Origin of the sequence: Jatrophihabitans sp., from assembly GCF_036000465.1 — a bacterium.
Taxonomy (GTDB): Bacteria; Actinomycetota; Actinomycetes; order Mycobacteriales; family Jatrophihabitantaceae; genus Jatrophihabitans.
Window position 1 is genome coordinate 1 of the sequence record NZ_DASYFV010000070.1, and the last position, 55892, is coordinate 55892.

The window sequence follows — 55892 nt, forward strand, 5'->3', positions numbered from 1 at the left end:
GAGACGCACAGGGCGGCGTAGATGACCCCGCGAACGCCGGACTGCACGCGCGGGCCGGTCTCGTCGCCCTCCGCGGCGGTGCCGAAGGCCGCCTCGCTCAGGCGCCAGATGGCGTAGGCGGCGAAGCCGATGGCGAGCAGCCAGAGCAGCACGGTGCCGCCGGTGTTCGAGGCGATCTCGGCGAGCGCGCCGCGCTGGTTGGCCTGCTGGGAGTGGTGGCCGAGGGCGATCTGGACGGCGAGCCAGCCGATGACGAGGTAGACGAACGCGCGGGAGGCGAGGCCGAAGCGCGCCAGGCCGCGCATCGCGTCGCTGTTCGACACCTGCCGGGCCGAGGAGGTGACTTGTCCTGCAGCGGTCATGGGGTGCTCCGTCGGTCGGGCCGGGCGGGGCGTGGGGCCCCGCGGCATCTGCCGGGAGCGTGCCCAATGATCAAGATCGAATACCCGCAGGGACGCCGACGGCCCGCCCCTCGAGTGAGGAAACGGGCCGATCGGGACGAGTCGGATCAGGCGGACTTGATGGCCGAGATCTCGAACTCGAGGGTGATCTTGTCGCTGACGAGCACGCCGCCGGTCTCGAGCGCCGCGTTGTAGGTGACGCCGTACTCGGAGCGCACGATCTGGGTCGAGCCCTCGAAGCCGATGCGGTCGTTGCCGAACGGGTCCTTGGCCGCGCCCTGGAACTCGAGCGGGATGGTCACGGACTTCGTGACGTCCTTGATGGTGAGGTCGCCGGTGACCTGGAAGTCGTTGCCGCCGTCGTGCGCGATCGAGGTCGAGACGAAGGAGATGGTGGGGAACTTCTCGACGTCGAGGAAGTCGTTGGTGCGCAGGTGGTCGTCGCGCATCGAGTTGCGGGTGTCGATGCTGGCGACCTGCGCGGTGACGCTGACGCTGGACTTGCTCGGGTCCGTGCCGTCGATCGTGGTCGCGCCCTCGAACTCGTTGAAGTTGCCACGCACCTTGGTGACCATCGCGTGGCGGGCGACGAAGCCGAGCCGCGAGTGGGCCGGGTCGAGGGTGTAGGTGCCGGTGAGAGTGGTGAAGTCGGTGCTGGTGGCCGTCATGGTGACTCCTTTGAAGATGTTTGGTTGAACCGTCAACCAACACGGTAGGACGATTTAGATGATGTGTCAACCTGCTGTATGCTGGACGTATGTCACAGGACGAAGCCCTGGCCGAGCCGCGCTGGCTCGACGACCGCGAACAGGCGGCGTGGCGGGCGTACCTGGACATGAACGCCCGCCTGAACGCGCGACTCAACCGCGAGATGCAGGACGAGTGCGGCATGTCGATCGCCGACTTCTCCGTTCTCGTCCAGCTCAGCGAGCACGAGGGCGCGCGGATGCGGGTGCTCGAACTCGCCCGGGCGCTGCGGTGGGAGAAGAGCCGGCTGTCGCACCAGCTCACCCGCATGGGGCAGCGCGGGCTCATCGAGCGCTCCAACTGCACCGAGGACCGCCGGGGCGCCTTCGTGGTGCTGACCGACCCCGGCCGCGACGCCGTCGAGAGCGCCGCGCCGCGCCACGTCGAGTCGGTACGGCGCTACCTCTTCGACGGCCTGTCGACCGAACAGGTCGACGCGCTGGCCTCGATCTCCAGCGGCGTCATCTCCCGGCTCGACGACGCCTGCGGCGAGCAGATCGATGTCTGCGACACCGCGGGCGATCCGGGTGCGGCCCCGTCCGACTCCTGCGATTGACCCCCGCGGGCCGTAGAGTCTGCACACCCCGGCCGGGACACAACCGGCCGTTCGGCGGTCAGGAGGGCGACGGATGAGCTTCGTCGAGCCGGCGACCGCCGACGCGCTCGTGACCGTCCTGCTCGTCGAGGACGACCACGGCGACGCCGTCCTGGTGCAGGAGAGCCTGCGCGAGATGGGGCTCCCCTACGACTCGGTGAGCTGGGTCCGCAGCCTGAGCGATGCGCTCGCGGCGCTGCCGACCGTCCGCCCGCGCTGCATCCTGCTCGACCTCGGCCTGCCCGACACCGTCGGGTTCAGCGGTGTCCACGACCTCGTCGGGGCCGTCCCGGACACGGCCGTCATCGTGCTCACCGGCCGCCAGGAGCGCGACGGATCCGGCGCGCTCGGCGCCGGAGCCGAGGACTACCTGGTCAAGGACGCGATCACCCCGGCGATCCTGGAGCGGTCTATCCGCTACTCCCTCGAACGCAAGCGGGCCCAGGCCGCCCAGCAGCAACTGCTGGAGTTGAGCCTCGGCGCGGCCGAGCAGGCCCGCCTCGAGCGAGGGCTGCTGCCGCGCCCGCTGTTGCGCTCGGGCCGCATCGAGTGCGCGACCTACTACCGACCGGGGCGCGGCGACGCGGTTCTCGGGGGCGACTTCTACGACATCGTCGAGATCGAGGACGGCACCGTCCGCGCCGTCATCGGCGACGTCATGGGGCACGGACCCGACGAGGCCGCGCTGGGGATCCACCTGCGCGTGGCCTGGCGGGCGATGCTGCTGGCCGGCGTCCCCGACGAGCTGATCCTGCCTACCCTGGGCCGGTTGCTCGAGGCCGAGGAGGCCGAGCACCCCCGATTCGTCACGGTCTGCGACGTGACGATCGCCCCCGGCGCCCCGATGGCGGTCCGGCTGGCCGGTCATCCCGGACCGATCGTCTGCGACCGGTCCGGGGCGCGCTACCTCGAGCTCACCGTCGGCCCGCCGCTCGGGGTCCGGGTGCCCGGGACGCCGGAGTGGCCGCTCAGCCGGGCCGACGTGCCGGTCGGCTCCTCCGTCGTCCTCTACAGCGACGGCCTGCTCGAGGCCTACTCGTCCGACCCGGCCTCGGACGGCCTCGGCATCCCCGAACTCGTCGACGCCGTCGGGCGCGGCGCCGCAGACGGCCGGCCCGCCACGAGCTGGATCCAGACCCTCGTCACCGGCGCCCCGGTCGCGTCGGTCGACGACACGGCCGCCCTCGTGCTGACCCGGCGCGCGTGACCCCGGACGTGCCGGCCCCCCGGCCCGGTTGGACGCTGCGGCGCGGCATCGGGCGGACCTTCGTGATCCTGGCCGTCGTGCTCGGCGCGCTCGCGACCGTCCTGATCGTCTCGACCGTCTCGTTCGCGACCGCCGGGAACAGCGTCATCTACCGCTGGCAACCGGCGGCGGCCGCGGGCCAGCGCCTGCTCGCCGACCTGGTGAACCAGGAGACCGGGGTGCGGGGCTACCTGCTCTCCCGCCAGCCCGACGCGCTCCGGCCCTACACCGACTACCTCGCCGCCGAGCGGGTCGACCGCGTCACCCTGACCGGCCTCGTCCGAGGTGACGCCGCCGCCATGAGCGCCCTGGCCGACGTCGAGGGCGCCGCTGCCGTCTGGCAGCGCGAGATCGCCCGGCCCCTCGTCAGCCAGGTGCAGAGCGGCCGGCGGCCCGACAGCAGCGCGCTCGACGCCGGCCGGTCGCGCTTCGACGACATCCGGACGGCGAGTGCCGTGCTGTCGCGCGTCGTCGCCGGGCGCACCACGGAAGCCCGCGACGCCCGCTCCCGCGACGGCTCCTACGCCGGCGTCGCGCTCGGATTGTTCCTCGCCATCGTCGTCGCGGCCGCCGTCGCCCTGTGGCGCGGCCTGCACCGGTGGGTGCTGCGCCCGATCGACTCCCTCGGCGAGCAGACGCGGCACGTCGCCCGGGGCGAACTGGCACGGCCGATCACCCCGAGCGGGCCTCGCGAACTCACCGAACTGGGTTCGGACGTGGAGGACATGCGGGCCCAGATCGTGGCTCAGCTCGATCGCCTCAGCGAGGCCTTCGACGACCTGCAGCGACAGGGCGACGAGCTCGAACGGTCCAACGCCGACCTGCAGCAGTTCGCGTACGTCGCCTCGCACGACCTGTCCGAGCCGCTACGCAAGGTCGCCAACTTCTGCCAGCTGCTCGAGCGGCAGTACGGCCCGCAGCTCGACGACCGCGCCCGCCAGTACATCGACTTCGCCGTCGACGGGGCCAAGCGCATGCAGGTGCTCATCGGCGACCTGCTCGCCCTCTCGCGGGTCGGGCGCAGTACCGAGGAGTTCCGTCCGCTCGACCTCGGCGCGATCCTCGACCAGGCGGTCGAGACGCTGTCGGATCGCATCGCCGCCGAGGGGGCGACCGTCGAGCGCCCGGACCGGTTGCCGACGGTGGACGGCGACCGCGCGCTGCTCACCTCGCTCTGGCAGAACCTCGTCGGGAACGCGGTGAAGTACCACCGAGACGGCGTGCCGCCGGTCATCACCGTCTCGGTCGAGCACGACGCCGACGAGCAGCGGTGGACGTTCACGGTGGCCGACAACGGCATCGGCATCGACCCGCAGTACGCCGAGCGCATCTTCGCGGTGTTCCAGCGCCTGCACCTGCGCGACCAGTACGGCGGCACCGGCATCGGGCTGGCCCTGTGCCGCAAGATCGTCGAGTTCCACGGCGGGACCATCTGGCTCGATCACGTAGAGTCCCGCCCAGGTGCGATCTTCCGATTCACCCTTCCGGAAGGCGGATCAGGTGCCCGGCACTCTCTCTGACGGTCCCCGTCGCCAGCTCGGCGTCCTTCTCGTCGAGGACGATCCGGGCGATGTGCTCATCGCCCAGGAGGCGCTGGCCGCCGGCGACGTCGTCTCCCGGCTCGATGTCGTGTCCGACGGTGTCGAGGCGATGGCCTTCCTGCGCAACGAGGACGACTATGCCGACGCGGCGCGTCCGGATCTCATCCTGCTCGACCTCAACCTGCCGCGGATGTCCGGGCACGAGGTGCTCGAGGCGGTCAAGAACGACCCGACGCTGCGCAAGATCCCGATCGTCGTGCTCACGACCTCCGGCGCGATCGAGGACGTCACCCGCAGCTACGACAACCACGCCAACATCTACGTCACCAAGCCGGTCGATTTCGACCGGTTCACCGAGGTCGTCAAGCAGATCGACGAGTTCTTCGTGCGCGTGGCCGAGCTGCCGCCGGCGAACTGAAGATCAGGGCCGATCCGCGCCCCGATCGAACACCGGAATCTTCTTGGGATCGGTGAGTTAGAGCACCGAATGCCTCGGGAATGGTGCTGCCATGACAGCGCGAGTGGGGACCATGTCCGTCGACGGCACGCCGATCTCCCGGGCCGACCTGGCCCGCATCGAGGCCGAGGAACGACTGCACGCCGAGCAGCAGAAGAGTGCCGTCCGGGTCGTCGCCGCCGCGGCGACCGACGCCGACGAGTGCCGCATGCTGCTGTCGATGCTGGGGCTCACCCCCGACGTCGTGTCGGCCGCTCGCGGAGACATGACCTCCCCGGCCGTCAAGCGCCCGCGCAAGCGCCGCGCCGCCGCCTGATCGTCAGATCTCCCCCTAGCGCCCAATATTCTGGGCGCGACCGGTTTGCCTGCTCGCGTTTCGGGCACGCTCCCCGGGGACAGCTCCACCGACCCATGGGACGTTGACGACGATGCAGGACCTCTTCCAGCACGAGGCGCTGCCCTACGCGGGCCGCGCCGATTTCGTGCCGTCCTGCGTGTCGCTGGTCCGCGACGGGCTGGCGCGTGACGAGCGACTGATCATCCTCGCGGCCGGCGAGAAGCTCGACGACGTCCGGGACGAGTTGGGTGCCGAGGCCGAGGACGTCACCTTCGTCTCGACCGATCAGCATGGTCGCAACCCGTGCCGGATCACCACCATGCTGCACAGCTTCCAGGCCGCCGGCGACGGCCGGCACTCGCTCGGCCTCAACGAGACCGTCTTCCGGGGACGCAGCCCCGCCGCGCACGCCGAGGCCCAGCTGTCGGACTTCGTGCTCAACGACCCGTCGCTGCGCACCTGGCCGCTGTCGGTCGTGTGCCTCTACGACTCCGCCACGCTGGACGCGGACAGCCTGCAGACGATGCGCCGCAGCCATTCCGTGATCCGCGGCGAGGGGGCCAACGCGGACTTCCAGCCCGACCTCGGCGCCTCGCTGTACTCCACGATGCCCGACGCCGTCCCCCCGGCCGCGGCCCACTTCGTCATCGACACCCCCGAGCTCGGTGAGGTGCGGTCCTTCGTGCGCACCGCCGCCAACGCGGCCGGAGTCTCGCCCGAGCGCGTCGACGACCTCGTGCTGGCGGTGAACGAGATCGTCACCAACAGCCTGCGTCACGGCGGTGGCCGCGCGTCGATGGCGGTGTGGGTGCAGGACGACGCCGTCGTGTGCGAGGTGCGCGACCGTGGCTACATCCAGGACCCGCTCGCCGGTCGCTTCGCCCCGCCGCCGGCGGCCACCAGCGGGCGCGGGCTGTGGCTCGCCAACCATCTGTGCGACCTCGTCCAGGTCCGCTCGTCCCCCGCCGGCACGGTCGTGCGGATGTACGTCGACCTCTGATCCGGCCACTGGGTATTTTCGGCGGGTGAGCGAACCCATCGCGCGGACGGTCCTGGCCGGTGGCCACGCGATCGCCTACGTCGAAGCGGGGCCGATCGACGGCCCGGTGGTCGTGCTGCTGCACGGGCTCGCCTCGGACAGCAACACCTGGGACCGCACCATCGTCCCGCTCGCCGCGCACGGGGCGCGCGTGCTGGCCGTCGACCTCATCGGGCACGGCCGCTCGGACAAGCCGGCACGCTCCTACCTGCTCGACGACTTCGCCGACTCGCTGCGCGACGTGCTGGACGCGCTGGGCATCGACACCGTCACCATCTGCGGGCACTCCCTCGGCGGCGCGATCGCCGTCCACTTCGGGGGCAGCCACCCCGAACGGCTGGAACGGCTCGTGCTGGTGTCGGCCGGCGGGCTGGGCCGCGAGGTGCACCCGCTGCTGCGGGCCGCGGCGCTGCCGGTGGCGCCGGCCGTGCTGCGGGTCGCGACGACGCAGCGGATGCGCCGCGTCTACGCCCATCCGCGGCTGCACCGCACGCTGCGGCTCACGAGCGACAATGTCACCAACCTGCGCCGGGCCGGCCGCGCGCTGGGCACCGCCGAGGGGCAGGCGGCATTCTTCGCCGCGCTGCGGGGGGTCATCGAGCCGGCGGGTCAGCGGGGCAACTTCATGGACATGGGGACGCTCAGCGAGAAGGTGCCGACCCTGCTCATCTGGAACGAGCGCGACCCGGTTATCCCGGTGGCGCACGCGCATGCGGCGCAGCGACACCTGCCGTCGAGCCGGCTCGTCGTGTTCGCCGGTGCCGGCCACGAGCCGCACCGCCGCGAGCCGCAACGGTTCGCCGACGAGGTCGCCCGATTCTTGGGTCTCATTAAATAAGATGCTCGTCTCTACTAGTGGGACGAGGTCTATGCTCGCCGGGTGAGCGACAGTCGGCGGTGGACGATCCTCGCCGTCGGCACGGCGGCCCAGGCCGCGACCTGCTGCTTCCTGTACGGCATCCCGATGCTGGTGCCGGCGCTGCGGGCCGCGGGGCTCAGCCTCTTCGCCGCGAGCCTCGTCGTGTCGGCCCCGATGGCCGGGCTGCTGGTCACCCTGATCGCGTGGGGTGCCGCGGCCGACCGGCACGGCGAGCGGGTCGTCATCGCCACCGGAGTCGGCATCGCCGCCGGACTGCTGGCCCTGGCCGCGGTCGTGCCGTCGGTCTGGGCCCTCGGCCTGTTGCTGGCCCTGGCCGGGGCGTTCGGGGCGTCGGTCAACGCGGCGAGCGGGCGGGTCGTGATGGGCTGGTTCCCGCCGTCGGAACGGGGCCTGGCGATGGGCGCCCGGCAGACCGCCCAGCCGCTCGGGGTGGCCCTGGCCGCGCTCGCCCTGCCGCCGCTGGCCCATGCGCACGGGGCGCACGTGGCCCTGCTCTTCCCCGCCCTGCTCTGCCTGGTCGCCGCCGCGGCCGTCGTCGCGCTCGTGGCCGACCCGCCCCGTCCGCAGCGGGTGCCCGGGGCAGCGCCGGTCGGCTCGCCCTACCGTGGCTCGCGGCAGCTGGCCCGCATCCACCTGGCCAGCTCGATGCTGGTCGTCCCGCAGTTCGCCGTCGCCACGTTCACCCTCGTCTACCTCGTCGGGCAGCGGCACTGGGATCCCGCCGTCGCCGGTCGGCTGATCTTCGGCTTCCAGGCGGCGGGCGCGGCCGGTCGGGTGGTGTCGGGTGTCTGGTCGGATCGCGTGCGCAGCCGCCTGCGGCCCATGCGCCAGCTCGCGGTGGCGAGCGCGACGCTGATGCTCGTCATCGCCCTCGGCGCGGCGACCGGGCTCTGGTTCGTCATCGCCGGATTCGGGTTGGGTGCGCTGATCACCGTCGCCGACAACGGGCTGGCCTACACCGCGGTGGCCGAGCTCGCCGGGCCCGAGTGGGCCGGCCGCGCGCTCGGGGTGCAGAACACGGTGCAGAACGTGGCCGCGGTGGCGACCGCGCCGGTGCTGGCCGCGGTGATCGGCGAGGGGCGGTACGCGCTGGGTTTCGCGCTCGTCGCGGTCTTCCCGCTGCTCGCGGTCCCGCTCACGCCGGTACGGGCCGAGCGCCGGGCAGTGGTCCAGGACGTCGCTCGGCTGGATTCGGTCAGGTAGGAGCAGCGGGAGCGCGAACGGCCCGGCGCCCGATGGCGCCGGGCCGTCACGTTCGGCTGGCGGAGGATATGGGATTTGAACCCATGAGGGGTTGCCCCCAACCCGCGTTCCAGGCGAGCGCCATAGGCCACTAGGCGAATCCTCCGTCGATGAGGATACGGGGCGGGCCCGGGCGGCCCCAACACCGGATGGCCGTAGAGTGAGCGGTCGACCCCCCGTGCGGCGTTCATCCTGCGAACCTCCCCAGGGCCGGAAGGCAGCAAGGATAAGCAGGCTCTGACGGGTGCGCGGGGGGTCCCTTTCATTGGTGGCGACGGGCAACCGGGCGGCGTGACGGCTGTCGGTGGTGCTGGTTAGGGTCGACGCGTGACAGAGGTCAGCCCGGGGGCGAGCAATCTCGCGCTGTACCGCAAGTACCGCTCGGCCACCTTCGCCGAGGTCATCGGCCAGGAGCACGTCACCGACCCGCTGCGGGCCGCGCTGGCGGCCAGGCGCATCAACCACGCTTACCTGTTCAGCGGCCCGCGCGGCTGTGGCAAGACCTCGAGCGCGCGCATCCTCGCCCGCAGCCTGAACTGCCTGCAGGGCCCGACGCCCGATCCGTGCGGGGTCTGCGACTCGTGCCGCGAGCTCGCGCCCAACGGCCCCGGTTCGATCGACGTCATCGAGATCGACGCCGCCAGCCACAACGGCGTCGACGACGCGCGCGACCTGCGCGAGCGGGCCTTCTTCGCGCCGGTGCGCGACCGCTACAAGGTCTACATCATCGACGAGGCCCACATGGTCACGACGGCGGCGTTCAACGCGCTGCTGAAGCTCGTCGAGGAGCCGCCGGACTTCCTGGTGTTCGTCTTCGCGACGACCGAGCCCGACAAGGTGCTGACCACGATCCGGTCGCGCACTCACCACTACCCGTTCCGGCTGATCCCGCCGCAGGCGCTGCGGGCGCACCTGGACACCATCGTCACGGCCGAGGGCATCGCGGTCGAGCCGGCCGTGCTGCCGCTCGTCGTGCGCGCCGGCGGCGGTTCGGCGCGTGACTCGCTGTCGATCCTCGACCAGCTGCTCGCCGGCGCCGGGCCCGACGGCGTCACCTACGCCCGCGCGGTGGCGCTGCTCGGCGTCACCGACGGCGCGCTGCTCGACGACATGGTCGACGCCCTCGCGGCCGGTGACGCCGCGGGCGTCTACGGCACGGTCGACCGCGTCGTCGAGGCCGGGCACGACCCGCGCCGGTTCTCGATCGACCTGCTCGACCGCTTCCGCGACCTCATCCTGCTCGACGCCGTGCCCGATGCCGGCGAGCGCGGGTTGATCGACGTCCCGCAGGACCAGCTCGAGCAGATGGCCGATCAGGCCGTGCGGCTCGGCGGGGCCACCCTCACCCGCTTCGCCGAGATCGTGCACACCGCGCTCATCGAGATGCGGGGGACGACCTCGCCGCGGCTGGTTCTCGAACTGCTCTGCGCCCGGATGATGCTGCCCGACGCCACCGCCGATGCCGCCGCGGTGCTGCAGCGGCTCGAACGGCTCGAGCGGCGGATGACCGCGTCGGGTGGCAGCGCGCCCGCCGAGGCACCGCCGAAGGCCGGGCCCGTGACGTCCCCGCCCGCCAAGGTGGCACCAGAGAAACCCGCGCCCGAGAAGCCCGCACCTGCCCAGGCCGCGCCGGTGAAGGCCGCGGCCCCGGAGCGTCCGGCCGAGCGTTCGCCGGCCCGCAGCCCGGAGACCGCGACAATCCAGCCCGAGAGCGAACGTCCGGCAGCCACCGTCGCGGCCGCGCGACCCGAGCCCGAGCCGGCGCCGCCCGCGGCCGACGGTGCGCTCGACGCGAACGCGCTGCGCCGGCTCTGGCCCGAGATCCTCGAGGTCGTCAAGCAGTCGAGCCGGCGCACCCGGGCGCTGCTCGACAACGCCCAGATCGCCGAGGTCGACGGCGAGCTGGTCCGGCTCTCGGCGCCGAACGCGCTGGCCAAGATGATCGCCGAGGACAGCAACACCAACGTCCTCAAGGCGGCGTTGACCAGCGTGGTCGGCGGTTCGTGGCGCATCGGGGTGGCCGGGGGCGCGACGACGTCGGCCGCGTCCACACCCGAGCCGGCGCGAGGTGGGGGCGGGCGTCCGGCCGCGCCGCCACCCGAGCCCGACCCGCGCGACGACGACCCCGAACCACCCGACGACGACGAGGGTGCGCCGCCCCCGCCGGTCATCGACCCCGAGGTCGAGGCGCTGAAGCTGCTGCGCGATCGCCTGGGCGCGCGACCGCTCGAGAGCTGAGTCGCCTCTCACCCGGTCGAACCGTTCGGCAGTTTGACGAGAAGGACACGAACCTGCGTGTCTGCGGGTTTGCCCGCGCTGAACAGCGGTGCCCGGGTCAGCCGTTGAGGTAGGCGAGAATCCCGGCGGCCACGGCACGGGCGATCTGCTCGCGGCCCGACGCCGACGACAGCTGGGCCGCGTCACCCGAGTTGCGCATGTTGCCGAGCTCCAGGAACGTCGCCGGACGCCGCGCGAGGTTCAGCCCGGCCAGGTCGCTGCGGTAGTAGTAGCCGTTCTGGCCGATGTAGGTCGACGGCACGAGCCCCGACGAGGCGACGAGCGCGTCGTGGATCGCGTGGCCGAGCCGGTCGGACTTCGCGACGGTGGCCTGCGTCGCGCCGTCGGGGGTGCGGCTGTCCTGGTTGACGTGGAAGCCGTGCCCGGCCGAGGGAGCGCCGTCGGCGTGGATCGAGACGACGGCGACGACGTTCGACGCGTTGCCGATCGCGGCCCGCTCGTCGACGCACGGCCCGACGCCGGTGTCGTCATAGCGAGTCATGACCACGCGCACGCCGTGCGCGCGCAGGATGCTGCGCACGCGCAGCGAGACGTCGAAGGTGAACGCGTGCTCCGGGTAGCCGGCGTCGGTGTTCGTGCCGGTCGTGTCGCAGGCCTTGTAGGCACCGAAGCCGGCGGGCACCTGCCGATTGATCTCGGCGGTGTGGGTGGCGTTGCCGCCGTTGTGACCCGGGTTGAGGACGACGGTCGGCACCCCGCTGACCGTCGGCAGGGGCGGCACCGGCCGGGTGGACCTGGACGGCGGGGCCGCGGGCCCGGTGGGCCTCGCCGGGGCCGTGGTCGTCCGGCGCGCGCTGGTCGACGGCTTCGCTGTCGTGCTCGGCGCCGCGGGCCGCGACGAGGTCGACGGCGCGGCGCTGGTCGTCGGGGTGGTCGACGCCGCCGAGGGGTGACCGCTCGTGGTGGCCGAACTGCAGGCGGCGAGCGACGCCACGGCGGCAATCATCAGGAACCGGCGCATCGCTCCAGCCTCGCACGTCGCCTCGAGGCGGCGGGTCGGACGGGCCGGTTACCCTTGGGGCGATCTCAGCGAACACGACAGACAGCGCACACGACAGTCAGCGCACACGACAGAACGTGGGGACGGACCTTGAGCCAGCGTGGCGGAGGATTCAGCGGCGGCGGCCAGCCGAACATGCAGCAGCTGATGAAGCAGGCGCAGAAGATGCAGCAGCAGCTCGAGGCCGCGCAGGCCGAGCTCGCGGCGGCCGAGGTCACCGGCACGGCCGGTGGCGGGCTCGTTTCGGCCACCGTCACCGGGGCCGGCGAACTGCTCTCGCTGACCATCGACCCGAAGGCGGTCGACCCCGACGACGTCGAGACGCTTCAGGACCTCGTGGTCGCCGCGATCCGCGACGCCAACCGCGCCGTCGCCGACCTCGCGGCCGAGAAGATGGGTCCGGTCACCGGGGGCATGGGCGGCCTCGGCGGCGGGCTCGGTGGCCTCGGGCTGCCGGGTCTCTAAGCCTCCCGACCGGGTCCGACCATGTACGAGGGTGCCGTCCAGGACCTCATCGACGAGCTCGGCCGGTTGCCGGGGGTGGGGCCGAAGAGCGCCCAGCGCATCGCGTTCCACCTGCTGGCGACCGAGGCCGTCGACGTCGAACGGCTCGCGCACACGCTGCTGCGGGTGAAGAACGAGGTCAAGTTCTGCGCCATCTGCGGCAACGTCGCGCAGGCCGAGGTGTGCCGCATCTGCAACGACCCGCGTCGCGACCTCACGGTCATCTGCGTCGTCGAGGAGCCGAAGGACGTCGTCGCCATCGAGCGGACGCGGGAGTTCCGGGGCCGCTACCACGTGCTCGGCGGCGCGATCAGCCCCATCGACGGTGTCGGCCCCGACGACCTGCGCATCCGCGAGCTGCTGACCCGGCTGCGCGACGGCGTGGTCACCGAGCTGATCCTGGCCACCGACCCGAACCTCGAGGGCGAGGCCACCGCCACCTACCTGGCCCGGCTGCTCATGCCGATGGGGCTCACCGTCACCCGGCTGGCCAGTGGGCTCCCCGTCGGCGGCGACCTCGAGTACGCCGACGAGGTCACCCTCGGGCGAGCCTTCTCCGGCCGCCGCCGGGTGGAGTAGCCACCCATGAGTTCCGCGCCGGCGCCGCGCCGGCACCCGCGGGCGTACTGGTCGGCGGTCCTGCTCACGGTCGCCCTGATCGTGGGCGGCACGCTCGTCGCGATCCGGTCCTACCTCGACTCGAGCGGCCCCGACGGCGTCGTCGCCCGTTACTTCGCCGCGCTCGCCGCGGGCGATGCCCCGGCCGCGCTCGCCCTCGGACCGGTCCCCGATGCGCCGCACACGTTCCTCACCTCGACCGTGCTGCGCGACCAGCTCGGCCTCGCCCCGATCCGCGACATCACCGTCGACCGGGTCGAGCAGCACGGGGCGACCGCGACCGTGCGGGTCGAGTACGCCCTCGCGTTCCGCAGCGGCTCGGTGCCGGTGCACGACGCCGTCCCGACCCGGCTCGTCGGCGGCACGTGGCAGCTGGCGCGCTCGGCCGCGGCGACCCAGCTGCAGGTCGTGCGCGGGGCCGATCGGGCGACGATCGCCGGCGGCCCGATCCCGGACGGCACCGTGGGCCTCTTCCCGGGGGCGGTGCCGATCCGGTTCGACACCGGCTACCTCGAACTCGACCCGGAACACTCGGCGGTGACCTTCGCCGGCGACCCGACCACCCAGGTGTTTCCCCGGGTCTCGGACGCCGGCGAACGGGCCGTCGTCGCCGCCGTGGCCACCGCGCTGCGGCGTTGCCTCGCCGGAGCCGCCGATCTGCGCTGCCCGCTGCCCGACGGCGGGCGGGCCGTGCCGGGCAGCGTCCGCGGCCGGCTCGCCTCCGACCTGACCCAGGGTGTCTCCGTCGATCTCGCCGACGGTGCGGCCGGGGCGCTCAAGGTGACCGGTGACGTGAAGGTGCACGGAAGCTACCGCACGCTCTCCTTCCGCAACGTCACGACGACCACGACCGGCATATTCACCCTGCCGGTGCTGGCCACGACGTACGCGCGCGCACCGGTCGTGACCAGCTGGGACCCGCCGCTGTGAGAGTCCGGAGGGTGGTGCCTGCGCTGGCGGCGGCGCTCGTGCTCGTTGCCTCCGTGCCGGCTGCGGCCGCGCCCGGGCCCACCGGGGCGCCGGAGTACTGGTTCGACGCCTGGCAGGTCGAGCGGCTGTGGGCCGACGGTGCGCACGGCCAGGGCGTCACCATCGCCGAGATCGACACCGGCGTCAACGCCGCCCTGCCCGAACTCGCCGGGCGCATCCTCTCCGGAACCGATCTCGGGGCGGGGGGCAACGGCCAGACCGACCGCGAGATCGACCAATTCGGGCACGGCACGGCGATGGCGTCGATCATGGTCGCCCGCCCGGGCACGCTCGACATCACCGGGCTCGCGCCGGACGCGAAGGTGCTGCCCGTCGCCGTCCCGCTCGACGGCACGACCGACGCCGGCCGACCCGACCGCCTCGACGACGCCGTCCGCTACGCCGCCGACCACGGCGCCAAGATCATCAGTATGTCGGTGGGCGGCAAGCGCCTGCCCAGCGACGGCGCGCCGTGCTCGCCCGAGGAGCAGGCGGCGGTGTTCCACGCGCTCGCCAAGGGCGCGATCGTCATCGCGGCCGTCGGGAACACCGGACCGACGCAGAACACGGTCGAGGAGCCGGCGTCGTGCCTGGGCGTCGTCTCGGTCGGCGCGGTCGACCGCTCCGGCTCGGTCGCCCGCTTCTCGGGGCGGCAGCCCTACCTGTCGATGGTCGCGCCCGGGGTGAACATCCCCTCGCTCGGACGGGTGCCGGGGCAGGCCTATTCGGGTGACGGCACGAGCCAGGCCACCGCGCTCGTGTCGGCCGCGGCGGCGCTGGTGTGGTCGAAGTACCCGACGCTCTCGGGCCGGCAGGTCGTCACCCGGCTGCTGCAGACCCTTGACGACCGGCGCAGCCCGCCCGGCCCCGACTACGGCTACGGACGTCTCAACGCCTACGCCGCGGTCACCGCCGCCGTGCCGGCGAACGCCCCGAACCCGGTCTACGACCGCTCGGGCCCGTTCCAGCAGCGGGCCGACTCGTTCGCGAAGGGGTCCGGTCTGACGGCGCCCGCGCCCGCGGCCCGCGGGGCCGGCGACACCGGCGACTACCGCGTCGGCGCCGCCCCCGGCCTGAACCGGGCGGCGTACCTCGGCGCGGGCGCCGCCGTGATCGGCGTCGCCGCCCTCGTGGTGCTGTGGACGGTCGGCGTCCGCCGCCGGCGGGCCCGAAGAGCGTTTGCCGCTGCCGGACCCTGGGCGGTCGGCTGGCCGCCGCCCCCGCCGGCGGTCGCGCCGACGGGGGAGCGGCCCCGGCCCCGTCCGGGCCCGGTACCGCCGCCCGTCGAGTGACGCCGGTCAGGCCGCCTTGCGGCGCCGCGCGGCGCGGTTGAGCGCGCTGACGACGGCCCGCAGCGAGGCCTGCACGATCGACTCGTTGATGCCGACGCCCCAGAAGACGTCGTCGCCGATCTCGATCTCGAGGTAGGCCGCCGCCTGCGCGTCACCGCCGGAGGTGAGCGCGTGCTCGCTGTAGTCGAGCACCCGCACGTTCACCCCGCCGAGGCCGAGATCGACGTCGGACAGCGCGGTGCAGAACGCCGCGATCGGGCCGTTGCCGACGCCGGTGATCTGGTGCTCGGTGCCGAACGCCCGCACCGTCGCGGTGATCTTCTCGACGTTGTCGTCGCTCGTGGAGCCGAACTTGACCAGGCCGAAGTCGCCCGGCGCGAGGTACTCGTTCTCGAAGATGCGCCACATCGCGGCCGGCTCGACCTCGCCGCCCTCGTTGTCGGTGTGCGACTGGATGACGTGGCTGAACTCGATCTGCGCGCGGCGGGGCAGGTCGAGCTTGTGGTCCATCTTCATGATGTAGGCGACGCCGCCCTTGCCGGACTGCGAGTTCACCCGGATCACCGCCTCGTACGAGCGGCCGACGTCCTTCGGGTCGATCGGCAGGTACGGGATGTCCCACCGCATGTCGCCGATCGGCGTGCCGGTCTCGGCGGCGCGGCGGGCCAGATCGTCGAAGCCCTTCTTGATCGCGTCCTGGTGGGAGCCGGAGAACGAGGTGTAGACGAGGTCGCCCGCGTACGGGTGCCGCTCGTGGACGTCGATGCGGTTGCAGTACTCGGCGGTGCGGCGGATCTCGTCGATGTCGCTGAAGTCGATCATCGGGTTGACGCCCTGGCTGTACAGGTTCAGCCCCAGCGTGACGAGGTCGACGTTGCCGCTGCGCTCGCCGTTGCCGAACAGGCAGCCCTCGACGCGCTGGGCGCCGGCCAGCACGGCCAACTCGGCGTCGGCGGTGGCGGTGCCGCGGTCGTTGTGCGTGTGCACGGACAGGCAGACATGCTCGCGCCGGGAGAAGTGCCGCGACATCCACTCGATCTGGTCGGCGTAGACGTTCGGGGTCGAGCGCTCGACGGTGCAGGGCAGGTTGATGACGATCTCGCGGTCGGGCCCGGGCTGCCAGACGTCCATGACGCCCTCGCAGATCTCCAGCGAGAAGTCGAGCTCGGTGTCCATGAAGATCTCGGGGGAGTACTCGAGACCGAACTCGGTGTCCTGCAGGTGGATGTCGGCGTACTTCATGATCGCCTGGACGCCGTCGACGGCGACGGCGCGACACTCGGCGCGTCCGTCCCCTTCGAAGCCGAAGACGACCCGACGGAAGACCGGGGCGGCGGCGTTGTACATGTGGATCGTCGCCTGCGGCGCGCCGATCAGCGACTGCACGCTGCGCTCGATGAGCTCCTCGCGGGCCTGCGTCAGCACCGAGATGCGGACGTCGTCGGGGATGCGATCGCCCTCGATGAGGCTGCGGATGAAGTCGAAGTCGGTCTGGCTCGCGGCCGGGAAGCCGACCTCGATCTCCTTGTAGCCCATGCGGACCAGCAGGTCGAACATGGCGTTCTTGCGGGCGGCGTTCATCGGGTCGATGAGCGCCTGGTTGCCGTCGCGCAGGTCGGTCGACAGCCAGCGCGGGGGGGCGGTGATGGTGCGCGACGGCCAGGTGCGGTCGGGCAGGTCGACGGCCGGGAAAGCCCGGTAACGGTGGCACGGCATGCCCGAGGGGCGCTGCGGGCTCGGGGCGCGGTTGATGCGGGTGGTCATGACGAGAGGCTCCTGAGGTGATCCGAGGGGAGCGGTCGGCGCGCAGTGGAACACCCGCGACGAGGGGCCGACCGGCGGATTACCGGGCCTCGCCGCGGCCGCGAAGGAGCAGCGCGCGCGTCATGGTGCAGTCAGGCTAACCCACCGGGGGCCACCGATACACTCCCGCCACCGCGCGAAGGAGGCGTCTGTGCCGAGAGCACTGATCACCGGTATCACCGGGCAGGACGGGCTGTACCTGTCCGAGTTGCTGCTGGACAAGGGCTACGAGGTCTACGGACTCATCCGGGGGCAGAACAACCCGAAGGCCGACCTGGTCGCGCGGACGGTGCCGGGGGTCGAGGTGCTGACCGGCGACCTCACCGACATGTCGAGCCTCCTGCGCGCGCTGCGCGTCGCGGCCCCCGACGAGGTCTACAACCTCGGCGCGGTCAGCTTCGTCGCCTACTCCTGGGAGCAGGCCTCGCTCACGACCGAGGTCACGGCCAAGGGTGTGCTGAACCTGCTCGAGGCGGTCCGCCTCTACTCGGGCGACGACGCCGGGAAGGTGCGCTTCTACCAGGCGTCCAGCTCGGAGATGTTCGGCAAGGTGCAGCAGGTCCCGCAGAACGAGGGCACCCTGCTGTGGCCGCGCTCGCCCTACGGGGTGGCGAAGGTCTTCGGCCACTACATCACCATCAACTACCGCGAGTCCTACGGCATGCACGCGTCGAGCGGCATCCTGTTCAACCACGAGTCGCCCCGGCGCGGACCCGAGTTCGTCACCCGCAAGGTCTCGACGGCGGTGGCGTCGATCGAGCTCGGGCGGCAGGACAAGATCGTCATGGGCAACCTCGACGCCCGTCGCGACTGGGGTTTCGCCGGCGACTACGTCGACGCGATGTGGCGCATGCTGCAGCAGCCCGAGGGCGGTGAGTTCGTCGTGTCGACCGGCGAGACGCACTCCATCCGTGACCTGCTGACCGCCGCGTTCGCCGTCGTCGGCATCGACGACTGGGAGCGTTACGTCGAGCAGGACAAACGCTTCTTCCGCCCGGCCGAGGTCGACCTGCTGGTCGGTGACGCGACCCGGGCCCGCGAGGTGCTCGGGTGGAAGCCGACGGTCGACTTCGCCGGGCTGGTGTCGATGATGGTGGAGGCCGACCTGCAGCGGCTGAAGCGCGGGGAACGCTGACCGGAGTGCGCGCGCTCATCACGGGCGTCACGGGTCAGGACGGCTGGTACCTGAGCGAGCTCCTCGTCGCCCAGGGGCACGAGGTGTTCGGACTGGTGGTCGACCTCGACACCGCCCAGCTGCCGCCCGGCGTCCGCCCCCTGTCCGGAGACATGAGCGACACCGCGTCGCTGGCCGCGGCGCTCGACGACTGCCGGCCGGCCGAGCTGTACAACCTCGCCTCGATCTCGTCCGTCGCCCGGTCGTGGAACGACCCGGCCCTCGTCGCCGACGTGAACGGGGTCGGCGTGCTGCGGCTGCTCGACCAGCTCCGCCGCCGGGACTGGACGCACGTCCGGTTCGTCCAGGCCGGCAGCGCCGAGATCTTCGGCGACGCGGCCGCGCCGCAGAGTGAGGCGACCCCGCTGCGGCCGGTGACGCCCTACGGCGTGGCCAAGGCGCTGGCCCAGCACGCCGTGCTCGCCTACCGGACGTCCGGGCTGTGGGCGGCGTCGGTGATCCTCTACAACCACGAGTCACCCCGCCGGCCGGTTGGTTTCGTGACCCGCAAGATCACCAAGGCGGTGGCCGGCATCGCGACCGGCGCGCGGGAGCCGCTCGTGCTCGGGACGCTCGACGTGCGGCGCGACTGGGGATTCGCCGGTGACTACGCCGAGGCGATGACGCTCGTGGCGCGCCACGAGCGGCCGGACGACTTCGTCGTCAGCAGCGGCGTGAGCCACACGATCGCGGAATTCGTCGCCGCCGCTTTCGCCCACGTGGGCATCGACGACTGGCGTCCCTGGGTGCGGATCGACGCCGACCTCCGGCGGCCGGCCGACGCCGCGGAGCAGCGCGGAGATTCGCGGCACATCCGGGAAACCCTGGGCTGGCGCCCGCGGATCGACTTCCAGCAGCTGGTCGCCGCCATGGTCGACGCCGACCTCGCCCGGATCGGCGCCACTGAATCAGTCGAATAAGTCGCGACATGGCGCGGATTTCGTTGTTGTGGGCGCCTCGGGCCGTGTGTAGCGTTCGAGTACCGCGCTGGAACAACGGAGGTACCCCTGATGAGCCGAATCGTTGCGAACTTCGTCGACGGCAAGTCGACCGAAGCGTTGGACGGGCGGCGCAGCGATCTGATCGACCCGTCCACCGGTGAGGTGTTCGGCTCGGCCCCGGTGTCGGGCGCCGAGGACGTCGACGCGGCCTACCGCGCCGCCGCGACCGCCTTCGAGACCTGGCGCGACACCACGCCGAGCGAGCGGCAGCGGGCGCTGCTCAAGTTCGCCGACGCGATGGAGGAGCACGCCGAGGAGATCATCGCGGCCGAGTGCGAGAACACCGGCAAGCCGATCGAGCTGACCCGCTCGGAGGAGATCCCGCCGGCGGTCGACCAGATCCGCTTCTTCGCCGGCGCCGCGCGCACCCTCGAGGGCCGCAGTGCGGGCGAGTACATGGCCGGTTTCACGTCCTACGTCCGCCGCGAGCCGGTCGGCGTCGTGGGTCAGGTGACGCCGTGGAACTACCCGATGATGATGGCCGTCTGGAAGTTCGCCCCGGCGCTGGCCGCGGGCAACTGCGTCGTGCTCAAGCCGTCGGACACCACGCCGGTCACCACGGCGATGATGGCCGAGATCGCCTCGGAGTTCTTCCCGCCCGGTGTCTTCAACGTCGTGTGCGGCGACCGCGACACCGGTCGCGCGATGACCGCGCACAAGATCCCGCAGATGGTGTCGATCACCGGGTCGGTCCGGGCCGGCCTCGAGGTCGCGGGCGCCGCGGCGCAGGACCTCAAGCGGGTGCACCTCGAGCTGGGCGGCAAGGCCCCGGTGGTCGTGTTCGACGACGCCGACCTCGCCGACGCGGCCGAGAACATCGCGATCGCCGGCTACTTCAACGCCGGTCAGGACTGCACCGCGGCCACCCGCGTGCTCGCCGCCCCGGGCATCCACGACGAGTTCGTCGCGGCGCTCGCCGAGCAGGCCCGCAACACCAAGGTCGGCGCGCCGAGCGACGACGACATCCTTTTCGGCCCGCTCAACAACGCCGCCCAGCTCGAGCGGGTCGGCGGCATGCTCGAGCGCCTGCCCGATCACGCCGAGGTGCAGGCCGGCGGGGCGCGGCAGGGCGAGCGCGGGTACTTCTACCAGCCGACGGTCGTCAGCGGGCTGCACCAGGACGACGAGGTCATCCAGAACGAGATCTTCGGCCCGGTCATCACCGTGCAGCGCTTCACCGACGAGGACGAAGCGGTGCGCTGGGCCAACGGCGTCGACTACGGCCTGTCGTCCTCGGTCTGGACGAAGGACCACGGCCGGGCCATGCGGATGACCCGGCGCCTGGACTTCGGGTGCGTCTGGGTCAACTGCCACATCCCGCTCGTGGCCGAGATGCCGCACGGGGGGTTCAAGCACTCGGGCTACGGCAAGGACCTCTCGATGTACGGCCTCGAGGACTACACCCGCATCAAGCACGTCATGCACAACATCGGGTCCTGATCCGGTGGCAAGCTGAGCGTATGAACGCAGCCCTGACCCACGTGCTGGGTGCGGAGATGGTCGCGAACGTGCACTCCGTCGCCGTGCAGGTCGGCGACACCGTCGGGCCGAGCGACATGGTCGTGCTGCTCGAGTCGATGAAGATGGAGATCCCGGTGCTCGCCGAGGTCGACGGGGTGGTCGCCGAGATCGCCGTCGCCCCCGGGGACGCCATTCAGGAGGGCGACGTCATCGCCGTCATCACGGTCAGGGCAAGGAACGGAGCGGACGCATGACGGTCGAGCAGAAGCGCGTGCTGAACACGGCGATCCCGGGGCCGCGCTCGCAGGTGCTGCACGCGCGCAAGAGCGCGGCGGTGGCCAGCGGGGTCGGTACGACCCTGCCGGTGTACGTCGAGCGGGCCGGCGGCGGCATCGTCGTCGACGTCGACGGCAACCAGCTCATCGACTTCGGCTCGGGCATCGCCGTCACCTCGGTCGGCAACGCCGCCCCGCGCGTGGTCGAGGCAGTGCAGCAACAGGTTGCCGACTTCACGCACACCTGCTTCATGGTCACGCCGTACGAGGGCTACGTCGCCGTTGCCGAGAAGCTGAACGAGGTGACGCCGGGCGATCACGACAAGCGCAGCGCGCTGTTCAACTCGGGCGCCGAGGCGGTCGAGAACGCGGTCAAGATCGCCCGGCACCACACCGGCCGCTCGGCCGTCGTCGCGTTCGACCACGCCTACCACGGGCGCACCAACCTGACGATGGCGCTGACCGCCAAGAACATGCCCTACAAGGACGGCTTCGGCCCCTTCGCCGGCGAGATCCACCGCGTGCCGATGGCCTACCCGTACCGCTGGCCGACCGGCCCGGAGAACTGCGCGGACGAAGCGTTCGAGACCTTCGTGTCGAACGTGCACGCCCAGGTCGGCGAGAAGCGCACAGCCGCCGTGCTCATCGAGCCGATCCAGGGCGAGGGCGGCTTCATCGTCCCGGCCCCCGGCTTCCTCGCCCGCGTCGCCGACTGGTGCACCGAGCACGGCATCGTCTTCATCGCCGACGAGATCCAGACCGGCTTCTGCCGAACCGGTGACTGGTTCGCCTGCGAGTTCGAGGGGGTCGTCCCCGACCTGATCACCACGGCCAAGGGCATCGCCGGGGGATTGCCCCTGGCTGCGGTGACCGGGCGCGCCGAGATGATGGACGCCGTGCACACCGGCGGACTCGGCGGCACCTACGGGGGCAACCCGGTGGCCTGCGCCGCCGCGCTCGGTTCGATCGAGACGATGGCGGCCGAGGATCTCGCCGGTTCGGCCAAGCGCATCGAGTCGATCATGCTGCCGCGGCTGTCCGCGCTCGCCGAGAAGTACGACACCATCGGCGACGTCCGCGGTCGGGGCGCGATGCTCGCCGTCGAACTGGTCGAAGGCGGGAGGAAGACGCCGAACCCGGCGCTGACCGCCGCCGTCTCCGCCACCTGCCACCGCAGCGGCCTGATCACGCTCACCGCCGGCACGTTCGGCAACGTGCTGCGCTTCCTGCCGCCGCTCGTGATCGGCGACGACCTCCTGCACGAGGGCCTCGACCTGCTGGAGGCGGCGTTCGCGGAGAACTGAGCCGCACGTCCGGTCGCCCGCGGCGTACCGCACCGGCGGCTTCCTCGTTGTCCTCGGTGGGCGCGCGATCCGGCCGCGTCACCCGACCCGGGAGGACGACCCGTGATCCGGCTCGCGCGACGTCGCTACAAGCCTGTCCTGGCAGGCCTGGTGGTGGTGCTGTTCGTCTTGCTGCTCGCGCACTACGTCAACGGGCCTGACGCCGCCTCGATCAGCCTGCCGGCGCAGTCGGGGCCGGCCCTGCCGAACGGCTTCCCCCACCCGCCGGCCTCGCCGTCGCGGGCTTCCTCGGCCGGCGCGACACCGGCCGCGCGTCCCGGTGCGAGCCTGGCCGCGCAGCTGGTCCCCGACCTGCCGCAGTCGACGTCGCTGGACGCCGCCGGCGCCCCGGCCCGCGCGGTGACGATGGTCGTCCGTTCCGACGCCGCCATCGTCCAGATGGGCTACATCGTGCGTGGCGGCGATCCCGACCGCTACGCCAAACGCAACGTCCAGTCGCCCGCGATCATCCACACCGTGGCCCACGGGTACGGCGTGGTGGCCGAGATCGGCGCGCAGGCATCCCCGTACGCGACCTATGTGACCTGCACGCTCATGGTCGACGGCCGCGTGCAGTCCAGCCATACCTCGAAAGGACCGTGGGCCGTGACGGTGTGCGTCGGATGAAGACCGTGACGACCAGGAGGACACCCGCATGACCTACGCACCGGACCCCGCGGCGCTCGTCGACCTCCGCCCGCGCCGCGTAATGGTGACCGGCGGCGCCGGGTTCATCGGATCGCACCTCACCCGTCGCCTGCTCGAGCTCGGTCACGAGGTGCTGGTGGTGGACAACTTCTACTCGGGCACCCGGCAGAACATCGAGGACCTGCTGGAACACAAGCGGTTCGAGCTGATGCGCCACGACGTCACCTTCCCGCTGTACGTCGAGGTCGACGAGATCTACCACCTCGCCTGCCCGGCGTCGCCGGTCTTCTACCAGCGCGACCCGGTGCAGACGACGAAGACCTGCGTGCACGGTTCGATCAACATGCTCGGTCTGGCCAAGCGCACCGGCGCGAAGATCCTGCTGGCATCGACGTCGGAGGTGTACGGCGACCCGGCGGTGCACCCGCAGGAGGAGAGCTACTGGGGCAACGTGAACCCGGTCGGCATCCGCTCCTGCTACGACGAGGGCAAGCGCTGCGCCGAGACGCTGTTCTTCGACTACTACCGCCAGCACCGGCTGCGCATCAAGGTCGCGCGGATCTTCAACACCTACGGCCCGCGGATGCTGCCCAACGACGGCCGGGTCGTCTCGAGCTTCATCGTGCAGGCGTTGATGGGTCAGCCGTTGTCGATCTTCGGTGACGGGCAGCAGACCCGTTCGTTCTGCTACGTCGACGACCTGGTCGAGGGCCTGATCCGGCTCATGGACTCGCCCGACGACGTCACGGGCCCGATCAACCTCGGCAATCCGGGCGAGTTCACGATGGAGGAGCTGGCCCGCAAGGTCGTGGCCCTGACGAACGGGTCCGGCGGTCTGACCCACCACCCGCTGCCGGCCGACGACCCCACGCGGCGGCGTCCCGACACCACGCGGGCGGAGGAGATTCTGGGCTGGACGCCCGGGGTCGACCTGGACAAGGGCCTTTCGCTGACCGTCGACTACTTCCGGGAGCTGCTCGCGGACGCAGCGTCGGCGTAAACGGCGGACGCGGGGCCCGGTATCCTGGAGGCTCCGCCGCGTCGTTCGAGGGGTAGCTGTCTGTGAGTCTCGCGTGCGAGCGAACAATGGGCCTGGGGCTCCGCCGCGCGGTCCGAGCGAAGCGAGGTCGGGCGTGAGTCTCGTCGTGCAGAAGTACGGCGGCTCGTCCGTCGCCGACGCCGAGCGCATCAAGCGGGTCGCCGAGCGGATCATCGCCACGAAGAAGGCGGGCCACGACGTCGTCGTGGTCGTGTCGGCCATGGGTGACACGACCGACGAGCTGATCGCCCTCGCCGAGCAGATCGTGCCGGTGCCCGAGGGGCGCGAGTTCGACATGCTGCTCACCGCGGGCGAGCGCATCTCGATGGCGCTGCTGGCGATGGCGATCAACTCGCTGGGCTACAAGGCCGAGTCGTTCACCGGCTCGCAGGCCGGCGTGCTCACCACGTCCGTACACGGCAAGGCCCGCATCGTCGACGTCACGCCCGGGCGTATCGAGAACTCGGTGGCCGAGGGCAACATCGCGATCGTCGCCGGGTTCCAGGGGTTCTCGAAAGAGACCATGAACATCACGACGCTCGGTCGCGGCGGGTCCGACACCACCGCCGTCGCGATCGCCGCCGCGTTGAAGGCCGACGTCTGCGAGATCTACACCGACGTCGACGGCGTCTACACCGCCGACCCGCGGATCGTCCCGAACGCCCGCCGGCTCGAGACGGTGACGTTCGAGGAGATGCTCGAACTCGCGGCGTGCGGCGCCAAGATCCTGCACCTGCGCAGCGTCGAGTACGCGCGACGCTACGGGCTGGCCATGCACGTGCGCTCGTCGTACTCGGCCAAGCCCGGCACCACCGTCCAAGGTTCGATCGAGGAGCTCTCCGTGGAACAGGCGATCATCAGTGGAGTCGCGCACGATCGCAGCGAGGTCAAGGTGACCGTCGTCGACGTGCCCGACAAGCCCGGTGAGGCGGCCGCGATCTTCCGCGAGCTGGCCAACGCCGAGATCAACATCGACATGATCGTGCAGAACATCTCGACCGGCGGCACCGGCCGCACCGACGTGTCGTTCACGCTGCCGTCGACCGACGGCCCGACCGCGCTCGCCGCGCTGCGTCGCGTGCAGGAGCGCATCGGCTTCTCCGATCTGCTCTACGACGACCACGTCGGCAAGCTCTCGCTCATCGGCGCCGGCATGCGCTCGCACCCGGGCGTCTCGGCCACGTTCTTCACCGCGCTCGCCGACGCCGGCGTGAATGTCGAGATGATCTCCACCTCGGAGATCCGCATCTCGGTCGTCTGCCGCGACACCGATCTCGACACCGCCGTCCGCGCCGTCCACGACGCCTTCGAGCTCGGCACCGAGGACGAGTCCGCCGTGGTCTACGGAGGTACCGGGCGATGAGGGTCGGAGTCGTCGGCGCTACCGGCCAGGTCGGCACCATGATGCGGCGGATCCTCGCCGAGCGGTCCTTCCCGGTCGACGAGATCCGGTTCTTCGCCTCCGCCCGCTCGGCCGGCACGACGCTGCCCTGGGAGGGCGTCGACGTCCGGGTCGAGGACGCGGCGACGGCCGACCCGAGCGGCCTGGACATCGCGCTGTTCTCGGCCGGCGGCTCGACGTCGAAGGAGCTGGCGCCGAAGTTCGCCGCTGCCGGGGCGACCGTCATCGACAACAGCTCGGCCTGGCGCATGGACCCCGACGTGCCGCTCGTCGTCTCCGAGGTCAACGGCGCCGAGGTGCACAACGCCACCAAGGGCATCATCGCCAACCCGAACTGCACCACCATGGCTGCGATGCCGGTGCTCAAGCCGCTGCACGACGAGGCCGGGCTGACCCGCCTCGTGGTCTCGACCTTCCAGGCCGTGTCCGGATCGGGCGGGGCCGGTATCGCCGAGCTCGACAGCCAGCTGCGCGCCGCCGGTGACAAGGCGGCCGAGCTCGCCTTCGACGGCAGCGCGGTGGCGCTGCCCGAGCCGCAGAAGTACGTGCGTCCTATCGCCTTCAACGTGCTGCCGATGGCCGGATCGATCGTCGACGACGGCGAGTTCGAGACCGACGAGGAGAAGAAGCTGCGCAACGAGTCGCGCAAGATCCTCGCCATCCCGGGGCTGCTCGTGTCGGGCACCTGCGTGCGTGTGCCGGTGTTCACCGGGCACTCGTTGTCGATCAACGCCGAGTTCGAGCGGCCGCTCTCGGTCGCCCGCGCGCTCGAGTTGCTCGCGCGGGCGCCCGGTGTCGAGATCAGTGACGTCCCGACGCCACTGCAGGCCGCCGGCGCCGACCCGTCCTTCGTCGGCCGCGTCCGGCGGGACCCGGGCGCGCCGAACGGGCTGGCCCTGTTCGTCAGCAACGACAACCTGCGCAAGGGCGCGGCGCTGAACGCGGTGCAGATCGCGGAGTTGCTCGTCGGCTGATCCGACCGGGGCGTCGAAGATCGACATAACGCGGAGTTTATGTGAGACTGGGCGCCCCCCGCTGCTCGTCCGCTAGGAAATCCCCCGATGACGCACGTCCGCGCACTGCTGTGCGCCCTTCTCACGCTCACCCTGCTCGCCGCCGGCGCCGCCACCCCGGCCGACGCGGCCGCCCGGCCCGTCGTGACCGGCCTGTCCGCGCATCACGGCGTGTACTGGGGCGGTGACCGCCTCACCGTCCGCGGCCGGAACCTCTCCGATGTCCGCGCGGTGCGTTTCGGGCGCACCGACGCCGGCCCCGTGCACCTGGTGTCGGACTCGACCCTCACCGTGTGGGTGCCGTTCCACGAGTACGCGACCGTGCACGTGCAGGTCGTGACCGGCGTCGGCACCTCGACCGGCACGAACGCCGACAAGTTCGTCTTCAGCCGGCCGGCGATGACGACCCCGATCTACGGCGGCCTCTCGGCCCGCCAGGAGCAGTCGATCTCGGCCCGGGTGCGGGCGTCCCACCATCGGGTGGCGACCGCCCGTGCCGGCCGCGGCTGGACCGCCGCGATGGGCGCCACCGCGCTGCGCCGGGCCGAGTCGTGGCTCGGCCTGCCGTACTCGTGGGCCGGCGGCAACGGCACCGCCCCGACGGCCGGCGTCTGCGCGCACAACGGCGGCGACCTGGACTGCCACGTCATCGGCTTCGACTGCTCGGGCCTGACCCTGAACGCCTGGGCGCCTTACCGCAGCATGGCCCACTACGCCGGCACGCAGTACCGGCGGGCCGGTGGCTTCCACCCGTCGATCGGGCAGCTCATGCCCGGCGACCTCGTGTTCTTCTCCGCCTACATCGCGAACGGCATCGGGCATGTCGCCGTCTATGCCGGACACGGGACCGTCGTGCAGGCTGAGCAGAGCGGCACGCGGATCATGCGCTCGGCGCTCGCCGACGTGATCGCGAGCAGCGGCAGCTTCCGCGGAGCCACCCGTCCCACCTCGACCGGACGCCAGGCCGCCGGACCCCTCGTGACCTCGACGACCTCGCTGCGGACGACGGGCGGCTACGTCACGATCACCGGCAGCCGGCTGGACCAGGCCACCACGGTGACCATCGGCGGGACGACGATCTACGACTTCGCGCAGCGCACGGCGTCGCGCCTGGTCGTGCGGCTGCCCGCGCACGGTTCCGGTGCCGCCTCGATCGCGGTGTCGAACCCGTGGGGCACGGCGCGCTCGACGGTCACCTACATCGGGGCTCCGCTGCTCTCCGGGCTCGCCCCGTGGTCCGGCCCGGCGCAGGGCGGCGACCGCGTCGTCGTCACCGGCCGCGATCTGGCCGGGGTCACCGCCGTGCTGGTCGACGGCCGGTCCGCGACGTTCGAGTCGCTCGGCGCCACCGGGCTGGCCGTGACCATGCCGGCGCACGACGCCGGGACAGCGGTGCTCACCGCAACGTCGGCGTCAGGCCGGTCCAACCCGATGCACTACCTGTACCGCTAGGCGCGGCGGCGTCAGCGGCGCCGCGCGTAGATCACCAGCGTCATCTGCAGCGCCTTCGGCAGGCGCGGCTCGACGGCCATGACCGTGCGGGCCACTCGCGGCCACCGCAGGAGGTACTGCTCGAGACCGACCCGGTGCAGGACCACCAGCTCGAAGTCGGCGTCGAAGAGCTCGTGCAGGCGCCGCTCGGTGTTCATCCGGTACTCGGTGGGGAACACGTCGCGTTCCTTGCGACGCGGCTGCAGCACGCGCAACCACCGGGCGTGCCGGTCGTTCGGCACGGTCCGGGCGACGGCGGACAGCGGCGAGTAGCGGCTGACCGTGCGGGCGACGAACGCCCCACCGGGACGCAGCGTGCGCGTGAGCTCGGCGACGAAGGCCGGACCGTCCGCGACGTGTTCGAGCACGAAGTCGCTGACGCCGAGATCGACCGAGGCGTCGTCGAGCGGCCAGCGTCCGTCCTCGCCGATCGGGCGGAACTCGTCGATCAGCGGGTTCTGCTCGCCAACCGGGTCGAGGTCGATGCCGATGACCCGACGCTGCGGGCCGCGCAGGTCGTGGAACACCTCGTCCGGCGAGTCGTCGGCCATCGACCCGCGCCCGCACCCGACGTCGACGATGGTCGTCGCCTGGGCCGCGAGCATCTGCGCGACGCCGAGGTACGGGACGATGCTGTCCCACCCCGACTTCTCCTGGTCGAAGACCTCGTTCCAGCCGAGCTGCTGAGCGGACTGCATCGCGCGGTGTTCTCCTGTCGCGGGTCGGGCCGAGGACCGTCCGGTCACCGAGCGTCGTCGTGAGCCTGGTTCCACTCGAAGGGCTCCATCTCGCGCAGCACCCGTCGCCGGCGGTTGCGCGGCAGGTGGTCGATGTAGAGGACGCCTTTCAGGTGGTCGGTCTCGTGTTGCAGGCAGCGCGCGAAGTACCCCTCGCCACTGACCTCGATCGGGTTGTTGTCCTTGTCAACGCCGCGGACCGTCGCATGGGTACGCCGGCCCAGCTCGTGATACGGACCGGGGACCGACAGGCACCCCTCGTCCTGGACGTCGAGGTCGCCGCTGGTCTCGATGCTCGGGTTGACGACGTGCCCGCGGGCCGAGGTGTCCGGGCCGGTGGGGCAGTCGTAGACGAACACGGCGAGGTCGACGCCGATCTGCGGCGCGGCCAGGCCGACGCCCTCGGCGACCGCCAGCGCGGCGAACATGTCCTCGATCAGCGTCGCGAGGTTCTGGTCGAACTCCTCGACCGGACGCGTCGGCGTGGCGAGGACCGGATCGCCGACGACGCGGATCTTCGGGGGGAGGTCGGTCATGATCAACTCCGATGGGGACGGGGGCGGCGGGGTGCCGCCCGGGCCGGCTGCGGTCGACGGCCGGCCGGCGAGGGGCGGGGGCGCTGCTCGGGCAGCAGCGACAGGACGTACAGCGTCGCGTGCACGGTGTCGCTGACCTCCTGCGCGATCGGGCGGGTCTGCGCGACGCCGGTGCCGAACGGGTCGGCCACCTCGTCGTCGTGGCGCGGGCGCGGGCTCTCCGTCCCGCGGGCCCGCGCCGCGAGCTCGACGACCGCGCGCGGTTCGCCGGGTTCGTTCCGGCGGGCCAGCCGGGCGAACTCCTTCATCGTGAACGTGCGCCGGAAGGCGCTCGGGGCCGCCGTCATCACCGTGTCGCGGTGCCCGACCTCGGCGGTGAGGACGAGATCGGCGCCCAGCGCCATCGCGGGCTCGAACTGGCGGCCGCGATGCCGGGTCGGATCCAGGCCGAGCCGGGTCAGGATCGACGCCGACGAATGGTCGATCGGTGCCCCGACCAGGGCCGCGGTGCCCGCGCTCGTCACGACGACATCGGCGTCCGGCGACGTCCACGATCGGAACAGCAGCTCGGCCATCGGCGACCGGCAGACGTTGCCGGTGCACACGTAGAGGACGTGGAACGGCACGCCACGAGTATCGGCTACGAGCCTCCGCGGACAGCACTCGCGTCGGTGGACGGTCACATTGTCCCGTAAAGTCCGTGTTTCAGATTCCGGTGTGAACGACCGCATCCTCCATTCTTCGTACTCGTTGGTAGGGGCATGCGGTTGAACGTGCACGACTTCAGCGGCCACCCCTTCCAGGTCCAGCTGTCCCGTGAGCTCGCGGGGCGTGGTCATCACGTCCGGCACACGTACAGCACCCAGTTCGTCACCGGTCGGGGTCGGCTCGAGGTCGAGGCCGCGGACCCCGCGACGCTGCGGATCGAGGGCGTGACGTGCCGCCGCCCGATGGTGAAGTACTCGCCCGTCGGGCGCACCCGCTTCGAGCTGGACTACGCCTCGACCTGGCGCGCCTCGTTCGAGCGCGAGCCGGCCGACGTCGTCGTGGCCTGCAACGTGCCGCTGTTCGCGCTGTCGCGGATGAAGCGGCACTTCGCCCGCACCGGTCAGCCCTGGGTGCTCTGGCACCAGGATCTCTACAGCCTCGGCGTCGGCGCCGAGGCCGCGCGGAAGCTCCCCGGCCCGCTCGCCGACCTCGCCCGCTCGGCCGTCGAACGCCTCGAGCGGGCGCAGGTGCACGCCGCGTCGAGCGTCGTGGCCATCAGCGAGGCCATGGTGCACCAGTACCACCGCTGGGGCGTCACCCGCGACGACGTGCAGGTCATCCCGAACTGGGCCCCGCTCGACGACATCACGCCGGGCGCGCGGGACAACGCCTGGGCCCGGGCGCACCACCTGCCGGAGAAGGCCGTCCGGCTGATGTACGCCGGCACGCTCGGACGCAAGCACAACGCGCTGCTGCTGCTGGACATCCTCGACGCGGCGAAGGCCCGCGGGATCGACGCGCACCTCGTCGTCGCCTCGGAGGGGGTCGGGGCCGACGACCTGGCGGCGGCTGCGGGCTCGCGCCCGGACGTGCAGATCGTCGGCTACCAGCCGGCCGCCGAGCTCTCCGACATGCTGGCCAGCGCCGATGTCGTCCTCGCCCTGCTCGAGCCGGACGCCGCCTACTTCTCGGTGCCCAGCAAGGTGCTCACCTATCTCGCCGCCGGCCGCCCCATCGCCGCGCTCGTGCCGGTCGGCAATCCGGCGGCCCAGGACGTCGCCCGGATCGGCGGCTTCGTCGGTGCCCCGACAGCGCAGGGCGCGGCCGACGCCGCCGAGTGGCTGCGTCACGCGGTCGACCGGCCGCACGGCCTCGCCACCATCGGGCAGGCGGCTCGCGACCTGGCCGAGACCCGCTTCGCGATCGCCCGGATCGGTGACTCGTTCGAGCAGGTGCTGCACACCGCGCTGGGCCGGAAGGGCTCCGGGCTGACCCCCATGCCGGCCCGGGTGGAGGACCCCACCGCCGCCGACCGAATCGCCTCATGACCGGCACCCTCTTCGGTGCCGGCTCCGAGGACTACGTACTCGAGCAGGTCCCCCTCGACACGCCGACCCCGACCGCCGGCCCGCGCTCGCGCCAGGCGGGGATCGAAGCGGCTCGGCGCCGGGCGGCGACCGCGTCGCTCACCCCGCGCCCGCCCATCCGGCAGTGGACCCGCCGCTACGTGACGATGCTGGTCGTCGGCGACGTGTTGAGCGCGCTCACCGCGACCTCGATCGGGTACTCGATCCGCTTCGGCGTGCTCACCGGGCTCCCGACCCGGGGCGACCTGGTCAGCCTCCTGCTGCTCAGCCTCGTGATCACCGCGGGCTGGCTGTTCTGCCTGCAGCTGGTCGGGGCCTACGTGCTCCGCCAGGTCTCGACCGGCGCGCGCGAGGTGCAACGCGTGCTGCGGGCCGCGCTCAACCTCGCCGGCTCGTCGGCCATCGTCGCCTACTTCTCGCACATGCTGGTGGCCCGCACCTTCATCGCCATCGTCATCCCGCTCGGGGTGGTGCTGCAGGCGCTCACCCGCTACTGCGTCCGGCGGGGCGTGAACCAGCGACGCGCCCGCGGTGAGTGGACGAGCGCGATCCTCGCCGTCGGCACCAGCGAATCCGTGCGGCACCTCATCGACGCCACCCGGCGCAACCCGAGCGCCGGCCTCGTCGTGATCGGCGCCTGCGTCGAGGACGTGGCCACCGCTGAAGAGGTGGCCCCCGGCGTCCCGGTGCTGGGCGATGTCGCGCACGCCGCCGCGCTGGCCGAGGAGGTCGGCGCCGATGTCGTCGCCGTCGCCGGTTCGGGGCTCGGCCCGCGCCGCATCCGTGAGCTCGGCTGGGCCCTGGAGGGCACCGGGCGCGCGATGGTCATGGCGCCGGGCCTGACCGAGGTCGCCGGTCCTCGCGTGCACGTCAGCCCGGTCGAGGGCCTGCCGCTGATGTGGGTCGACCAGCCGCAGTTCACCGGTCTCGCCCGCGTCGCCAAGCGGGCGGTCGACGTGATCGGCGCCGGCGTCATGGTGCTGCTGGTCGCCCCTCTGCTGCTGGTGGTCTGGGCGTCGGTCCGGGTGACGAGTCGCGGGCCGGGCTTCTACCGCAGCACCCGGATGGGCATCCACGGCCGCGAGATCACGGTCTGGAAGTTCCGCTCGATGTACTCCGACGCCGCCGAGCGCCGGGCCGCACTGCTCGCCGACAACGAGGTCCAGGGCGGCGTGCTGTTCAAGATGCGCCAGGACCCGCGGGTCACCCCGGTCGGGCGGTTCATCCGCAAGTTCTCGATCGACGAGCTGCCGCAGCTGCTCAACGTCCTCGGCGGGTCGATGTCGCTGGTCGGTCCGCGCCCGCCACTGCCCGACGAGGTCGAGAAGTACCACACCGACGTCCGCCGCCGGCTGCTGGTGAAACCAGGTATGACGGGTCTGTGGCAGATCAGCGGGCGCAGCGACCTGCCCTGGGACGAAGCGGTGCGCCTCGACCTCTACTACGTGGAGAACTGGTCGCTCGGGTTCGACATCGCCATCGTGCTGCGCACGGTGTGGGCGGTCCTGCGGTCGCGGGGTGCGTACTGATCGATCCGGTGCGGTGGTCGGCATGAGGCTCGTCGTCGACGCCATCGCCGTGCAGCAGGGCAGCGCCGCGATCGTCGTCGGGAACGTCCTGGCCGGCTGGGTCGCCGGGTGGCCGGACGACGAGATCGTCGTGCTCGCCGGGCGGTCGCCGGAGTTTCCGGTACCGGCGGGCGTCACGGTCGAGACCACCGAGCGCCGGCTCGACTCCACGCTCGGCCGCCTGGCCGCGCAGTCGGTCGACGTGCGCCGGGCCTGCCGACGGCTCGGCGCCGACGCCCTGCTGTCCGGCGTCACCGCCAGCGCGTTCCTGGGGGCGCCGTGCCCGCACGCGGTCATCGTCTACGACTTCCGGCACGAGCTGCGGCCCGAGCAGTTCTCGCCCGCGCGGCGCCTCGCCCGCCGGCTGCTCTACGGCTGGTCGTTCCGGCGCGCGGACGCGCTCGCCTGCATCTCCGAGCGCACCCGCCACGACCTCGTCCGGCGGCGGCCGCGGTGGGCCGAGAAGTCGTTCGCCGCCTTGCTGGGCGCCGATCACGCGGACGGCTGGCGCGGAGGCGGGTCGGCTGCCTCGCGCCGCTACGTGCTCGCGTTCGGGCACTTCGCGAACAAGAACGTCGACGGCGTGCTGCGGGCCTGGGCCGAGCACGCCGGCGGTGCCGATGATGCGGTGGTGCTGCGCATCTGCGGTCTCGGCGGCACGGCGCGGGACGCCGCCCAGGACCTCGTCCGCACGCTCGGCATCGACGAGCGGGTCGAACTCATGCCGTGGCTCGACGACGCGGAGTTCGCCGCCCTCTTCGCCGGGGCGAGCGCGATCCTGTTCCCGTCCGACTTCGAGGGGTTCGGCCTGCCGGCGGTGGAGGCGCTCCGGCTGGGGATCCCGGTCGTCATCTCCTCCGACCCGGCACTGCTCGAGGTGACCGGCGGCCATGCGGTCGTGGCCGCCGGGACGTCGCCCGCAGACCTCGCCGCGGCGATCGATCGCGCGCTCGCGCGGCCGGCCGAGGCCGTCGCGGCCGGCGTCGAGCACGCGCGCGCCTTCACCTGGCAGCGCACCGCCGGCGCGATCCGCTCCCGGCTCGTCGCCGGGACGTGAACCGGGGCGTCAGCCCCACATTCCCGAGTCCTCGACGATCCGGCCGCGCAGGCGTTTCGTGACGCCGGGCAGCGCCCGCTTGACCGACTCGTACTCCTCGGGCAGCGCGCAGCGCACGCCCTTCGCGACGTCGGAGAGCATGAGTCGCGTGGCGAGCCGCCACGAGCTGCGGCGCCAGCGGGCGTACTCCGCGGCCTCGGCGGCGATGAACGGTGACGGCACGCCCTCGGGGTCGGCGAGGGCGGCCACGCGGTAGGCGTGCCGCATGCGGCGGGTGACCCGGCGACCGGTGGTGTCCATGCCGTAGCGGTACGGCGGCGGCGGCCCGACCTGGGCCTCCTTCTCGATCAGGATCGCGGCGTACTCCTTGCAGATCGCGTCGACCGCGCTGTTGTCCGCGCGCAGGTGGGCGGTGCTCGCGTCCATCCGGGTCGAGAGCTCCTCGGGCCGGCTGGTGTCGAAGGCGTGGAAGTGGAACAGCCGCAGCCGGTCGTCGTTGGTGGCGATGTAGTAGCCGTCGGCGTCGGTCGTGATCGGCCGCTCGTGCAGGTTGGCCACGCTCACGTTGTAGCCGTAATGGCGAAGGGGGGTGGCGTCGAAGAGCACGCTGCCGACGTCGACCCATTTCTGGTCGACGAACAACCCGGCGACCGGGTCGTGCAGGCACTCGACACTCAGGTGGCCCCACCACCAGGAGAGGAACGCGCGGGCCCGCCGATCGACCAGGCAGAAGCCGAGGTTGTACACGCCGACGGCGAGCAGGTGCCCCTCGGAGAAGTCACTGCCGGTCGGGGTCGGGTCCAGGTAGTGCGGCGTGAGCACGATGCCCGAACCGGCGTCGAGGGCCGGTCCGAGCTCGAGCATCGGCGAGGTGACCCAGGTGTCCGGGTCGAGGTAGCCCGCCCGCGGGTGCTCGTCGAGCAATGACATGAGGACGAGGGGTTTGACCGCCGTGGCGAACTCGACCAGGTCGTAGGACATCGCGAGGGCGAGGACGGTGCGCTCGGGCAGGTCGAGCGAGGACGGCGTCATCCACCGGACGCCGTCGACCGGTGGCAGGTCGGTCTCGTCGGTCGCGTCGATGAGGAAGATCGTCAGCGGGATCGTGCTGCCGTGCCGGAGGAGGCTGTCGGCGAGGGTGAGGGCCTTGGGCAGGTAATTGGTCGCCAGGATCGTGCAGTACGCAGGTTCGGTCATCGAGCGGATTTCCTGACTCGCAGGGGTGCCGGCGCACCGCGGACGACATGTCTCTCGCCTGGTTCAACGAGCGAATCCGGGTGTGGATTCGGCGTGGTTCACGCCGTGCCAGAAGGCTCACGTCGACCTGTCCGACGAGTGGCTGGCCCCTCGATCTGCTGCTAACTTCGTCGCGTGACGACATCGGAAACTCGCACGGATTTCACGCGCGGTCTGTACCTGGACCTGCTGAAGCGAACCCTCACGGGCGCGGTCACCGAGGACAACGACTCGATCCTCGGCGGCGTGCGGACGCAGGGGTCGCCGTCGCGCAAGAAGGCGCTGGCCGACTACGTGGGGCGCGCGGCCGGCCGCTTCGGCTTCGAGCTCGCGTACAAGAAGCCGTACGACCCCTCGCTGCGTGAAGTGGGCCGCGACTGGCCGGCGCGCGCCGACTCGATGATCGGGCTGCGCCGGATGGAGAACATCCAGCACTGCGTCTCGACCGTCGTCACCGAGGAGATCCCGGGCGACCTCATCGAGACCGGCGTGTGGCGCGGCGGGGCGACGATCTTCATGCGCGGCGTGCTCAAGGCGTTCGACGACACGAGCCGCACGGTGTGGGTCGCCGACTCGTTCCAGGGGCTGCCGCCGCCGGACGCCGCCCGCTATCCCGCCGATGCCGGCGACCGCCTGCACAAGCAGACCGGCCTCGCCGTCGGCGTGGACATCGTCCGGCACAACTTCGAGCGCTACGGCCTGCTCGACGACCAGGTGAAGTTCCTGGTCGGGTGGTTCAAGGACACGCTGCCCACCGCTCCGGTCGAGAAGCTCGCGGTCATGCGCCTGGACGGCGACATGTACGAGTCGACGCAGCAGGCGATCGAGGCGCTGTACCCGAAGCTCTCCCCGGGTGGCTTCTGCATCGTCGACGACTACGGCAGCCACGCCTCGCAGTGCGGCCGGGCGATCGACGACTACCGCGCCGCGCACGGCATCGCCGAGGAGATCGTCGACATCGACGGCTTCGGGGCCTACTGGCGCAAGTCGGCCTGACGGCCCGCATGACGGTGGACACGCACGCGCCGGCGGCGCACTACGACCGGGTCACGGCCGCCTGGGGTCTGCTCCTCGGCGAGGAACTGCACTACGGACTGTTCCGCTCCGGCGACGAGGACCTCGCGACGGCAACCGCGCAGCTGACGGCACGGATGATCGAGGCCGCCGGGTTCGAGCCGGGGCAGCGCGTCCTCGACGTCGGGTGCGGCACCGGCGCGCCCGCGGCCCGGCTCGCGCGCGAGTTCGGCGTCGAGGTGCTGGGCATCACGACGAGCGCGGTGGGCGTGGCCGCGGCTACCGAACGGGCCCGGAACGAGGGACTGGCCACGGCAACGTTCGAGGTGCGCGACGGCACCGACAACGGCCTGCCGCCGGACAGCTTCGACCGCGTGTGGGTGATGGAGTCCTCCCACCTGATGCCCGACCGCCCGGGCCTGCTGCGCGAGTGCGCGCGGGTGCTGCGGCCGGGTGGTCGGCTCGTGCTCTGCGACATCATCCGGCGCCGCCCGATCCCGTTCCAGGAGCTGCGGGAACGACGTCGCGAGTTCGCGGTGCTCCGTTCGGCCTTCGGGGCCGCGCGCATGGACGCCCTCGAGGAGTACCGCGCGTACGCCGAGGCGGCGGGGCTCGGCGATGTCCGGTGCGACGACATCACGCAGGAGACGCTGGCCACGTTCGACCGGTGGCAGGACAACGTCGACCGGCACCGCGACGAGGTCGAGGCGATCCTGGGCCGCCCGAGTGTGGACGACTTCGAGGAATCCCTGACGATCCTGCGGTCGCTGTGGCTCGAGGGCACGCTTGGATACGGCGTGCTGTCGGCGTCGTCTCCGGGCGAATGATCGAGCTGCTGAGACGGGCGGCCCGCGACGCGCCGGAGCATCCGGCGCTCGTCACCGCCGAGGGTGAAGTCACCTTCGGGCAACTGTGCGAGCGGGCCGAGACGGTGGCCGGGGCCCTGCGAGAGCGGGGCATCGAGCGGCTCGCGGTGCTGGTGGACGACCCGCTCGTCACGTGGGTCCTGCTCGCCGGGGCGTCCCTGGCCGGGGCCGAGGCGTGCTTGTACCCGGTCGCGGCGACCGACGAGACGGTGCAGGGGCTGCGGGGGCAGTTGCGGCACGACCGGATCGTGACGTCGCGGCCGCTCGACACGGCCGGGGTCGTACCTCCCGACGAACTCGTGGGCGGACCCCGGCTCGTCGACGAGCCGCCCGCATCGCGGCGCCTGCTCGTGCTGACGTCAGGCACGACGACGGGCACCCCGCAGGCCGCCCAGCACGAATGGTCACGCCTGCTGCGGGTGGCGGAACGGATCGATCCGGCACCCGACCAACGGTGGTTGCTGGCGTACGGGCTGAACCAGTTCGCCGGCCTGCAGATGCTGATCCACGTCGCGGCGGCGCAGGCCACCCTCGTCGTCGGGCGCTCCTTCCAGCCCCGGGACGGACTGGACGCGATGCGGCGCGCGCAGGTGACGCACGCCAGCGGAACGCCGACCTTCTGGCGTTTCCTGCTGGCCGAGTTGCGGGCCGACGGTGGGAACGCGCCGTCGCTGGCCCAGATCACCCTCGGCGGCGAGGCCGTGCCGGCCGCGCTGATCGATCAGCTGCGGTCGACCTTCCCCGCTGCGCGCATCTCGCAGCTGTACGCGGCGACCGAGATGGGCCTCAGCGTCAGCGTGCGGGACGGCGAGGCCGGACTTCCGCTGAGCGTCCTCGACGGTGCGCGGGACGTCGAGTTCAAGATCGTCGACGGGGAGCTCTGGGTGCGCTCCGCGTCCTCGATGCTCGGCTACTTCGACCAGGAACCCCTGGCCGGCTCCGGCTGGCGCGCGTCCGGTGACCTGGTCGAGGTGATCGGGGACCGGATCCATTTCCAGGGCCGGAAGTCCGAGGTCATCAACGTCGGCGGGGTCAAGGTGCACCCGCTGCCGATCGAGGATCGCGTGAGCGCCGTGCCCGGTGTCGCCGTGGTGCGGGCCTTCGGCCGCGCCAATGCGATGGTGGGCCAGATCGTGGCGATCGAGGTCGTCCCGGTCGAGGGCGCCGACGAGGATGCGCTCCGCGACGCCATCGCCGCGGCGGTTGGCGACCTTCCCCCCGCCGCCCGACCGCGCAGCATCAGATTCGTTGCCACCATCGATGTCTCCGGCAACAAGCTCACTCGAGGAAGCAGATCATGATCCAGAGCACACCCCGCGTTGTCGTCGTCACGGGCGGAAGTCGAGGGCTGGGCGCCGGGATCGTGCAGTCCTACCTGGACAGCGGCGACCTGGTCGCGACCTGCTCGCGCACCCGGACCCCCCAGGTCGACTCGTGGTGCGCCTCGCCCGACACGGCGGATCGCGTGCTGTTCCAGGAGGTGGACCTCAGCGACCGGACAGCGACCGACGCCTTCGTCAAGGCCGTCATCGAACGGTGGGGCCGGGTCGACGTCCTGGTGAACAACGCCGGCGTCGCCCGGGACGGAGTGCTCGGCCTGGCCAGCGACGACGACATCGACATCGTCATCGACCTGAACCTCAAGGGCACCCTGCACATCACCAAGCTCGTCTCCCGCCGGATGCTGGCGCGCCACTCGGGCAAGATCGTCAACATCTCCTCGATAGTCGGGCTGTCCGGCTATCGGGGCCTGGCCGTCTACAGCGCCACGAAGGCGGCGCTGGACGGCATGACCCGCGCCCTGGCCCGGGAGCTGGGGCCCCGCGGCATCACCGTCAACTCCGTCGCGCCCGGGTACCTGCGCACGGAGATGTCCCACGGGCTCGACGAGGCTCAGATGCAGCAGATCACCCGGCGGACACCGGCGGGGCGCCTGGGTGAACCGGCCGATGTGGCGCGGGTGGTGCAGTTCCTGACGGCGCCCGACAACGACTACCTGACGGGCCAGGTGATCGTCGTCGACGGCGGTCTGACCGCCTGATCGTCAGACGCGCGACGCGACCTCGTAGAACGCCAGCACGTCCCCGACCGTCTCCGGCATGTCGCCGTCGGCCGAGAAGGGGTCGGAACCGAATTCGTCCTCGAGCAGCGCGGACAGTTCGGCCGCCTCGAGCGAGTCGAGCTGCAGGCCGTCGCCGTAGAGCGGGATGTCGTCGGTCAGCTCGGCGTGCGCCTTCCCGGCGCGCTGCAGGAACGTGGCGATGATCTGCTGGGCCTTGGTGCGATCCACGCTCAAGCTCGGGTCCTCTTCCTCAGGTGAACGACGTCGGCGCGGCGTCCTTCACTGGTGCCACGCGCCGTGCCGAGTATGACGCAGTGCGGAGGTCCTCGCAGGTCGAACGATCGGACGCGACAGGCGACGGAGCGGCGCCTTGGCTACGCTGCGCCCAGATCCCCATCGACCAGCGGAGCGTTGTCTTGAGACTTGCCTGGGCCGCTCTCATGGTCGTGGTGCCGGCCTCGTTGAGGCGGCTGATCGCCACCCGGATCCTCGGCTGGGACGTGCACCCCTCGGCCTACATCGGGCGCAGCCTGATCGTTGTCCGACACGTCACGATGGGTCCGGATTCCGGCATCGGGCCGTTCAACGTGATCCGGCACCTGGACGAGTTGATCCTCGAGCGGGGCGCGTCGATCGCGACCCGCAACCGGATCGAGGCGCACCCGCTGGCGGCGGTGGTCTTCGCGCACATGAAGAACCGTCGCGCCACGCTGGCCCTGGGGCCGTTCGCGAAGATCACCGACGCGCACGAGATCGACTGCTCCGACGCCGTGACCCTCGGCAAGCACGCGACGATCGCCGGCTTCCGCACCCAGGTGCTCACCCACAGCCTCGATCTCGTCCGCGACCGGCAGACCACGGGCCCGGTCGAGCTCGGGGATCGGTGTGCGGTGATGTCGGGCTGCATCCTGCTCAGCGGCACGCGGGTGCCGGCGCGCTCCATCGTGTCGGCCGGATCCGTCGTCACGACGAAGCTCACGAAGGAGCTCACCTTCTACCGCGGCAATCCGGCCGTCGAGATCCGCACGCTGCCCGAGACACTCAAGTACTTCCACCGCGAGGATCTGTCCGACACCGAGCGCTACTACCGCGCCGTCGAGGCGGCCGAAGCGCGGCGCGACGGCTGACCTCGCCAGTATCCGACAGGCGGCGCGATCGTTGACCTATCTGACCGGTCGCCGACGCCGGGACCCGATCGCGGGTGCCGTCCGGGCGCGACACTCATGAGCCTGCGCTTCGCGCATCTCGACCCACGCGAGGATGACGGTGACCCCCGACAAGCGATCCATGGGGCGTCAGCTGAGCGTCATCACGGTCGACCAGATCGTCGCCGGCGCGTCCAACGTGCTGATCGCTGTCCTGGCGGCGCGCCTCCTCGGGGTCGCATCCTTCGGCCTGTTCGGCATCGTGTTCCTCGTCTACGTGCTGCTGCAGGGGATCTCCCGGGCACTGGTGTCCGATCCGCTGCTGGTGCATCCGGAGGAGGCGCAGGACCGGCCGGGGGACGCGATCGGGACGAGCATCCTGATCGGCCTCGGCCTCGGTGTGGTGCTCTTCCTGGCATCGTTCGGAGCGGGGCTGTGGGAGGCCCGCCTCGGAGATGCCCTGCTGGTGCTGGCCGTGTGCACGCCGTTGCTCGTACTGCAGGATTTCGGTCGCTATCTGGGCTTCGCGCGGCAACGGCCGTCCTCGGCCATGGTGCTCGATACCGTCTGGCTGGTTCTCGTCTGCGTCGCCGTCGCCCTGCTGCTCGCGTTCGACGCGCGCACCCTCACCTGGTTCGTCGTCGCGTGGGCCGGGTCGGGCGCGGTGGCCGGAGTGCTGGTCTTCGTCCAGGTACCGGTGCGGGCGATCAGACTGGACCTGTCGTGGCTGCGGAGCACGTGGCCGTTCTCGTGGCGTTACCTCATCTCGTACACGACCACCCAGGGATCGGCGCTCGCGGCGTCGTCGGGCGTCGGCGGTATCGCCGGACCGCGGGCGTTGGGAGGCATGCAGGGGGCCGTGCTCCTCGTGCGCCCCTTCATGACCCTGCAGGTGGCGGCGGTGGCCGCCGGAGTGTCGAGCATCTCCCGGCTCCCCCGCGATGATGCGCGCATACGGACGCAGGGGATCAAGATCTCGGTCCTCGCCGTCGGCGTCGCGGCACTGAACACGATCGTGATGCTCGCCCTGCCCGATCGACTCGGCGTGCTCGTGCTCGGCGCGAGCTGGACCGCGGCCAAACCCCTGCTGCTGCCGACCGGTGTGCAGATCCTGCTGCTCGCCGTGATCACCGGGGCCCGGGCGGGACTGCTCGGCACCCGCGCGGTGAGCAAGGCAATGGTGCTCGACGTCGCCGCGACCGTTCTCGTCCTCGGGCTGGTCCTCGTCGGCGCGTTCGTCGGGGGAGTCTCCGGAGCGCTGTGGGCGGTAGCGGCCGGGCAGGGCGTGGCCGCGCTCGGCTGGTGGCTCACGATCTGGGGCCACACCCGGCCGTCGGTGCCGACACCCGGCGGCCGGCACCGACCCGAGTTCGTGGCGGCGCTGACCGGACCGGTCGCCACGTCGTGACGGGTGACCCCTCGTGGGTCACGAACCCGAGCGGACGTTCCGCTTCGCCCGGGCGTGCTCGATGAAGGCGTCGATGTCCTGGGCGGCCAGCAGCGGCACCGCGGCGCGGACCTCGTCCTCGGGCCAGTCCCACCAGCCGATCTCGAGCAGCGCCGCTCGCTGCTCCTCCGTGTGGCGGTACCGGATGATCTTGGCCGGGGTGCCGCCGACCACGGCGAACGGCGGGACGTCCTTCGTGACCACGGCACCGGTCGCGACGACGGCACCGTGGCCGATCGTCACGCCGCTCATGATCCAGCAGCCGTAGCCCGTCCACACGTCCGAGCCCAGGACGATGTCGCCGCGTGAGGCCGGGCTGCCGTCGGTGCCGGCGCCCTCCATCCCGAGGTTGATCCGCATCGGGTAGGTCGTCACGTGATCGATCGCGTGCTGGCCGCCCAGCAGGTAGGTGCCGCCGATCGAGCACCAGTTGCCGACGATCAGGCGCGTCGCGTCGTGGTCGAACGTGTGAATCGTCGGCACGCCGTAGGTGCCGGTCCCGTAGGCGACGCGTCCCTGCCGCTGGAGGCGGCGGAGCACGCTCAGGTCGTTGCCCCACCATGCGTTGCGGAGCCGTCGCAGCTGGAATCCGATGGCGCTCAAGCGCGTCCGTCCTCGATGGGGTCGGTGGTCGGGGGATCGCCGTCGGCGGAGAGCGCCGGCACGGCGCTCAGCGCGGCGCACAGCGCGAGAGGCACGTAGGCGAGCCGGTCGGTGAGGCTGTTCTCGAGCGACGCGAGCACGGCCCCCCCGAACGCCGCCACGAACAGCGGCGGAGCGAGGGGATGCTCCCGCAGCAGGCGACCGCTGCGGACGAGCCCACCCACGGTGAAGATCAGCAGCCCGACCAGCAGCAGCAGCCCGCCGCTCGCCATCGCCTGGATGTAGACGTTGTGGGCCTCGGCCGCCACCTGCAGGCCCACGCCGTCGATCGGCGAGTGCTTGAAATCGCGGATGCCCTGCGCACCGACCTCCGCGCGGACCTGGTCGCTGCCGGTCACCGACGAGTCCTCGCCGCCGAGCCGGACGGCCTTGAGGACAGCCCGGCCGAGGCCGGGCTGGGCCACGAACGCGAAGGCGGCCCCGAGGGCCAGCAGCAGGCTGACCGTCGGCAGGATCCGGCGGTACGCCGGGATCAGGACGAACGATCCGAGCGCCACGAGCACCATGATGGCCGCGCCGCCCCGCGAGCCCGACGAGTAGACGCCGACGAGCTGGGCAACCGCCAACGCGCTGCCGGTCAGCCGCTCGCGCAGCGTCGGTCGCGCCGCCAGCCACAGCGCCATCGGCAGCGCCATGACGCAGGTCGTCGCGAGGAAGTTCGGGTGCACCGTCAGGCCGGCGGACCGGTCGGTGGACACGAGGACGCCGGTGAGCGTGGTGGCCAGGTTGCTCACGCCGAGGACCTGCGCGACGGCGAGGCCGGCCGAGATCGCGCTGCCGGTCGCGAAGCCGATCATGCACCGCCGCAACGCGTTCGCGGTGTGCTGCTGGGCGAACATGAAGATGAGCGGCATCGCGACGATCGGCACGAGGAACTTGGCGCCCACTCCCAGGTTGGTCGCGATCTCGATGGTTCGCTGGCCGGCGGCGTCGACGACCACTCGCTGCGCGAGGAAGAGCGGATCGGTCGGGATGACCTCGTGGGCCACCGTCACGACGAGGATGGTCGTGCCGAAGGCCCACACCCACCCCGGCAGTCTCGGCCACGGGTTGCCGAGGTCGGTGCCGGCGAAGAGCAGGAGGGCGAGCAGCAGCAGGACGTCACCGAGCCGGAGACCACCGAACAGCCATCCGTTCCACGGCGTGGCGACGGCGGTCAGGTAGGTCGTCACGACCGCCGCTCGGGCCAACCCGGTGTTGTGCGGTGCCGCCGGCGGCAAGGCCGGGCCGGACGGCGACCGGGGGTCGAGGATGGTCCTGCTGGTCACCGAAGTCTGCTCGTCATCGAATGGGCCCCGCTCGGAGGTATCGGGCGGCCTGGTTCAGGCGGGCCGGCAGTCAGGCGGGCGGCCGGCGGCCCGCTCCTGGCGGTTCGACGGTACAGGCAATCCCGGCGGGTCGCGCGTTATCACATTCAGCAGGCCGAAGCCCGGCCTGTGTTGCATCATTGCCGGATGCCGAGTCTCGCCCATCGTGTCCGCCGGATCGCGCAGACCCCCCGAACCTTCACCAACTGGCCGGCCGTCCTGCGCGGGCTGGCCGATCCGCGCGCGCGTCACGAGTCCCTGTCGTTCACGACGCGGAACGGGCTGACGATCTCCTGCCCGAACGTTCCGGGCGCGCGGGTTCCGGTGTACGAGGTGTTCGCCGAGGACTGCTACCGCATCGACACCTTCCTCGCCCCGTTCCTCGGCGAGCCGATCGGCGTCGTCGACATCGGCGCGCACATCGGCGCGTTCGCCTGCCAGCTGGCGGCGAAGGCGCCCAGGGCGCGGCTGCGGTGCTTCGAGCCGTCCCCGACGACGGCCGGTTTCCTGAGGCGCAACGTGTGGACGAACAACTTCGAGGATCGGGTGGTGGTGCACGAGCTGGCCGTGGGCGCGCGCACCGGTGCCGCGGTGCTGGCCGACAACGGCGGTGGCAGCGCCCTCAACAGCATCGTGGACCCTGACTCCGGCGGCAGCGGGGTGACCGTGCGCACCACCACGTTCGACGCGATCGTCGAGGAACTCGGCGGCGTCGCCGAGGTCGTCAAGATGGACTGCGAAGGAGGCGAGTACGAACTCGTCCTCGGTTCCTCGCCGGACAGTTGGGCCGGCGTGCAGCGCATCGTGCTCGAGTACCACCCGCACCCGGACCACACCTGGCCCGAGCTGCGGGCGTGGTTCGCCGAGCAGGGCCTCGTCGTGACCGCGGAGGAGGTCGAGAACCCGGCCCAGGGGACGGCCTGGCTCGAGCGGCGGGGCTGACCGACCTTGCCCCGACTCCCGCCGGCCCTGCGACCGTTCTGGCCCTACGGGAAACGCGCCTACACCCTCGCGACCCGCGGCGTCGCCGGCGCGTCGATGCGGCTCAGCCGCCGCCGTCACGGTCACCTGCCGCTGCGCTGCGCCGACACCGTTGCCGCGGCCGCGGCCGGGGACGCCTCGGTGCGCGTGCACGTGGTCGGGCCGGCGACCTCGGTCGACCGCCCGCCGCCGGCAGGCGTGCCGCAACCGCCGCCGCCCCTGCTCCGCGAGGCGCACGCGGACTTCGCGGAGCAGGTCGTCGTCGACCTGCCGGACGGCCGCGTGCTCGGCCCGCACCGAGCGGTGATCAGCGGTGACGGCACGTTCCTGCACGGGCTCGTGCGCTACTTCGGCACGACCCGCGCGCGCGAGCACCCGATGTTCCTGCACCCGCGCGTCGACGGCCCGCAGGTGCAGGACGACGTCGTGGCCGTCCTGGCGTCGCGCGGCGACGGCAACTACTACCACTTCCTGCACGACGTGATCGCGCGGTTGTCGGTGCTCGAGCGGTGGCGCGACGCCCCGGCGATCGACCGCTACTACCTGCCGCAGACCACCCGCTTCCAGCGGGATCTCGCCGCGCTCGCCGGCATCGACGGGGACCGCATCATCGACAGCGATGCCGCACCGCACCTGCAGGCGCGACGGCTGGTCGTCCCGGCGCTGCCCGACCTGGACCTCGGTCACCCCGCGTGGGCCACCGACGCGCTTCGCGAGCGGCTGCTGCCGGCCGAGGTCGCGGCCGTGCCCGGTCGCTGCATCTACGTGACCCGCGGCCGGCAACGTCACAACCGCATCGTCCTCAACGAGGACGAGGTCCTCGCGGCGCTGGCGGCGTACGACGTGCAGGTGGTCGACCCGTCCGCGCTGACCGTGGCCGAGCAGATCCGCACGTTCGCCGAGGCCGAGCTGATCGTCGCGCCCCACGGGGCCGCGCTGGCCAATCTCACCTTCGCCTCAGCCGGCGCCGCGGTCGTCGAACTCTTCGCGCCCGACTTCGTCCAGGGCTGTTACTGGAAGCTCGCCGCCACCGTGCCCGGATTGTCCTACCGCTATCTCGTGGGCGAGGGGCGCACGAGTCCGCGTCGCGCGGGACTCGGTGTTTCCTCGGACATCCTTCTCGACGTTCGCTCGTTGAAGCGTGTGGTTGACGGTGTCGCCCCCGCGGCGTCATCGGACCGTCGAGCGACGTCCTAGGCGGTTCTCGCGGTCCTCGGACTGTCGTCACGCCGCCGGGCGTACGAAGAAGGGCAACACGTGACTCTCCGCTCGTACCAGCGCGCTCTTCGGGAGCGTTGGCGGTTGCTGGCCCTCGTCCTGCTGCTGTCGCTCGGGCTGGCCGTGCTCATCACCGCGGCGACGCCGAAGGTCTACCAGGCCGACGCGCAGATCTTCGTCACGTCGAACGGCGACCGGGCCTCGACCGGCCAGTACGACGAGCAGGCCGCGACGCAGGCGCAGGTCACCACCTTCTCCCAGCTGGTGAACATCCCGCAGATCGTCGACGCGGTGCGGACGAACCTGAACCTGGCGCTGAGCGAGCAGCAGCTGGCGGCCAAGATCAGCGCCACCGCACCCCCGCAGCAGACGCTCGTGATCATCCACGTCCAGGACGGCTCGCCCGACACGGCCGCCGCGATCGCGAACCAGACGGCGACGGAGTTCATCCGGGTCATCGAGGACCTCAAGCGGCCGACCGACTCGGGCAAATCGGCCGTCCGGCTGTTCGTCACGGACCGGGCGGTGGCCCCGGCGGCGCCCATCTCGCCGAACCTCACGCTGAACGTCGCCCTCGGCGTCATCCTCGGTCTCCTCTTCGGGGTCGCGCTGGCCGTGGCCCGCGACGTCCTGGACAACCGGATCAAGGAGGCCGACCAGCTCGCGGCCGCCGCGGGCGTGCCCACGATGGGCGTGATCGTCGACGACCAGAAGGCCGCGCGTCACCCGATCGCCACGCGGGCGGGTACCCGCAACATCCGGGCCGAGAACTTCCGCCAGCTCCGGGCCAACCTGCAGTTCGCGAACGTCGACGCGCACCCCCGGGTGATCGCCGTGACCAGCTCGATCCCGACCGAGGGCAAGACGATGGTCGCGATGAACCTGGCCTCGACCCTGGCCGAGGCCGGCTTCACAGTGTGCCTCGTCGACGCAGACCTGCGCCGCCCGACGGTGGCCAAGCTGCTCGGGCTACCCAGCCCGGTCGGCCTGACGAGCGTGCTGATCCACCAGCTCGACCTCGACGAGGCCCTGCAGAGCGCGGGGTCGAACCTGTACCTGCTGAGCTCGGGACCGACACCGCCGAACCCGAGCGAGGTGCTGGCGTCGTCCTACGTGCGGACGGTGATCCGCTCGCTGCTCGACAAGGTCGACTACGTCATCATCGACACCGCGCCGCTGCTGCCGGTGGCCGACGGCTCCGAGGTCGCCGCCCTGGCCGACGGCACGTTGCTGGTCGCCCGGCACCGGCTGACCACCGACGGGCAGGTCAAGCGCGCGAAGGAAGCCCTCACCCGGGTCGATGCGAACCTGCTCGGCGTCGTGCTCAACCGCGTCCCGGGTGGCCGCGGCAGCGAGTACGGCTACACCTACTACCGCGCCGACACCGAGAAGTCGGCCGCGCACTCCAAGCGCACCCCGGCTCGGCTGCGCGGCAAGAAGGAAACCGTCTCCTCCTGAAGGCGGTTCCCCCCGGACCGTCCTCCTCCACCCCATCCCAAAGGAACTCACGTGACCTCAGTCGACGCTCTCGTCACCGGTGCCGGTGGCTTCATCGGTGGCCATCTGGTCGGCGCGTTGTTGCGGGACGGGCTGTCCGTGCGCGCGGTCGACATCAAGCCGGTCGACTTCTGGTACCAGGAGCACCCCGACGCCGAGAACCGGCGCGGCGACGTGTCGCTGCTGGAGACGGCGTGCCGCTCCGCCGAGGGTGCCCGTGTCGTCTACAACCTGGCCGCCGACATGGGGGGCATGGGCTTCATCGAGAACAACAAGGCCGCCTGCATGCTGTCGGTCCTGACCAGCACGCACGTCCTCCAGGCCGCCCGCGACGCCGGCGCCGAGCGCTACTTCTACGCGTCCTCGGCCTGCGTCTACGCGGCCGAGCACCAGACCTCGCCCGACGTGACCGCGCTGCGCGAGTCGCACGCGTACCCGGCGATGCCCGAGGACGGCTACGGCTGGGAGAAGCTGTTCAGCGAGAGGATGGCGCGCCACTTCCTCGAGGACTACGGCGTGCAGACGCGCGTCGCGCGCTACCACAACGTCTACGGCGAGCACGGCACGTGGGACGGCGGGCGGGAGAAGGCCCCCGCGGCCATCTGCCGCAAGATCGCCGTCGCCGCGATCACCGGCGAGCACCGGATCGAGATCTGGGGCGACGGCGAGCAGACCCGCACCTTCATGTACATCGACGACTGCGTGCGCGGCACCCGCATGATCACGGCTGCCGACGACCCGACCCCGGTGAACCTGGGCAGCAGCGAACTCGTCTCGATCAACCAGATGGTCGACATCGTGGAGAAGATCGCCGGCATCACGGTCGAGCGCAGTCACGACCTGAGCGCGCCGCAGGGCGTGCGCGGGCGCAGCAGCGACAACACCGAGATCCTGCAGCGCTACGGCTGGGAGCCGTCGACCACTCTGGTCGACGGGCTCGAGCGCACCTACCGCTGGATCCACGACGAGGTCAAGGCCTCGCTGGCGCCGTAGGTGTCGGCCCTGAGATGAGCCCCTCGTGTCCTCGGCGGTGAGCAGGGCCCGCCGTGCCCTGCGCCGCCGGTGGCGGCGGCTGCGCTACGACACGCGGGCCATGCAGCTCACCCGGAACCTCGCCAAGCTCGTCCTGCTCCTGGTCGGTCTGGGCCTGGCCTGGATCGTCGTCACGGGGTTGGTCGCGAAGCGGGATCTCGCCCGGCTCGAGGGCCGAATCGCGGCGGTCCGCAACCTGGTCGCCGAGGGCCGGATCGCCGACGCGCGGGCGGTGGCCCGGTCGGTGCCCGCGGCTGCCGCGCACATCCGTCAGCTGACCTCGGGACCGGCCTGGTGGGTCGCCGCCCATGTGCCGGTGCTGGGCTCGCCCGCCGACGTGGTCCGCGGCACGACCGTCGCCGTCGATCGGGTCGGCAGCCAGGTCGTCCCCCAACTGCTCGACGTCGCGACGGAGGTCGATCCGGCGTCGCTGCGGTCGGCGGGAGACACCGTCCGGATCGACAATCTCGTGCGCTCGCGGCCGCGGCTGACGGCGGCAGCCGCGTCCCTCGCCCGCGTCAGCGACGAGGTCGGCCGGCTCCCCTCCCGGACCTGGCTCGGCGCCGTCGACGACTACCGGGTGCGCTTCACCCAGGAGCTGCGCGCCATTCGGGGTTACGTCGACGCCGCGGCGCGGGTGGCCGACGTCCTGCCGCCGATGCTCGGCCGCGACCATCCGCAACGGGTCTTCATCGGGCTGCAGAACGAGGCCGAGGCGCGGGGCACCGGCGGCCTGCCCGGCGCCTTCGCCATCGCCACGGTGAACCACGGGGTGATCCACTTCGACCGCTTCGAGAGCGACTCCGCGCTCATGCCGCCCAACCCGCTGCAGCAGATCAGGACCGGTCTCGATTTCGGGACGCAGTACGACGCGCTGTACGGACCCTCGCTGCCGACGACGACCTTCGCCGACTCGAACGTGAGCCCGGACTTCCGCTACGCGGCGCAGATCTGGGCGGCGATGTGGCAGCGGACGACCGGGCAGCACGTCGACAGCGTGATCGCGCTCGACCCGACCGCGCTGGCCAACTTCCTGGCCGTGACCGGTCCGGTGTCGATCGGTCCGGGCCGCGGAGTCGTCAGCGCCGACAACGTCGTGGCCCTCACCCAGCGCGACAACTACGCCCTCTTCGCCGACAACCTCGCGCGCAAGAACTACCTGGTTGCGATCCTGCGGGCCGTGGCCCACCGGGTGACCAGCGGTGTCGGGAACCCCGTGCTGCTCGTGCGCGCGGCCAGCCTGTCGGCCGAGCAGCAGCGGCTGCTCGTCTGGAACCGGGACGACGGCATCGAGGCGCGCATCCGCGAGACCGGGTTCTCGGGGGCGCTGCCGGCGGGGGCCCCGCCGTTCTCCGGCGTCATCGTGAACAACGCGGCCGCGGGCAAGCTGGACTACTACCTGCAGCGGTCGGTGACCTACGCCCGTACCGGCTGCGGGCCGACGCGCGACGTCGTCGCCACCGTCCAGCTCACCAACGACGCTCCCGCGAGCGGGCTGCCCAGCTACGTGACCGACCGGTTGGACACCCCGCCACCGGGCGCCCGGCCCGGCGACAGTCACATCATCCTCGACTACTACGCGACCGAGGGCGCCCTGCTGCAGGGCGTCACGGTCGACCGGCAGCGCGCGACCGCCGCCGTCCAGGACGTCTCGGGCTTCACCGTGGCGCGGCTGGACGTGCAGCTGCCCCGCGGCCGCACCCGGCAGATCGTGCTGCACTTCACCGAGCCGCCCGGACAGGGGCCGCCGGTCGTGTGGCGGCAACCCGGCGTCACGCCGATCTCGGTGCAGACCTTCAGCCAGGCCTGTTCGTGAGCCGGCGCTCACCCCGCCGATTCGACGACGACCTCTGCGGGCGCCGGCACCGCTGACTGGAACCGGGGGTCGGCCCGGTCGACGACCAGCAGCAGGTGATGCCCGCGCGCGACGGTCCAGGCCACCGGCGGCAGGGCGAGATCGAGATCCCGCGGCCGGCCCGGCGTGAGTCCGGTCGCCGTCACGGGCTGCCAGGTCATCAGCCGTCCCGTCCCGCGCTCGTCGACGTCGTAGAGGTAGGCGTACACGCTGGCCGCGCCGGCGCTCGGGCTCTCGATCCGCATCCGCACCCGCACGCTTCCGGCGACGACGCTCGGGCGAGCGGTCGTCGGCCCCGTCCAGAGCGCCGCCCGGTCGGGCGTGAGCTCCCGCGTCGTGATCTGCGGCGGCACGTACGGGCGGAACGTGAAGAACTGCGTCGGGCCGCTCGTGGCGACGCTGTCCGATCCGGCGGCGAGCGTGGCGGGCAGATCGACCGGTCGGAGCGTCGCCGGGGACGTCGGCCACGTGCTGAACCGGTGGACCGCCCCGGTCACGACGTCGCGCAGCTCGATCGGGCTCGCCCCGTGCGCCCGGCCGGCCCGACCGCGCAGGTAGTGGTCGAGCCAGGCCCGGGCGTCGTCCATCGTGGTGTCGGGCCGGCCGAAGAGGGCCCCGAGTTCCGGCCCGGCGTGATCGCCCGGGGCGAGCTGTAACCGTTTGGGACCGGTGAGCCGGTTGAACAGGGTGACGAGCTGGCCCGGCCCGAACAGCGAATCCTCGTACGCGTTCGCCAGCAGGATCGCCGGCCGGTTGGCGTTCAGCTGGGCGACGTAGGTCAGCGGTGAGCGCGCGGGGGACATCGCGCGGATCACGTCGCCGACGGCGGCCGGGTCGTCGGCCAGGGTCTGGCGCAGGTGCTCGACCTCGGGGGCCAGTCGCAGCGTGCCCGGTGCTGCCCCGAGCAGCAGGCGCAGGCCGAGAACGCTCGGCGTCGACTGCGGATCGAACGACGCGGCGAGGTCGGACCACGTGCTGAGCGCGGCGACGGCGCGGATCCGTCGGTCGTGCGCGGCGGCCAGCAGCGAGATGCCGGCGCCGTAGGAGATGCCGAGCAGGCCGATGTGGCTCCGGTCGGCCGGGGTGTGGGCGAGGGCCCAGGTGATCACGGTGCTCGCGTCGCGCTGTGTGGCCGGGCCGGCGAAGTCGACCGCGCCCGTCGACGTCGCGAAGCCGCGCTGGGCGTAGGCCACGACCTGGTAGCCGCTCGACGCGAGCGCGCGGCCGACGGCGCGGTACTCGGTCGCGGGCTGCCCCCAGCTCGCCGGCATCACCACGAGCGGGTGCGCCCCGCGGCCCCGCGGCGTGATGATCTCGGCGGCGAGGCTGACGCCGCTGCCGACCGGGACGGTGGCCGGGCGGTCGGACGCGACCCCGCCGATCGACGGGCTCGATCCGGAGCCGGGCCCGATCATCGCCACGACGGCGATGGCGGCCACCAGCACGAGCGCGGCGACGGCGACGAGCAGCCGCCGGGTGGGCGACGTCAGGGATCCCACGTTCATGGGCGTCTCACGTCCCGTCCGGGTCGGTCCCGCCCGACGTGACCAGGATGTCGGCGAGCCCGCGAGGAGCGAATCGCCGGGCGAAGTCGCGCTCGTTCGGGCCCCACACGTCGGTCCACAGTTCGGTCTCGAGCACGCCGCGGGCCACCGCGCGGGCCACTCCGCGAGCTGTGGCGGTGTCGAGGTCGACGTCGAGCCAGATCGTGGTGTCCAGCAACGGCAGCAGTTCGGGGTGGAGCAGCCCGATGCCCTCGACGATCAGGCCGGACCCGACGGCCCGCGTGACCGGCTCGGTGCACCACGTCAGCCAGTCGTTGCAGCTGTCGTAGGTGATGCCGGTAGCGCCGCCGCGGACCGGCTCGAGGACCTGCGTGGCGAGCCGCTGCCGGTCGAGCCCGGACCAGTCCGGCGACCGGGTGATCGCTTCGGCAGTGGCGAACTCGTCGATGCCGACGACCGAGGTTCCCAGCATCTCGCCGAGCGCGTCGGCGAGGGTCGTCTTCCCGCTGCCGCCGTATCCCGAGATCGCCACCACGCCGGGGCGATCACGCGGGGCCCGCTGCCGGATCAGCGCCGCCAGCTCCGCCAACGAGGGGCGGTACGCGAAACGATCCATCCCGCTCAACCTACCGACGGGGCGTCAGTCGAACTCGGTGAGCACCAGCCAGGTCTTGCCGTCGATCAGCTCGCGGGCGGCGTCGAGGTGCCCGGCGTGGGTCGAGGTCTCGACGATGACGTGCAGCAGCAGATCGCGCGCGTTCTCGAGTCGCCAGTCGCCGAACAGCTCCCGCGGCCACCACGCGGGCTCGGCGTCGAGATCGGTCGCGGCCACGGCCGCGTCGGAACGCTCGGCCGCCTCGCGGTACGCGGCGAGGATCGGCGCGGCCGCCGCATCGGCCGGCACGTGCCACACGCCGGTGTCGGTGCGCGAGTCGAGCTGCGCGATCGCCGCCGGCTCGCCGGTGAGTACGGCACCGAACCAGAAGCGCTCGACGTCGACGGTCAGGTGCTGGACGAGACCCAACGCGCTCCACCCGCTCGGCAGCACCGGCCGGTGCAGCGCGGCGTCGTCGAGGCCGTCCAGCGCGCCGAGCACGTGGCGGCGCCCCGAGCGCAGGTGGTCGAGCAGCATGGCCCTTTCGTCGGTCATGCCGCCATCGTTCCAGGTCGCGATCCGGAGCCGGCGGCGACCGTGCGCCGACCTACGGGTGAATCCTGCCCGAATTCGGGCAGATAGTTGCAACCAGACGGGCGGGACGGGCATCGTGGCCGGGTGATCGATCGTCCGCTCGTCGAACGCGTCGCCGCGTCGACCGGGCTCGCGCCGGGTGAGGCGGCCCGCGTCGTCGACGACGTCCTCGCCTGGTACCGCGAGAGCGTCGAGTCCTACGTGGTCCGCCGGCACGGCGAACTGCGCCTGCGCGGGCAGCACAACCCGGAGATCTTCCGGGCGATCGCGGCCGAGCTCGCCGAGCGGGTGGTGGCGGCGCCGTCCCTGACCGAACGCCAGCTCCGCCGCATCGTCTACGGCTGAGCCCACCGAGCGAACAGAGCCCACCGAGAGAAATGAGAGCACCACCATGTGCGGAATCGTCGGCTACGTCGGACGGCAGAACGCCGTCCCGATCGTCCTGGAGAGCCTGGCCCGGCTGGAGTACCGCGGCTACGACTCGGCCGGGATCGCGGTCGGCTCGGAGCGCGGGACGCGGATCTTCCGCCGCGTCGGACGGGTACGCGACCTCGAGGCGTCCCTGCCGAAACGGCTGTCCGGTCGCACCGGCATCGGGCACACCCGTTGGGCCACCCACGGCTCGGTGATCGAGGCGAACGCGCACCCGCAGACGAGCGCCGACGGACGCATCAGCGTGGTGCACAACGGCATGATCGACAACGCGGCGGCCTTACGGGCCGAACTCGAGGCCGCCGGCGTCGCGTTCGCCTCGGAGACCGACACCGAGGTGATCGCGCAGCTGATCGCCCGGGCCCGGGCGGACACGCCGGAGGCCGCCGTTCTCGATGCGCTGGCCCGGGTCACCGGCACCTACGCGGTCGTCGTCCTCGACGCCCAGCACCCCGATCGCCTCGTCCTGGCCCGCAACGGGTCGCCGCTGATCATCGGCGTCGGCGATCACGAGATGTTCGTCGCCAGCGACCTGAGCGCGATCGTGCGGCACACGTCGTCCGTCGTCATGCTCGACGACGGCGAACTGGCCACGGTGACCGCGGACTCGTTCCGCACCTTCACCCGCGAGGAGTCGGACACCGCCCGGACCCCGACCGACGTCGACCTCGCCGTCGAGGGCATCGAGCTCGGCGACCACGCGCACTTCATGCACAAGGAGATGCACGATCAGCCGGCCGCGGTCGAGAGCGTGCTGCGCGGGCGGCTCGACGACCGGTTCGGCACCGCCCGCCTCGACGGCCTCAACCTGAGCGCGCGCGAGCTGCGCGAGTTCCGCCGGGTGAAGATCCTGGGCTGCGGCTCGGCGTACTACGTCGGCCAGCTCGGCGCCGGGCTCATCGAGGAACTCGCACGCGTCCCGGCCGACGCCGAGGCGGCGTCGGAGTTCCGCTACCGCAACCCGATCATCGAGCCCGACACGCTCTACATCGTGGTGAGCCAGTCGGGCGAGACCGCCGACACCGCCTTCGCGGTGCGCGAGATCAAGCGGAAGGGCGGACGCGTCGTCGGGTTGGTGAACGTCGCCGGATCCTCGATCGCCCGGGAGGTCGACGGCGGGCTGTACCTGCACGCCGGCCCCGAGGTCGCGGTCGCCTCGACCAAGGCGCTGACGAACATGGCGGTCGCATTCGCGCTCGTCGCCCTGATGCTCGGCCGCGTGCGCGACCTCTCCTTCGCCGACGGCGGGCGCATCGTCGCCGGTCTGCGGGCCCTGCCGGAGCAGATCGGGCAGATCCTGGCCGAGGAGCAGCGGATCGCCGAGGTGGCCGCGGATCTCGCCGCCGCCTCGAGCCTGTTCTTCGTCGGGCGGGTGCAGGGCTACCCGGTCGCGCGGGAGGGAGCGCAGAAGTTCAAGGAGATCTCCTACCGGCACGCCGAGGCCTACCCGGCGAGCGAACTCAAGCACGGTCCGCTGGCCCTGATCGACGCCTCGCTGCCGACGGTCGCGATCCTGCCGGACGACGCGCTGCTGGACCGCAACCGCGCGGCCGTGCAGCAGATCGCCGCACGGGGCGGCCCGGTCGTGGCGGTCACCCACCCTGGGGTCGACGTCGGCATCGAGGGCGCGCCGACTGTGGTCGTGCCCAAGAGCGAGCCGGAACTCGATCCGATCCTGATGACGATCCCGCTGCAGCTACTCGCCTATCACGCCGCGGTCACCCTGGGCCTCGACGTGGACAAGCCGCGGAACCTCGCGAAGTCGGTGACGGTCGAGTAGCGCAGCCTTCCTCAAGATCGTCTCGAGGCAACCGATTCAAACCGCGTGACTGCCGACATGTCCGACATCCCGGGCCGCACGACCGTGACGGGGAGCGAGGCGCTCCACCAGATCGCGCAGGCCCGCTACGAACTGGAGCGGCCGCACCTCATGCTCGCAGCAGTGGGTCGACGCCCGCTGATCCCCTCCGACGTCCGGGCTCGCCTCGCCTCGCTCGCCGCCGAGCTGCCGACACCGTCGCCGGAGTCCGATCGTGGAGGTCTCGCCCGCGACGTCGAACAGGCCGGTGTGCTGCATGCGGAGGGGCGCCGAGTGTTGTTCGGCTGGCTGAACAGCACCCGGAACGGCTGACGGCACCAGGGCCCGATCGACGCATCGCGATCAGCGGAATCTGTCGGGGTGACAGGATTTGAACCTGCGGCCTCTTCGTCCCGAACGAAGCACGCTACCAAGCTGCGCCACACCCCGAAGTGCAACCGCTCCAGCATAACCGGTGCCCGGAACGGGTTCAGCCACGGCCTCCGCGCGGGACGAGGGTGAGCAGGGTGGCCTCGGGGCGACAGCAGAAGCGCACCGGCGCGTAGGGGTTGGTGCCCAGGCCGGAGCAGATGTGGAAGTACATGCCGCCGTCCCACTGGTGCAGCCAGCGGGCCCGGCGGCGATCGATGCCACAGTTCGTGACGATCGCCGGGCCGAACGGAACGCGGATCTGGCCGCCGTGGGTGTGCCCGGCCAGCAGCAGGTCGTAGCCGTCCCGGGCAAAGGCCTCCAGCAGCGCGGGCTCGGGGGAGTGCGTGACCCCGATGCGCACCCCGGCGGCGGGTTCGGCCGGCCCGGCGATGCGCTCGTAGCGGGCCTTGCGCAGATGCGGGTC

General features: G+C 71.8%; 56 protein-coding genes, 2 tRNA genes and 1 other RNA gene (1 of these 59 running past the window's edge). 42 read left to right on the forward strand and 17 right to left on the reverse strand.

All coding sequences use genetic code 11. The features are described 5' to 3' along the window. Together VGN18_RS18925 and VGN18_RS18930 are read right to left on the reverse strand one after the other, a co-directional pair. Window positions 1–362: DUF1206 domain-containing protein (locus VGN18_RS18925; RefSeq protein ID WP_327541282.1), on the reverse strand; the 362-nt coding region annotated here is incomplete at its 3' end. A gap of 146 nt (window positions 363–508) precedes the next feature. Next, complete coding sequence (locus tag VGN18_RS18930) at window positions 509–1069, reverse strand: YceI family protein (RefSeq protein WP_327541283.1); 561 nt, start codon at window positions 1067–1069, stop codon at window positions 509–511. 89 nt (window positions 1070–1158) lie between these two features. On the opposite strand from VGN18_RS18930, the gene VGN18_RS18935 reads away from it, so the two are divergent. The 8 genes from VGN18_RS18935 to VGN18_RS18970 all read left to right on the forward strand — a co-directional run bounded on the left by VGN18_RS18935 (window position 1159) and on the right by VGN18_RS18970 (window position 8446). Beyond that, a complete protein-coding gene (locus VGN18_RS18935) occupies window positions 1159–1704 on the forward strand; it encodes a MarR family winged helix-turn-helix transcriptional regulator (protein WP_327541284.1) in 546 nt (181 codons plus the stop codon). Between the two features lie 73 nt (window positions 1705–1777). After that, a complete protein-coding gene (locus VGN18_RS18940; protein WP_327541285.1) occupies window positions 1778–2950 on the forward strand; it encodes a fused response regulator/phosphatase in 1173 nt (390 codons plus the stop codon). After that, window positions 2947–4509 carry a sensor histidine kinase gene (locus VGN18_RS18945; protein ID WP_327541286.1) on the forward strand — a complete coding sequence of 521 codons (1563 nt, stop codon included), beginning with the start codon at window positions 2947–2949 and terminating at the stop codon, window positions 4507–4509. The genes VGN18_RS18940 and VGN18_RS18945 overlap by 4 nt, the downstream gene beginning before the upstream one ends. Further along, window positions 4490–4948 carry a response regulator gene (locus VGN18_RS18950; RefSeq protein WP_327541287.1) on the forward strand — a complete coding sequence of 153 codons (459 nt, stop codon included), beginning with the start codon at window positions 4490–4492 and terminating at the stop codon, window positions 4946–4948. Before VGN18_RS18945 ends, VGN18_RS18950 begins: the two co-directional genes overlap by 20 nt. A 91-nt stretch (window positions 4949–5039) precedes the next feature. Continuing rightward, entirely contained in the window at window positions 5040–5303 is a 264-nt protein-coding gene (locus tag VGN18_RS18955) for a hypothetical protein (RefSeq protein WP_327541288.1), read from the forward strand. A gap of 112 nt (window positions 5304–5415) precedes the next feature. Continuing rightward, window positions 5416–6324 (forward strand): anti-sigma factor RsbA family regulatory protein, encoded by a 909-nt coding sequence (locus VGN18_RS18960; RefSeq protein WP_327541289.1) that lies wholly within the window; start codon window positions 5416–5418, stop codon window positions 6322–6324. 25 nt (window positions 6325–6349) lie between these two features. Beyond that, entirely contained in the window at window positions 6350–7201 is an 852-nt protein-coding gene (locus VGN18_RS18965; protein ID WP_327541290.1) for an alpha/beta fold hydrolase, read from the forward strand. A gap of 42 nt (window positions 7202–7243) precedes the next feature. Next, on the forward strand, window positions 7244–8446 hold the full coding sequence (locus tag VGN18_RS18970) for an MFS transporter (protein ID WP_327541291.1): 1203 nt from the start codon (window positions 7244–7246) through the stop codon (window positions 8444–8446). Window positions 8447–8503: 57 nt separating this feature from the next. On the opposite strand, the gene VGN18_RS18975 is transcribed toward VGN18_RS18970, so the two are convergent. Continuing rightward, window positions 8504–8591 (reverse strand) — tRNA-Ser (locus VGN18_RS18975). A 61-nt stretch (window positions 8592–8652) separates the two neighbouring features. On the opposite strand from VGN18_RS18975, the gene ffs reads away from it, so the two are divergent. Then, window positions 8653–8749, forward strand: an RNA gene (ffs, locus tag VGN18_RS18980) — signal recognition particle sRNA small type. Between the two features lie 63 nt (window positions 8750–8812). Then, window positions 8813–10723, forward strand: a complete 1911-nt coding sequence (locus VGN18_RS18985) for a DNA polymerase III subunit gamma and tau (protein ID WP_327541292.1) — start codon at window positions 8813–8815, stop codon at window positions 10721–10723. Window positions 10724–10820: 97 nt separating this feature from the next. Here VGN18_RS18985 and VGN18_RS18990 read toward each other — a convergent pair whose 3' ends face one another. Continuing rightward, the gene (locus VGN18_RS18990; RefSeq protein ID WP_327541293.1) at window positions 10821–11477 is read right to left on the reverse strand and encodes an N-acetylmuramoyl-L-alanine amidase; all 657 of its coding nucleotides are present in this window, start codon (window positions 11475–11477) and stop codon (window positions 10821–10823) included. Between VGN18_RS18990 and VGN18_RS18995 the strand changes: the two genes are divergently transcribed. The 5 genes from VGN18_RS18995 to VGN18_RS19015 all read left to right on the forward strand — a co-directional run bounded on the left by VGN18_RS18995 (window position 11458) and on the right by VGN18_RS19015 (window position 15166). Beyond that, window positions 11458–11676 (forward strand): hypothetical protein, encoded by a 219-nt coding sequence (locus tag VGN18_RS18995; protein ID WP_327541294.1) that lies wholly within the window; start codon window positions 11458–11460, stop codon window positions 11674–11676. The two genes, VGN18_RS18990 and VGN18_RS18995, sit on opposite strands and share 20 nt — an antisense overlap. A 242-nt stretch (window positions 11677–11918) precedes the next feature. Continuing rightward, complete coding sequence (locus VGN18_RS19000; protein ID WP_349259970.1) at window positions 11919–12248, forward strand: YbaB/EbfC family nucleoid-associated protein; 330 nt, start codon at window positions 11919–11921, stop codon at window positions 12246–12248. 21 nt (window positions 12249–12269) lie between these two features. Further along, a complete protein-coding gene (gene recR / locus VGN18_RS19005; RefSeq protein WP_327541296.1) occupies window positions 12270–12866 on the forward strand; it encodes a recombination mediator RecR in 597 nt (198 codons plus the stop codon). A 6-nt stretch (window positions 12867–12872) separates the two neighbouring features. After that, window positions 12873–13835, forward strand: coding sequence for a hypothetical protein (locus VGN18_RS19010; RefSeq protein WP_327541297.1), 963 nt, complete (start codon window positions 12873–12875; stop codon window positions 13833–13835). Window positions 13836–13846: 11 nt separating this feature from the next. Beyond that, on the forward strand, window positions 13847–15166 hold the full coding sequence (locus VGN18_RS19015; protein ID WP_327541298.1) for a S8 family serine peptidase: 1320 nt from the start codon (window positions 13847–13849) through the stop codon (window positions 15164–15166). 6 nt (window positions 15167–15172) lie between these two features. Here VGN18_RS19015 and leuA read toward each other — a convergent pair whose 3' ends face one another. Next, window positions 15173–16930 (reverse strand): 2-isopropylmalate synthase, encoded by a 1758-nt coding sequence (gene leuA, locus VGN18_RS19020; RefSeq protein WP_327541299.1) that lies wholly within the window; start codon window positions 16928–16930, stop codon window positions 15173–15175. 190 nt (window positions 16931–17120) lie between these two features. Here leuA and VGN18_RS19025 point away from each other — a divergent pair, with 190 nt between their 5' ends. From VGN18_RS19025 to VGN18_RS19070, 10 genes are all read left to right on the forward strand, one after another. Continuing rightward, entirely contained in the window at window positions 17121–18104 is a 984-nt protein-coding gene (locus VGN18_RS19025; protein WP_327541300.1) for a GDP-mannose 4,6-dehydratase, read from the forward strand. Window positions 18105–18109: 5 nt separating this feature from the next. Continuing rightward, a complete protein-coding gene (locus VGN18_RS19030) occupies window positions 18110–19063 on the forward strand; it encodes a GDP-mannose 4,6-dehydratase (RefSeq protein WP_327541301.1) in 954 nt (317 codons plus the stop codon). A gap of 90 nt (window positions 19064–19153) precedes the next feature. Next, complete coding sequence (locus VGN18_RS19035; protein ID WP_327541302.1) at window positions 19154–20584, forward strand: gamma-aminobutyraldehyde dehydrogenase; 1431 nt, start codon at window positions 19154–19156, stop codon at window positions 20582–20584. A gap of 20 nt (window positions 20585–20604) precedes the next feature. Then, on the forward strand, window positions 20605–20859 hold the full coding sequence (locus tag VGN18_RS19040) for a biotin/lipoyl-binding carrier protein (RefSeq protein WP_327541303.1): 255 nt from the start codon (window positions 20605–20607) through the stop codon (window positions 20857–20859). Further along, entirely contained in the window at window positions 20856–22184 is a 1329-nt protein-coding gene (gabT, locus tag VGN18_RS19045; RefSeq protein ID WP_327541304.1) for a 4-aminobutyrate--2-oxoglutarate transaminase, read from the forward strand. The genes VGN18_RS19040 and gabT overlap by 4 nt, the downstream gene beginning before the upstream one ends. A 102-nt stretch (window positions 22185–22286) precedes the next feature. Further along, window positions 22287–22850: a hypothetical protein gene (locus VGN18_RS19050; RefSeq protein WP_327541305.1), complete on the forward strand. Its 564-nt coding sequence runs from the start codon at window positions 22287–22289 to the stop codon at window positions 22848–22850. A 28-nt stretch (window positions 22851–22878) separates the two neighbouring features. After that, window positions 22879–23871: a UDP-glucuronic acid decarboxylase family protein gene (locus tag VGN18_RS19055; RefSeq protein WP_327541306.1), complete on the forward strand. Its 993-nt coding sequence runs from the start codon at window positions 22879–22881 to the stop codon at window positions 23869–23871. A gap of 133 nt (window positions 23872–24004) precedes the next feature. Next, on the forward strand, window positions 24005–25273 hold the full coding sequence (locus VGN18_RS19060) for an aspartate kinase (RefSeq protein ID WP_327541307.1): 1269 nt from the start codon (window positions 24005–24007) through the stop codon (window positions 25271–25273). Then, window positions 25270–26286 (forward strand): aspartate-semialdehyde dehydrogenase, encoded by a 1017-nt coding sequence (locus tag VGN18_RS19065; RefSeq protein ID WP_327541308.1) that lies wholly within the window; start codon window positions 25270–25272, stop codon window positions 26284–26286. Before VGN18_RS19060 ends, VGN18_RS19065 begins: the two co-directional genes overlap by 4 nt. Window positions 26287–26373: 87 nt before the next feature. Continuing rightward, window positions 26374–27777: an IPT/TIG domain-containing protein gene (locus VGN18_RS19070; protein WP_327541309.1), complete on the forward strand. Its 1404-nt coding sequence runs from the start codon at window positions 26374–26376 to the stop codon at window positions 27775–27777. 11 nt (window positions 27778–27788) lie between these two features. On the opposite strand, the gene VGN18_RS19075 is transcribed toward VGN18_RS19070, so the two are convergent. The 3 genes from VGN18_RS19075 to VGN18_RS19085 are packed head-to-tail and all read right to left on the reverse strand — an operon-like array spanning window position 27789 to window position 29715. Then, complete coding sequence (locus VGN18_RS19075; protein ID WP_327541310.1) at window positions 27789–28514, reverse strand: methyltransferase domain-containing protein; 726 nt, start codon at window positions 28512–28514, stop codon at window positions 27789–27791. 44 nt (window positions 28515–28558) lie between these two features. After that, complete coding sequence (gene def, locus VGN18_RS19080) at window positions 28559–29089, reverse strand: peptide deformylase (RefSeq protein WP_327541311.1); 531 nt, start codon at window positions 29087–29089, stop codon at window positions 28559–28561. A gap of 2 nt (window positions 29090–29091) precedes the next feature. Beyond that, window positions 29092–29715: a hypothetical protein gene (locus VGN18_RS19085; protein ID WP_327541312.1), complete on the reverse strand. Its 624-nt coding sequence runs from the start codon at window positions 29713–29715 to the stop codon at window positions 29092–29094. A gap of 147 nt (window positions 29716–29862) precedes the next feature. On the opposite strand from VGN18_RS19085, the gene VGN18_RS19090 reads away from it, so the two are divergent. From VGN18_RS19090 to VGN18_RS19100, 3 genes are read left to right on the forward strand one after another with little or no spacing between them, the layout of a single operon-like run. Further along, on the forward strand, window positions 29863–31125 hold the full coding sequence (locus VGN18_RS19090; protein ID WP_327541372.1) for a glycosyltransferase family 4 protein: 1263 nt from the start codon (window positions 29863–29865) through the stop codon (window positions 31123–31125). Then, entirely contained in the window at window positions 31122–32693 is a 1572-nt protein-coding gene (locus VGN18_RS19095; RefSeq protein WP_327541313.1) for a sugar transferase, read from the forward strand. The genes VGN18_RS19090 and VGN18_RS19095 overlap by 4 nt, the downstream gene beginning before the upstream one ends. Window positions 32694–32715: 22 nt before the next feature. Beyond that, window positions 32716–33789 (forward strand): glycosyltransferase family 1 protein, encoded by a 1074-nt coding sequence (locus tag VGN18_RS19100; protein ID WP_327541314.1) that lies wholly within the window; start codon window positions 32716–32718, stop codon window positions 33787–33789. 9 nt (window positions 33790–33798) lie between these two features. Here VGN18_RS19100 and VGN18_RS19105 read toward each other — a convergent pair whose 3' ends face one another. Next, window positions 33799–34986, reverse strand: a complete 1188-nt coding sequence (locus tag VGN18_RS19105) for a hypothetical protein (RefSeq protein ID WP_327541315.1) — start codon at window positions 34984–34986, stop codon at window positions 33799–33801. A 174-nt stretch (window positions 34987–35160) separates the two neighbouring features. Here VGN18_RS19105 and VGN18_RS19110 point away from each other — a divergent pair, with 174 nt between their 5' ends. The 4 genes from VGN18_RS19110 to VGN18_RS19125 are packed head-to-tail and all read left to right on the forward strand — an operon-like array spanning window position 35161 to window position 38946. Then, window positions 35161–36021 (forward strand): TylF/MycF family methyltransferase, encoded by an 861-nt coding sequence (locus VGN18_RS19110; RefSeq protein ID WP_327541316.1) that lies wholly within the window; start codon window positions 35161–35163, stop codon window positions 36019–36021. 8 nt (window positions 36022–36029) lie between these two features. Further along, window positions 36030–36866 carry an SAM-dependent methyltransferase gene (locus VGN18_RS19115; RefSeq protein WP_327541317.1) on the forward strand — a complete coding sequence of 279 codons (837 nt, stop codon included), beginning with the start codon at window positions 36030–36032 and terminating at the stop codon, window positions 36864–36866. After that, window positions 36863–38206 (forward strand): class I adenylate-forming enzyme family protein, encoded by a 1344-nt coding sequence (locus VGN18_RS19120; RefSeq protein ID WP_327541318.1) that lies wholly within the window; start codon window positions 36863–36865, stop codon window positions 38204–38206. Before VGN18_RS19115 ends, VGN18_RS19120 begins: the two co-directional genes overlap by 4 nt. Continuing rightward, the gene (locus VGN18_RS19125; RefSeq protein ID WP_327541319.1) at window positions 38203–38946 is read left to right on the forward strand and encodes a 3-oxoacyl-ACP reductase FabG; all 744 of its coding nucleotides are present in this window, start codon (window positions 38203–38205) and stop codon (window positions 38944–38946) included. Before VGN18_RS19120 ends, VGN18_RS19125 begins: the two co-directional genes overlap by 4 nt. A 3-nt stretch (window positions 38947–38949) precedes the next feature. On the opposite strand, the gene VGN18_RS19130 is transcribed toward VGN18_RS19125, so the two are convergent. Next, the gene (locus VGN18_RS19130) at window positions 38950–39195 is read right to left on the reverse strand and encodes an acyl carrier protein (protein WP_327541373.1); all 246 of its coding nucleotides are present in this window, start codon (window positions 39193–39195) and stop codon (window positions 38950–38952) included. Between the two features lie 188 nt (window positions 39196–39383). Here VGN18_RS19130 and VGN18_RS19135 point away from each other — a divergent pair, with 188 nt between their 5' ends. Then, entirely contained in the window at window positions 39384–40094 is a 711-nt protein-coding gene (locus VGN18_RS19135) for a hypothetical protein (protein WP_327541320.1), read from the forward strand. A gap of 139 nt (window positions 40095–40233) precedes the next feature. Then, a complete protein-coding gene (locus tag VGN18_RS19140) occupies window positions 40234–41520 on the forward strand; it encodes an oligosaccharide flippase family protein (RefSeq protein WP_327541321.1) in 1287 nt (428 codons plus the stop codon). Window positions 41521–41538: 18 nt separating this feature from the next. On the opposite strand, the gene VGN18_RS19145 is transcribed toward VGN18_RS19140, so the two are convergent. Continuing rightward, on the reverse strand, window positions 41539–42162 hold the full coding sequence (locus tag VGN18_RS19145; RefSeq protein WP_327541322.1) for a CatB-related O-acetyltransferase: 624 nt from the start codon (window positions 42160–42162) through the stop codon (window positions 41539–41541). After that, window positions 42159–43490 (reverse strand): hypothetical protein, encoded by a 1332-nt coding sequence (locus VGN18_RS19150; protein ID WP_327541323.1) that lies wholly within the window; start codon window positions 43488–43490, stop codon window positions 42159–42161. The genes VGN18_RS19145 and VGN18_RS19150 overlap by 4 nt, the downstream gene beginning before the upstream one ends. 186 nt (window positions 43491–43676) lie before the next feature. Here VGN18_RS19150 and VGN18_RS19155 point away from each other — a divergent pair, with 186 nt between their 5' ends. The 5 genes from VGN18_RS19155 to VGN18_RS19175 are packed head-to-tail and all read left to right on the forward strand — an operon-like array spanning window position 43677 to window position 50073. Next, complete coding sequence (locus VGN18_RS19155) at window positions 43677–44471, forward strand: FkbM family methyltransferase (RefSeq protein ID WP_327541324.1); 795 nt, start codon at window positions 43677–43679, stop codon at window positions 44469–44471. Between the two features lie 6 nt (window positions 44472–44477). Beyond that, on the forward strand, window positions 44478–45707 hold the full coding sequence (locus VGN18_RS19160; RefSeq protein WP_327541325.1) for a glycosyltransferase family 61 protein: 1230 nt from the start codon (window positions 44478–44480) through the stop codon (window positions 45705–45707). A gap of 60 nt (window positions 45708–45767) precedes the next feature. After that, window positions 45768–47186, forward strand: coding sequence for a polysaccharide biosynthesis tyrosine autokinase (locus VGN18_RS19165; RefSeq protein WP_327541326.1), 1419 nt, complete (start codon window positions 45768–45770; stop codon window positions 47184–47186). 51 nt (window positions 47187–47237) lie between these two features. Then, window positions 47238–48218: an NAD-dependent epimerase/dehydratase family protein gene (locus VGN18_RS19170; protein ID WP_327541327.1), complete on the forward strand. Its 981-nt coding sequence runs from the start codon at window positions 47238–47240 to the stop codon at window positions 48216–48218. Between the two features lie 25 nt (window positions 48219–48243). Then, a complete protein-coding gene (locus tag VGN18_RS19175) occupies window positions 48244–50073 on the forward strand; it encodes a DUF4012 domain-containing protein (RefSeq protein WP_327541328.1) in 1830 nt (609 codons plus the stop codon). A gap of 8 nt (window positions 50074–50081) precedes the next feature. Here the strand turns inward: VGN18_RS19175 and VGN18_RS19180 are convergent, their stop codons facing one another. Genes VGN18_RS19180 through VGN18_RS19190 form a run of 3 tightly spaced genes read right to left on the reverse strand, consistent with a single transcriptional unit; the run spans window position 50082 to window position 52767 of the window. Next, the gene (locus VGN18_RS19180; RefSeq protein WP_327541329.1) at window positions 50082–51617 is read right to left on the reverse strand and encodes an alpha/beta fold hydrolase; all 1536 of its coding nucleotides are present in this window, start codon (window positions 51615–51617) and stop codon (window positions 50082–50084) included. 7 nt (window positions 51618–51624) lie between these two features. Continuing rightward, window positions 51625–52233, reverse strand: coding sequence for a hypothetical protein (locus tag VGN18_RS19185; RefSeq protein ID WP_327541330.1), 609 nt, complete (start codon window positions 52231–52233; stop codon window positions 51625–51627). Window positions 52234–52257: 24 nt separating this feature from the next. Beyond that, entirely contained in the window at window positions 52258–52767 is a 510-nt protein-coding gene (locus tag VGN18_RS19190; protein ID WP_327541331.1) for a DinB family protein, read from the reverse strand. A gap of 123 nt (window positions 52768–52890) precedes the next feature. Here VGN18_RS19190 and VGN18_RS19195 point away from each other — a divergent pair, with 123 nt between their 5' ends. Genes VGN18_RS19195 through VGN18_RS19205 form a run of 3 tightly spaced genes read left to right on the forward strand, consistent with a single transcriptional unit; the run spans window position 52891 to window position 55369 of the window. Further along, the gene (locus VGN18_RS19195) at window positions 52891–53151 is read left to right on the forward strand and encodes a hypothetical protein (RefSeq protein ID WP_327541332.1); all 261 of its coding nucleotides are present in this window, start codon (window positions 52891–52893) and stop codon (window positions 53149–53151) included. 46 nt (window positions 53152–53197) lie between these two features. Continuing rightward, window positions 53198–55018 (forward strand): glutamine--fructose-6-phosphate transaminase (isomerizing), encoded by a 1821-nt coding sequence (gene glmS, locus VGN18_RS19200; RefSeq protein ID WP_327541333.1) that lies wholly within the window; start codon window positions 53198–53200, stop codon window positions 55016–55018. A gap of 57 nt (window positions 55019–55075) precedes the next feature. Continuing rightward, entirely contained in the window at window positions 55076–55369 is a 294-nt protein-coding gene (locus VGN18_RS19205; protein ID WP_327541334.1) for a hypothetical protein, read from the forward strand. A 43-nt stretch (window positions 55370–55412) separates the two neighbouring features. On the opposite strand, the gene VGN18_RS19210 is transcribed toward VGN18_RS19205, so the two are convergent. Together VGN18_RS19210 and VGN18_RS19215 are read right to left on the reverse strand one after the other, a co-directional pair. Then, window positions 55413–55486 (reverse strand) — tRNA-Pro (locus VGN18_RS19210). Between the two features lie 40 nt (window positions 55487–55526). Next, window positions 55527–55892, reverse strand: the 3' end of a protein-coding gene (locus VGN18_RS19215; protein ID WP_327541335.1) for a metallophosphoesterase. Its footprint extends 531 nt past the window's final position; 366 of the gene's 897 nt are visible here — the last part of the coding sequence; the start codon falls outside the window, past its right edge — the gene reads right to left on this strand; its stop codon occupies window positions 55527–55529.

What these genes read in the sequence shown, in the direction of transcription:
- VGN18_RS18930 (WP_327541283.1), bottom strand. Translation starts at nt 1,069, where the DNA reads ATGACGGCCACCAGCACCGACTTCACCACTCTCACCGGCACCTACACC.
- VGN18_RS19180 (WP_327541329.1), bottom strand. Translation starts at nt 51,617, where the DNA reads ATGAACGTGGGATCCCTGACGTCGCCCACCCGGCGGCTGCTCGTCGCC.
- VGN18_RS19070 (WP_327541309.1), top strand. Translation starts at nt 26,374, where the DNA reads ATGACGCACGTCCGCGCACTGCTGTGCGCCCTTCTCACGCTCACCCTG.
- VGN18_RS19075 (WP_327541310.1), bottom strand. Translation starts at nt 28,514, where the DNA reads ATGCAGTCCGCTCAGCAGCTCGGCTGGAACGAGGTCTTCGACCAGGAG.
- VGN18_RS18940 (WP_327541285.1), top strand. Translation starts at nt 1,778, where the DNA reads ATGAGCTTCGTCGAGCCGGCGACCGCCGACGCGCTCGTGACCGTCCTG.
- recR (WP_327541296.1), top strand. Translation starts at nt 12,270, where the DNA reads ATGTACGAGGGTGCCGTCCAGGACCTCATCGACGAGCTCGGCCGGTTG.
- VGN18_RS19115 (WP_327541317.1), top strand. Translation starts at nt 36,030, where the DNA reads ATGACGGTGGACACGCACGCGCCGGCGGCGCACTACGACCGGGTCACG.
- glmS (WP_327541333.1), top strand. Translation starts at nt 53,198, where the DNA reads ATGTGCGGAATCGTCGGCTACGTCGGACGGCAGAACGCCGTCCCGATC.
- VGN18_RS19190 (WP_327541331.1), bottom strand. Translation starts at nt 52,767, where the DNA reads ATGACCGACGAAAGGGCCATGCTGCTCGACCACCTGCGCTCGGGGCGC.
- VGN18_RS19065 (WP_327541308.1), top strand. Translation starts at nt 25,270, where the DNA reads ATGAGGGTCGGAGTCGTCGGCGCTACCGGCCAGGTCGGCACCATGATG.
- VGN18_RS19095 (WP_327541313.1), top strand. Translation starts at nt 31,122, where the DNA reads ATGACCGGCACCCTCTTCGGTGCCGGCTCCGAGGACTACGTACTCGAG.
- VGN18_RS18960 (WP_327541289.1), top strand. Translation starts at nt 5,416, where the DNA reads ATGCAGGACCTCTTCCAGCACGAGGCGCTGCCCTACGCGGGCCGCGCC.
- VGN18_RS19055 (WP_327541306.1), top strand. Translation starts at nt 22,879, where the DNA reads ATGACCTACGCACCGGACCCCGCGGCGCTCGTCGACCTCCGCCCGCGC.
- VGN18_RS19125 (WP_327541319.1), top strand. Translation starts at nt 38,203, where the DNA reads ATGATCCAGAGCACACCCCGCGTTGTCGTCGTCACGGGCGGAAGTCGA.
- gabT (WP_327541304.1), top strand. Translation starts at nt 20,856, where the DNA reads ATGACGGTCGAGCAGAAGCGCGTGCTGAACACGGCGATCCCGGGGCCG.
- VGN18_RS19040 (WP_327541303.1), top strand. Translation starts at nt 20,605, where the DNA reads ATGAACGCAGCCCTGACCCACGTGCTGGGTGCGGAGATGGTCGCGAAC.
- VGN18_RS19010 (WP_327541297.1), top strand. Translation starts at nt 12,873, where the DNA reads ATGAGTTCCGCGCCGGCGCCGCGCCGGCACCCGCGGGCGTACTGGTCG.
- VGN18_RS19155 (WP_327541324.1), top strand. Translation starts at nt 43,677, where the DNA reads ATGCCGAGTCTCGCCCATCGTGTCCGCCGGATCGCGCAGACCCCCCGA.
- def (WP_327541311.1), bottom strand. Translation starts at nt 29,089, where the DNA reads ATGACCGACCTCCCCCCGAAGATCCGCGTCGTCGGCGATCCGGTCCTC.
- VGN18_RS18955 (WP_327541288.1), top strand. Translation starts at nt 5,040, where the DNA reads ATGACAGCGCGAGTGGGGACCATGTCCGTCGACGGCACGCCGATCTCC.
- VGN18_RS19105 (WP_327541315.1), bottom strand. Translation starts at nt 34,986, where the DNA reads ATGACCGAACCTGCGTACTGCACGATCCTGGCGACCAATTACCTGCCC.
- VGN18_RS19205 (WP_327541334.1), top strand. Translation starts at nt 55,076, where the DNA reads ATGTCCGACATCCCGGGCCGCACGACCGTGACGGGGAGCGAGGCGCTC.
- VGN18_RS19000 (WP_349259970.1), top strand. Translation starts at nt 11,919, where the DNA reads ATGCAGCAGCTGATGAAGCAGGCGCAGAAGATGCAGCAGCAGCTCGAG.
- VGN18_RS19185 (WP_327541330.1), bottom strand. Translation starts at nt 52,233, where the DNA reads ATGGATCGTTTCGCGTACCGCCCCTCGTTGGCGGAGCTGGCGGCGCTG.
- VGN18_RS19035 (WP_327541302.1), top strand. Translation starts at nt 19,154, where the DNA reads ATGAGCCGAATCGTTGCGAACTTCGTCGACGGCAAGTCGACCGAAGCG.
- VGN18_RS19120 (WP_327541318.1), top strand. Translation starts at nt 36,863, where the DNA reads ATGATCGAGCTGCTGAGACGGGCGGCCCGCGACGCGCCGGAGCATCCG.
- VGN18_RS19100 (WP_327541314.1), top strand. Translation starts at nt 32,716, where the DNA reads ATGAGGCTCGTCGTCGACGCCATCGCCGTGCAGCAGGGCAGCGCCGCG.
- leuA (WP_327541299.1), bottom strand. Translation starts at nt 16,930, where the DNA reads ATGACCACCCGCATCAACCGCGCCCCGAGCCCGCAGCGCCCCTCGGGC.
- VGN18_RS18935 (WP_327541284.1), top strand. Translation starts at nt 1,159, where the DNA reads ATGTCACAGGACGAAGCCCTGGCCGAGCCGCGCTGGCTCGACGACCGC.